The sequence below is a fragment of the Micromonospora sp. NPDC049044 genome, assembly GCF_040649215.1.
In the GTDB taxonomy this organism is placed as follows: Bacteria; Actinomycetota; Actinomycetes; order Mycobacteriales; family Micromonosporaceae; genus Micromonospora.
On the sequence record NZ_JBEZFA010000045.1, the window covers coordinates 1 to 56754 of the forward strand.

53 protein-coding genes (1 of these 53 only partly in view) are annotated in these 56754 nt (G+C 71.8%); 36 read left to right on the top strand and 17 right to left on the bottom strand.

The annotated features are described in order from the left end of the window. The first annotated feature begins 318 nt into the window (after positions 1-318). Positions 319-561 carry a hypothetical protein gene (locus AB0B85_RS28405; protein WP_357412030.1) on the top strand — a complete coding sequence of 81 codons (243 nt, stop codon included), beginning with the start codon at positions 319-321 and terminating at the stop codon, positions 559-561. 32 nt (positions 562-593) lie between these two features. On the opposite strand, the gene AB0B85_RS28410 is transcribed toward AB0B85_RS28405, so the two are convergent. Beyond that, the gene (locus tag AB0B85_RS28410; RefSeq protein WP_357412031.1) at positions 594-1280 is read right to left on the bottom strand and encodes a hypothetical protein; all 687 of its coding nucleotides are present in this window, start codon (positions 1278-1280) and stop codon (positions 594-596) included. A 69-nt stretch (positions 1281-1349) separates the two neighbouring features. Here AB0B85_RS28410 and AB0B85_RS28415 point away from each other — a divergent pair, with 69 nt between their 5' ends. Genes AB0B85_RS28415 through AB0B85_RS28425 form a run of 3 tightly spaced genes read left to right on the top strand, consistent with a single transcriptional unit; the run spans position 1350 to position 5718 of the window. After that, positions 1350-3968 (top strand): valine--tRNA ligase, encoded by a 2619-nt coding sequence (locus AB0B85_RS28415; protein WP_357412032.1) that lies wholly within the window; start codon positions 1350-1352, stop codon positions 3966-3968. Continuing rightward, complete coding sequence (locus AB0B85_RS28420; protein ID WP_357412033.1) at positions 3965-5299, top strand: folylpolyglutamate synthase/dihydrofolate synthase family protein; 1335 nt, start codon at positions 3965-3967, stop codon at positions 5297-5299. Before AB0B85_RS28415 ends, AB0B85_RS28420 begins: the two co-directional genes overlap by 4 nt. Then, positions 5296-5718 carry a DUF4233 domain-containing protein gene (locus AB0B85_RS28425; protein ID WP_357412034.1) on the top strand — a complete coding sequence of 141 codons (423 nt, stop codon included), beginning with the start codon at positions 5296-5298 and terminating at the stop codon, positions 5716-5718. The genes AB0B85_RS28420 and AB0B85_RS28425 overlap by 4 nt, the downstream gene beginning before the upstream one ends. A gap of 27 nt (positions 5719-5745) precedes the next feature. Here AB0B85_RS28425 and AB0B85_RS28430 read toward each other — a convergent pair whose 3' ends face one another. Then, the gene (locus AB0B85_RS28430; RefSeq protein ID WP_357412035.1) at positions 5746-7173 is read right to left on the bottom strand and encodes a VOC family protein; all 1428 of its coding nucleotides are present in this window, start codon (positions 7171-7173) and stop codon (positions 5746-5748) included. Positions 7174-7314: 141 nt separating this feature from the next. Between AB0B85_RS28430 and ndk the strand changes: the two genes are divergently transcribed. After that, positions 7315-7740, top strand: coding sequence for a nucleoside-diphosphate kinase (ndk, locus tag AB0B85_RS28435; protein ID WP_357412036.1), 426 nt, complete (start codon positions 7315-7317; stop codon positions 7738-7740). Positions 7741-7798: 58 nt separating this feature from the next. Here the strand turns inward: ndk and sigJ are convergent, their stop codons facing one another. Both sigJ and AB0B85_RS28445 read right to left on the bottom strand, forming a co-directional pair. Beyond that, positions 7799-8674, bottom strand: coding sequence for an RNA polymerase sigma factor SigJ (gene sigJ / locus AB0B85_RS28440; protein WP_357412037.1), 876 nt, complete (start codon positions 8672-8674; stop codon positions 7799-7801). Then, positions 8671-9111, bottom strand: a complete 441-nt coding sequence (locus AB0B85_RS28445) for a carboxymuconolactone decarboxylase family protein (protein WP_357412038.1) — start codon at positions 9109-9111, stop codon at positions 8671-8673. The genes sigJ and AB0B85_RS28445 overlap by 4 nt, the downstream gene beginning before the upstream one ends. Positions 9112-9298: 187 nt before the next feature. Between AB0B85_RS28445 and AB0B85_RS28450 the strand changes: the two genes are divergently transcribed. Then, entirely contained in the window at positions 9299-10849 is a 1551-nt protein-coding gene (locus tag AB0B85_RS28450) for an alkaline phosphatase D family protein (protein ID WP_357412039.1), read from the top strand. Positions 10850-11035: 186 nt separating this feature from the next. Here the strand turns inward: AB0B85_RS28450 and AB0B85_RS28455 are convergent, their stop codons facing one another. From AB0B85_RS28455 to AB0B85_RS28470, 4 genes are read right to left on the bottom strand one after another with little or no spacing between them, the layout of a single operon-like run. Beyond that, a complete protein-coding gene (locus AB0B85_RS28455) occupies positions 11036-11824 on the bottom strand; it encodes an ABC transporter permease (protein WP_357412040.1) in 789 nt (262 codons plus the stop codon). A gap of 10 nt (positions 11825-11834) precedes the next feature. Further along, positions 11835-12593 carry an ABC transporter permease gene (locus AB0B85_RS28460; protein WP_357412041.1) on the bottom strand — a complete coding sequence of 253 codons (759 nt, stop codon included), beginning with the start codon at positions 12591-12593 and terminating at the stop codon, positions 11835-11837. An 11-nt stretch (positions 12594-12604) separates the two neighbouring features. Then, on the bottom strand, positions 12605-13615 hold the full coding sequence (locus AB0B85_RS28465; protein WP_357412042.1) for an ABC transporter ATP-binding protein: 1011 nt from the start codon (positions 13613-13615) through the stop codon (positions 12605-12607). Between the two features lie 59 nt (positions 13616-13674). Next, positions 13675-14694, bottom strand: a complete 1020-nt coding sequence (locus AB0B85_RS28470; RefSeq protein WP_357412043.1) for an ArsR family transcriptional regulator — start codon at positions 14692-14694, stop codon at positions 13675-13677. A 311-nt stretch (positions 14695-15005) separates the two neighbouring features. On the opposite strand from AB0B85_RS28470, the gene ileS reads away from it, so the two are divergent. Then, positions 15006-18152, top strand: a complete 3147-nt coding sequence (gene ileS, locus AB0B85_RS28475; protein WP_357412044.1) for an isoleucine--tRNA ligase — start codon at positions 15006-15008, stop codon at positions 18150-18152. A gap of 104 nt (positions 18153-18256) precedes the next feature. Beyond that, positions 18257-18946: a lysophospholipid acyltransferase family protein gene (locus AB0B85_RS28480; RefSeq protein WP_357412045.1), complete on the top strand. Its 690-nt coding sequence runs from the start codon at positions 18257-18259 to the stop codon at positions 18944-18946. 78 nt (positions 18947-19024) lie between these two features. Here AB0B85_RS28480 and AB0B85_RS28485 read toward each other — a convergent pair whose 3' ends face one another. Then, entirely contained in the window at positions 19025-20023 is a 999-nt protein-coding gene (locus AB0B85_RS28485; protein ID WP_357412046.1) for a hypothetical protein, read from the bottom strand. 432 nt (positions 20024-20455) lie between these two features. On the opposite strand from AB0B85_RS28485, the gene AB0B85_RS28490 reads away from it, so the two are divergent. The 12 genes from AB0B85_RS28490 (at position 20456) to AB0B85_RS28545 (ending at position 34072) form a co-directional block, all read left to right on the top strand. After that, positions 20456-22501 (top strand): TIGR03960 family B12-binding radical SAM protein, encoded by a 2046-nt coding sequence (locus tag AB0B85_RS28490; protein ID WP_357412047.1) that lies wholly within the window; start codon positions 20456-20458, stop codon positions 22499-22501. Positions 22502-22663: 162 nt separating this feature from the next. Then, positions 22664-22858, top strand: coding sequence for a hypothetical protein (locus tag AB0B85_RS28495; protein ID WP_357412048.1), 195 nt, complete (start codon positions 22664-22666; stop codon positions 22856-22858). Between the two features lie 112 nt (positions 22859-22970). Then, positions 22971-23411 (top strand): hypothetical protein, encoded by a 441-nt coding sequence (locus tag AB0B85_RS28500; RefSeq protein WP_357412049.1) that lies wholly within the window; start codon positions 22971-22973, stop codon positions 23409-23411. Between the two features lie 10 nt (positions 23412-23421). Further along, positions 23422-24900, top strand: coding sequence for a hypothetical protein (locus AB0B85_RS28505; protein ID WP_357412050.1), 1479 nt, complete (start codon positions 23422-23424; stop codon positions 24898-24900). 10 nt (positions 24901-24910) lie between these two features. Continuing rightward, positions 24911-26530 (top strand): type VII secretion-associated serine protease mycosin, encoded by a 1620-nt coding sequence (mycP, locus tag AB0B85_RS28510; protein ID WP_357412051.1) that lies wholly within the window; start codon positions 24911-24913, stop codon positions 26528-26530. 160 nt (positions 26531-26690) lie between these two features. Then, complete coding sequence (locus AB0B85_RS28515; RefSeq protein WP_357412052.1) at positions 26691-27503, top strand: TIGR03936 family radical SAM-associated protein; 813 nt, start codon at positions 26691-26693, stop codon at positions 27501-27503. Positions 27504-27634: 131 nt separating this feature from the next. Then, positions 27635-30655: an Rne/Rng family ribonuclease gene (locus AB0B85_RS28520; protein WP_357412053.1), complete on the top strand. Its 3021-nt coding sequence runs from the start codon at positions 27635-27637 to the stop codon at positions 30653-30655. Between the two features lie 116 nt (positions 30656-30771). After that, positions 30772-31248, top strand: a complete 477-nt coding sequence (locus tag AB0B85_RS28525; protein WP_357412054.1) for a hypothetical protein — start codon at positions 30772-30774, stop codon at positions 31246-31248. A 166-nt stretch (positions 31249-31414) separates the two neighbouring features. Beyond that, positions 31415-31729 carry a 50S ribosomal protein L21 gene (gene rplU / locus AB0B85_RS28530; RefSeq protein WP_007464063.1) on the top strand — a complete coding sequence of 105 codons (315 nt, stop codon included), beginning with the start codon at positions 31415-31417 and terminating at the stop codon, positions 31727-31729. An 11-nt stretch (positions 31730-31740) separates the two neighbouring features. Continuing rightward, positions 31741-31995 carry a 50S ribosomal protein L27 gene (rpmA, locus tag AB0B85_RS28535; protein WP_007464062.1) on the top strand — a complete coding sequence of 85 codons (255 nt, stop codon included), beginning with the start codon at positions 31741-31743 and terminating at the stop codon, positions 31993-31995. A gap of 96 nt (positions 31996-32091) precedes the next feature. Beyond that, entirely contained in the window at positions 32092-33552 is a 1461-nt protein-coding gene (gene obgE / locus AB0B85_RS28540; RefSeq protein ID WP_357412055.1) for a GTPase ObgE, read from the top strand. Between the two features lie 70 nt (positions 33553-33622). Beyond that, entirely contained in the window at positions 33623-34072 is a 450-nt protein-coding gene (locus AB0B85_RS28545) for a GNAT family N-acetyltransferase (RefSeq protein ID WP_357412056.1), read from the top strand. 15 nt (positions 34073-34087) lie between these two features. On the opposite strand, the gene AB0B85_RS28550 is transcribed toward AB0B85_RS28545, so the two are convergent. Both AB0B85_RS28550 and AB0B85_RS28555 read right to left on the bottom strand, forming a co-directional pair. After that, entirely contained in the window at positions 34088-34747 is a 660-nt protein-coding gene (locus AB0B85_RS28550; protein ID WP_357412057.1) for a DUF6766 family protein, read from the bottom strand. A 63-nt stretch (positions 34748-34810) separates the two neighbouring features. Beyond that, a complete protein-coding gene (locus AB0B85_RS28555; protein WP_357412058.1) occupies positions 34811-35302 on the bottom strand; it encodes a DUF4383 domain-containing protein in 492 nt (163 codons plus the stop codon). A gap of 226 nt (positions 35303-35528) precedes the next feature. On the opposite strand from AB0B85_RS28555, the gene AB0B85_RS28560 reads away from it, so the two are divergent. From AB0B85_RS28560 to AB0B85_RS28570, 3 genes are read left to right on the top strand one after another with little or no spacing between them, the layout of a single operon-like run. Then, positions 35529-36350, top strand: coding sequence for a hypothetical protein (locus AB0B85_RS28560; RefSeq protein WP_357412059.1), 822 nt, complete (start codon positions 35529-35531; stop codon positions 36348-36350). Between the two features lie 31 nt (positions 36351-36381). After that, on the top strand, positions 36382-36849 hold the full coding sequence (locus AB0B85_RS28565; RefSeq protein WP_357412060.1) for a phage holin family protein: 468 nt from the start codon (positions 36382-36384) through the stop codon (positions 36847-36849). Beyond that, positions 36846-37496: a DUF3618 domain-containing protein gene (locus AB0B85_RS28570; RefSeq protein WP_357412061.1), complete on the top strand. Its 651-nt coding sequence runs from the start codon at positions 36846-36848 to the stop codon at positions 37494-37496. Before AB0B85_RS28565 ends, AB0B85_RS28570 begins: the two co-directional genes overlap by 4 nt. Positions 37497-37579: 83 nt before the next feature. On the opposite strand, the gene AB0B85_RS28575 is transcribed toward AB0B85_RS28570, so the two are convergent. Further along, positions 37580-38623: a glycosyltransferase gene (locus AB0B85_RS28575; RefSeq protein WP_357412062.1), complete on the bottom strand. Its 1044-nt coding sequence runs from the start codon at positions 38621-38623 to the stop codon at positions 37580-37582. Between the two features lie 157 nt (positions 38624-38780). Here AB0B85_RS28575 and AB0B85_RS28580 point away from each other — a divergent pair, with 157 nt between their 5' ends. Both AB0B85_RS28580 and AB0B85_RS28585 read left to right on the top strand, forming a co-directional pair. Then, positions 38781-39419 (top strand): cyclase, encoded by a 639-nt coding sequence (locus AB0B85_RS28580; RefSeq protein WP_357412063.1) that lies wholly within the window; start codon positions 38781-38783, stop codon positions 39417-39419. Then, positions 39416-40585, top strand: a complete 1170-nt coding sequence (locus tag AB0B85_RS28585; protein ID WP_357412064.1) for a zinc-dependent alcohol dehydrogenase — start codon at positions 39416-39418, stop codon at positions 40583-40585. The genes AB0B85_RS28580 and AB0B85_RS28585 overlap by 4 nt, the downstream gene beginning before the upstream one ends. A 53-nt stretch (positions 40586-40638) precedes the next feature. Here the strand turns inward: AB0B85_RS28585 and AB0B85_RS28590 are convergent, their stop codons facing one another. Next, on the bottom strand, positions 40639-41886 hold the full coding sequence (locus AB0B85_RS28590) for a cytochrome P450 (protein ID WP_357412065.1): 1248 nt from the start codon (positions 41884-41886) through the stop codon (positions 40639-40641). 162 nt (positions 41887-42048) lie between these two features. On the opposite strand from AB0B85_RS28590, the gene AB0B85_RS28595 reads away from it, so the two are divergent. Further along, a complete protein-coding gene (locus tag AB0B85_RS28595) occupies positions 42049-42450 on the top strand; it encodes a hypothetical protein (protein WP_357412066.1) in 402 nt (133 codons plus the stop codon). A gap of 57 nt (positions 42451-42507) precedes the next feature. On the opposite strand, the gene AB0B85_RS28600 is transcribed toward AB0B85_RS28595, so the two are convergent. Next, positions 42508-42726 carry a DUF397 domain-containing protein gene (locus AB0B85_RS28600; protein ID WP_030491749.1) on the bottom strand — a complete coding sequence of 73 codons (219 nt, stop codon included), beginning with the start codon at positions 42724-42726 and terminating at the stop codon, positions 42508-42510. A 68-nt stretch (positions 42727-42794) separates the two neighbouring features. Between AB0B85_RS28600 and pepN the strand changes: the two genes are divergently transcribed. Then, positions 42795-45311: an aminopeptidase N gene (pepN, locus tag AB0B85_RS28605; protein WP_357412067.1), complete on the top strand. Its 2517-nt coding sequence runs from the start codon at positions 42795-42797 to the stop codon at positions 45309-45311. A 69-nt stretch (positions 45312-45380) separates the two neighbouring features. On the opposite strand, the gene AB0B85_RS28610 is transcribed toward pepN, so the two are convergent. After that, positions 45381-46595 (bottom strand): FAD-dependent monooxygenase, encoded by a 1215-nt coding sequence (locus AB0B85_RS28610; RefSeq protein ID WP_357412068.1) that lies wholly within the window; start codon positions 46593-46595, stop codon positions 45381-45383. Between the two features lie 161 nt (positions 46596-46756). Then, positions 46757-47419 carry a PadR family transcriptional regulator gene (locus tag AB0B85_RS28615; RefSeq protein WP_357412069.1) on the bottom strand — a complete coding sequence of 221 codons (663 nt, stop codon included), beginning with the start codon at positions 47417-47419 and terminating at the stop codon, positions 46757-46759. A 186-nt stretch (positions 47420-47605) separates the two neighbouring features. Between AB0B85_RS28615 and nadD the strand changes: the two genes are divergently transcribed. From nadD to AB0B85_RS28645, 6 genes are all read left to right on the top strand, one after another. Next, on the top strand, positions 47606-48202 hold the full coding sequence (gene nadD, locus AB0B85_RS28620) for a nicotinate-nucleotide adenylyltransferase (protein ID WP_124817466.1): 597 nt from the start codon (positions 47606-47608) through the stop codon (positions 48200-48202). 110 nt (positions 48203-48312) lie between these two features. Then, positions 48313-48720, top strand: a complete 408-nt coding sequence (gene rsfS / locus AB0B85_RS28625; RefSeq protein WP_357412070.1) for a ribosome silencing factor — start codon at positions 48313-48315, stop codon at positions 48718-48720. Beyond that, positions 48717-49376 carry a histidine phosphatase family protein gene (locus tag AB0B85_RS28630; RefSeq protein WP_357412071.1) on the top strand — a complete coding sequence of 220 codons (660 nt, stop codon included), beginning with the start codon at positions 48717-48719 and terminating at the stop codon, positions 49374-49376. The genes rsfS and AB0B85_RS28630 overlap by 4 nt, the downstream gene beginning before the upstream one ends. Before the next feature lie 48 nt (positions 49377-49424). Then, positions 49425-50279 (top strand): DegV family protein, encoded by an 855-nt coding sequence (locus AB0B85_RS28635; RefSeq protein ID WP_357412072.1) that lies wholly within the window; start codon positions 49425-49427, stop codon positions 50277-50279. 3 nt (positions 50280-50282) lie between these two features. Further along, complete coding sequence (locus AB0B85_RS28640) at positions 50283-51056, top strand: SDR family oxidoreductase (RefSeq protein WP_357412073.1); 774 nt, start codon at positions 50283-50285, stop codon at positions 51054-51056. Between the two features lie 234 nt (positions 51057-51290). Beyond that, positions 51291-51665, top strand: coding sequence for a VOC family protein (locus AB0B85_RS28645; protein ID WP_357412074.1), 375 nt, complete (start codon positions 51291-51293; stop codon positions 51663-51665). A gap of 95 nt (positions 51666-51760) precedes the next feature. On the opposite strand, the gene AB0B85_RS28650 is transcribed toward AB0B85_RS28645, so the two are convergent. Further along, positions 51761-52084 carry a hypothetical protein gene (locus AB0B85_RS28650; protein WP_357412075.1) on the bottom strand — a complete coding sequence of 108 codons (324 nt, stop codon included), beginning with the start codon at positions 52082-52084 and terminating at the stop codon, positions 51761-51763. A gap of 406 nt (positions 52085-52490) precedes the next feature. On the opposite strand from AB0B85_RS28650, the gene AB0B85_RS28655 reads away from it, so the two are divergent. From AB0B85_RS28655 to holA, 3 genes are all read left to right on the top strand, one after another. Beyond that, on the top strand, positions 52491-53306 hold the full coding sequence (locus AB0B85_RS28655; RefSeq protein WP_357412076.1) for a ComEA family DNA-binding protein: 816 nt from the start codon (positions 52491-52493) through the stop codon (positions 53304-53306). Then, positions 53303-55711 (top strand): ComEC/Rec2 family competence protein, encoded by a 2409-nt coding sequence (locus AB0B85_RS28660; RefSeq protein WP_357412077.1) that lies wholly within the window; start codon positions 53303-53305, stop codon positions 55709-55711. The genes AB0B85_RS28655 and AB0B85_RS28660 overlap by 4 nt, the downstream gene beginning before the upstream one ends. Before the next feature lie 192 nt (positions 55712-55903). Next, a protein-coding gene (holA, locus tag AB0B85_RS28665) for a DNA polymerase III subunit delta (RefSeq protein ID WP_357412079.1) crosses the window boundary here: on the top strand, positions 55904-56754 show its 5' portion. 130 nt of this gene lie beyond the right edge of the window; the window shows 851 of its 981 coding nt (coding positions 1-851); its start codon is at positions 55904-55906; the stop codon falls past the right edge of the window.

The following is a 56754-nucleotide window of genomic DNA, read 5'->3' on the forward strand; positions in this document are numbered from 1 at the left end:
CTGCACTCGTGAGGGTGTGGGAGAGTAGGACGCCGCCGGACAATCTTCCAGATAGGGCCACCCCATGCGGGGTGGCCCTATCTGCATTCCCCCCCGGGGGCGGGGTTCCCGGCCGGGTCGGTCGACGCGTGTTACCTGATCGACTCGGGTTCCCGGATACCGCGGTATCCGCGGCCGGGTGACACCCCGGGTATCAGGAAACCGAGTCGATCAAACGCTGCGCGCCGACAAACGATGCCCCGCCACACACCGGGCAGGCACAGGCACGGCAGGCAGCCACAGACCCGCGCGGCAGGCGCCCGCGGCTACTCTCGAGGGGTGGCAGACGTCCTGATATTCCTGGTGTTCACAGGATGCGTCGCGGCCGTTCTCGGGATTCTCTGGTGGCTCGCCTCCCGGGTCCGCCGTCGCGGCATCGGTGGCGAGGTCATGGGCCCGTTCGAGGAGATATGGCATCCCGCCGCCCACCAGCTCCGAGCCGAGATCCGCGTGCAGGAATCCCGCACGGTGCCGATGCCGGCGCAGGGTGGCAAGAAGCGTCCCGAGTCAGGGCGGCCCTGACGGAAGGATCCCAGGGACACGGCGGGCGCGGGTCAGCCGCGGGTCTGCATCTCCTGGCGCAGGTTACGCATCAGCCCGCTGGCGTCGGCGACCGAACGGCCGGGGAACATCGCCATCACGACGCTGCCGTGGTCGGCCCAGCCACACACCGCGAAGTCGCCACCCTCGCCAGTGGTGCTGCCGCACTTCAGCACGCCGCCCAGGTCACCGGCGGGGGCCTCGCGCAGGTCGCGCACCGAGCCGGTGTCGTCCGACATCAGGCGGAAGAGGCTGTCCAGATCGCGCTCCGGCTGCCACAGCAGGGTGGTGCCGCCGAAGATGAGCACGGAGCGCTTCTCGTCGGCCGGGTCGCGGTAGACGGTGCCGAAGCTGCGGTCCAGTTCGATGTCGGCCGCGAGACCGCTGCGCAGGTAGTCGGCGGTGCTCTTCGCTCGTTCGCTGTCGTCCCGGGTCAGGCCGGCCACCCGATCGGGTGAGCTGAGTTCGGTGTCCTTCTGCTGCGCCACCCGCCACCCGGCGGCACCCAGCACACCGGCGCCCACCAGCCCGACCACAAGCGCGATCGTCCAGCCGATCTTGCGTCGCCGGGACCAGCCGGCGGACCGCTCGTCGGGGTCGCCCCCGGAGTCCCGGGTGCTCAGCTGGATCGGCTCTTCGGTCAGCTCGAGCGGCTCGCGACCACCGTCGAGCGACCGCTCGGTGAGATGTGCGTCGGACATAGCCGACACCGTACGCGAACGAGAGGTGGCGCACGTCAGGTCCGGAGAAGCCCTCCGTAGACTTGTCAGGTGACCGAGAGACTGGATGCCCACCGCCCCGCAGCCCCGACCCTTGCCGGCCAGTACCAGCCGGGCGAGGTAGAGCAGCGACGGTACGAGCAGTGGGTAGCCGCCGGGCACTTCCGGGCCTCGGCGGACAGCGACAAGCCCCCCTTCGCCATCGTCATCCCGCCGCCGAACGTCACCGGCTCCCTGCACATGGGCCACGCCCTGGACCACACCGTCCAGGACGCGCTGGTGCGGCGCAAGCGGATGCAGGGCTTCGAGGCGCTCTGGCTGCCCGGCATGGACCACGCGGGCATCGCCACCCAGAACGTCGTCGAGCGGCAACTCGCCGCCCAGGGGCTGTCCCGCCATGACCTGGGTCGGGAGAAGTTCATCGAGCGGGTCTGGCAGTGGAAGGCCGAGTCCGGTGGGGCCATCCTCGGCCAGATGCGCCGCCTCGGCGACTCTGTCGACTGGGACCGTGAGCGCTTCACCATGGACGAGGGCCTGTCCCGGGCCGTCCAGACGATCTTCAAGAAGTTGTACGACGACGGCCTGATCTACCGGGCCAACCGGATCATCAACTGGTGCCCTCGTTGTCTGACGGCGCTCTCCGACATCGAGGTCGAGCACAGCGACGACGACGGTGAGCTGATCTCGATCCGCTACAGCGACGAGGTCGTGGTGGCCACCACCCGGGCCGAGACGATGCTCGGCGACACCGCTGTCGCGGTGCACCCGGACGACGAGCGCTACAAGCACCTGATCGGCACCGAGGTCGAGCTGCCGCTCACCGGCCGCCGGATCCCGATCGTGGCCGACGCGCACGTCGACCCGTCTTTCGGCACCGGCATGGTCAAGGTGACGCCCGCCCACGACCCGAACGACTTCGAGATCGGCCAGCGCCACGACCTGCCCGCGCTGACCGTGATGGACGAGCGCGGTGTGATCACCGTGCCCGGTCCGTTCGAGGGGCTGGACCGGTTCGAGGCGCGGCCCGCGATCGTGGCCGCGCTGCGCGAGCAGGGCCTCATCGTGGCCGAGAAGCGGCCGTACGTGCACGCCGTGGGGCACTGCTCCCGCTGCAAGACGACTGTCGAGCCTCGGCTGTCGTTGCAATGGTTCGTCAACACCGGCCCGCTGGCCCAGGCCGCCGGCGACGCGGTGCGCGACGGTCGGGTCCGCATCGAGCCGGCCGAGCTGGCCAAGCGCTACTTCGCCTGGGTCGACAACATGCACGACTGGTGCATCTCCCGCCAGCTGTGGTGGGGGCACCGCATCCCGGTCTGGTACGGCCCGGACGGCGAGATCGTGTGCGTCGGCCCGGACGAGGAGCCGCCGACCGGCGAGGGCTGGCACCAGGACGAGGACGTCCTGGACACCTGGTTCTCCAGCGGCCTGTGGCCGTTCTCCACCCTCGGCTGGCCCGAGCAGACGCCGGAGCTGGCGAAGTTCTACCCGACAAGCGTGCTGGTCACCGGGTACGACATCCTGTTCTTCTGGGTCGCGCGGATGATGATGTTCGGCCTCTACGCGATGGACGGCCGTCCGCCGTTCGACGTGGTCGCCCTGCACGGCATGGTGCGCGACCAGTTCGGCAAGAAGATGTCGAAGTCGTTCGGCAACGTCGTCGACCCGCTGGACTGGATCGAGCGGTACGGCGCCGACGCCACCCGGTTCACGCTGGCCCGAGGTGGCAACCCGGGCCAGGACGTGCCGGTCAGCGAGGAGTGGTGCCAGGGCTCCCGTAACTTCTGCAACAAGCTCTGGAACGCCACCCGGTTCGCCCTGATGAACGGCGCGCACACCACTGGCGACCTGCCGCCGGTCGAGCAGCTCTCGACAGTCGACAGGTGGATCCTGTCCCGGCTGGCGCACGTCACCGCGGAGGTCGACGAGCAGTTCGAGGCGTACGAGTTCGCCAAGGTGTGTGATCTGCTCTACCACTTCGCCTGGGACGACGTCTGTGACTGGTACGTGGAGCTGAGCAAGCCGGTGCTTGCCGAGGGCGGCGAGCGGGCCGAGGTCAGCCGTCGGGTGCTCGGGCACGTGCTGGACCAGCTGTTGCGGCTGCTGCACCCGGTCATTCCGTTCGTCACCGAGGAGCTGTGGCTCGCGTTGACCGGCGGCGAGACGGTGCAGTACGCCGCCTGGCCGGTGGCTGACCGTACCCTCATCGACGACGCCGCCGAGGCCGAGCTGGCAGGCGTGCAGCGGGTGGTCACCGAGATCCGGCGGTTCCGCTCCGACCAGGGGCTGCGCCCGAACCAGCGGGTGGCCGCCCGGTTGGACGGACTTGCCGGGGCGGGCATCGACGCCCACGAGCCACTGATCCGCTCCCTGGTCCGGCTGGACCCGGCAGGTGACGATTTCCAGGCCAGCGCCACGCTGGCCATGCCCGGCGCGGTCGGTGTCGCGTTGGACACCCGGGGGTCGATCGACGTGGCCGCCGAGCGGGCCCGGTTGACGAAGGACCGTGCGGCAGCCGAGAAGGAGGTCGCGCAGGCCCGGGCGAAGCTCGACAACCCGGCCTTCATCGGCAAGGCCCCCGAGCCGGTGGTCGCGAAGATCCGCGACCGGCTCGCCATCGCCGAGGCCGACCTGGTCCGGATCGACGCTGCACTGGAGACACTTTCCTCGTGACCGACCGTACCGATTTCGCCGCCGTCGAGGCGGAGCTGAACGCCCGTGGCTTCACCCGCATGGTCTTCGAGCTCGACCGGATCGAGTCCCTGCTCGACCTGCTCGGCAGTCCGCAGCGGGCGTACCCGGCGATCCACCTGACCGGCACCAACGGCAAGACCTCCACCGCGCGGATGATCGACTCACTGTTGCGGGCGTTCGGGCTGCACACCGGCCGCTACACCAGCCCGCACCTGGAGACCGTCCGGGAGCGGATCAGCCTGGACGGGGAGCCGGTCAGCGAGGAGCGGTTCGCGGCGGTGTACCGGGAGATCAAGCCGTTGGCCGAGCTGGTCGACGCGCGGTCCGACGAGCCGCTGACGTACTTCGACATGACCACGGCGCTGGCGTTCGCCACCTTCGCCGACGCGCCTGTCGACATCGCCGTGGTCGAGGTCGGCCTCGGCGGCGCCGAGGACGCCACCAACGTGATCCAGGCCGGGGTCTGCGTGATCACCCCGATCGGGCTGGACCACACCGAGTGGTTGGGTGACACCCTCCAGGACATCGCGCTGGCCAAGGCCGGCATCATCCACCCGGGTGCCACGGTGATCTCGGCGGCGCAGGAGGAGGAGGCCGCTGGTCCCCTCCTCGAACGCTGCGCCGAGGTCGGGGCCACCATCGCCCGGGAGGGCGGCGAGTTCGGCGTGCTGGGTCGGGCGGTCGCGGTCGGCGGCCAGGTGCTCACCCTCCAGGGGCTGGGTGGCGTGTACGACGACGTCTTCATTCCGCTGCACGGTGCCCACCAGGCGCAGAACGCGGCAGTGGCGCTCGCCGCCGTGGAGGCGTTCCTGGGGGCGGGGGCTCGACGTCAACTGGACATCGAGGCGGTCCGGGAGGGCTTCGCCTCGACCAGCTCCCCGGGTCGGTTGGAGCGCGTCCGTAACGCCCCGACCGTCCTGCTGGACGGTGCGCACAACCCGCACGGGATGAAGGCCACAGTGACCGCGCTCCAGGAGGAGTTCGCGTTCAGCAAGCTGGTGGCCGTGATCGGCGTGCTGGCCGACAAGGACGCGGAGGCCATGCTGGAACTGCTGGAGCCGGTGGTCGACCACGTGGTGGTCACCCGTAACAGCTCGCCGCGGGCGATGCCGACCGAGGAACTCGCCATGCTGGCCGCCGAGATCTTCGGCGAGGAGCGGGTGGACTCGGCCGAGGAGATGCCCGACGCCATCGAGCTGGCGGTGGCGCTTGCCGAGGAGGACGTCCCCGGTGAGCTCAGTGGGGTCGGGGTGCTTGTCACCGGCTCGGTGGTGACGGTCGCCGACGCTCGTCGACTGCTGAAGCGATGACCGACCCACAGCGGGACCTGGGCGCCACCGGCGACCCGGCTGGCCAGCCCGGACCGGAGGAGCCCGTCGCCGGGCAGTCGCGCCGCTCCGGGTTGCGCAACCCGGAGCGGGCGGTCCGTGGACTCGGTGCCGGCACGCTCAGCCTGGAGGCGCTGGTGCTGCTGTTGGCCATCCAGCCGATCCGCGTGGTCGGCGGTGACCTCAGTGGTGCCGCCATCGGCGCGGTGGTGGCGCTGGCGGTGGCCGCCATCGTGGTCGCCGGCATGATGCGACGCCCCTGGGCCTGGCACGCCGGCACGGTGCTCCAGGGCCTGCTGATGCTGGGCGGCCTGCTGCACTGGTCGCTGCTGGCCCTGGGCATCATCTTCGCCCTGGTGTGGGCGTACGCGCTGCACGTCCGTCGGGTCATCCTCGGCTGACCGTGGGCCGGCCGGAGCCGGCTGGCCTCAGGCCTCGGCGCGTTCGCGCCACTGGGTGAGCGCGATGCCGTGGCCGTCCGGATCGCGGAACGCCGCCGCCCACACCTCCAACTTCGAGCCCCGGTTGACCACCCGCGGCGCGTACGTGAATCGGACGCCCGATCCGCGCAACCGCTCGTACGCCGCTTCGATGTCGTCGACCTCCAGGTTGACGTGCACCAGGCGGCGGCTGATGGGCGCGGCTCCGGTCACCTCACGCAGGACGAGCCGGGTCGTGCCGGAGGCGAGTACGGCGTTGCCGGCGCCCTGGTCGACCTCGGTGAAGCCGAGCATGTCGCGGTAGAAATCGAGCGACCGCGACAGGTCGGTCACCAGCAGGGTCAGACCCACCCCGCTGATCGGCGCTGTCCCGTCCCCGGCCAACCCGAAGATCGCCTCGTCCAGTTCCGCGTCGGTGACGGTCTCGCGGGCTGCCCCGACCGGGGAGGGATCGTCAAGCGGAAGATCGAGGGGGTCCAGCGGGTCGGTCGCGCCCGGACCGGACCGCTGCGCGGGTGCCGGGTCGACGAAGCGGTCGGCCGCTGGCACGTCGATGCGGTCGGCCCCCGGCGGGTCTGCCCGGTCGGCGGGCGGCGGGTCGGCCCGGTCGGCGGCGGGCTCGTCGAACTGCTCCTCGACAGGCGGACGCGGCGCGGGGGTGGCCCGCCGGGGCAGGCCGCCGCGGGCCTGCTGCTCCACGACGACGCCCTCCAACACCACAGGGCCACCCGGACTCTGGTGCATCACCACGGGCTCGCGCTCCTCGGACCTGCCGCCCGGGTCGTCCCGTACCGGATCGGGGCGGGACGGGTCGGGGTCGAGCGGACCCTGGAACCGGTCAGCGAGTGGGTCGCCGAAGTCGTCGCGGAAGTCGTCGTCCGAGGCGCGATCGGCCCAGGGCGGGGCATCCTGCTGGATCAGCACCTCGTCCACGGCGTCGGCGTCGGCGAACTCCGGCGGGAGGTCGGCCACGGCGGCTGCGGTCTCGGCGTGGGTCGGCACCTCGTCCCAGAGGACCTTCACGTGCCGCTGGTCGTCCAGCGCGACCCGGATCGGCAGGGTCTGGCCCAGCGACGGCCACTTCGAGACCGGCACCCTCGGCTCGATGATCTTCTTGGACCGGGGCGGCAGACCGGGTGCGTCGATCACCAGTTGCAGTTCGCAACGGCCGAACGCGTACTGGGTGGGTGGTTCGGAGGCGCTGTGCACGTGCCCGACACCGACCACCCAGGTGCGCCCGCCACCGCGAACGGTCGCCAGCGCGATCGCCAGCACCAGCAGGGCGACCCCGAGAGCCACGATGGCCCAACTGGGCATGCCCAGCCCGAAGAGGACAACGAAGCTGGCCATGGTGCCCAGCACCGCGCCGACCAGCTTGCGTACCGGCGCGATGGATTGGTTTCCGCCATTCGCCACAGTGGACCTCCCGGGGTCAGGGCCAGGCTAGGCCGGATCAGCCACCGGGCGAAAGACCGGCCGCCGCGCCGGCGCCGGGACCGGGTCGCTACGCTGACCGTACCGATCCCTAGCGTTCAGCGTGCACAGGAGGAACCCAGCGTGTCCAGCAACAGTCCGGATGAGCGCAGCCTCGTTCTGATCAAGCCCGACGCGGTCCGCCGTGGCCTGGTCGGCGAGCTCCTCTCCCGCTTCGAGCGCAAGGGGCTGCGGATCGACGCGATGGTGCACCGGACGATGGACGCCGCGCTCGCCGACGAGCACTACGCCGAGCACGTCGACAAGGCGTTCTACCCGCCGCTGAAGGACTTCATGACAAGCGGTCCGCTTGTCGCGCTGGTGCTCTCCGGAGACCAGGTCATCGACGTGGTCCGTGGGCTGGTCGGGGCCACCGACGGGCGTCGGGCCGCCGCCGGCACCATCCGGGGCGACCTGTCGCTGTCCAACCGGGAGAACCTGGTGCACGCGTCCGACTCGACGGACAGCGCCAAGCGCGAGATCGCGCTCTGGTTCCCCGAGCTGGCCTGAGCGTCATCCGAGCTGGCCTGAGCGTCAACCAGGCTGGGCTGGGCCGTACCGCCGACGCTCAACCGGTGGGCGGCAGTTTCTCCGGGTTGCCGACCACGTAGACACCGGTGATCTGGCCGTCGGCGGCGCTGACGGTCAGGGTGTACCGGTTGCCGTCGCCATTTGTCAGCAGGGCCGCCGGTTCCCCGTTCAGCTCCATGCGGCGCATCGTCCACTGGCGGTTCGGGCCGTAGATCCCGGCGTAGAACCGGGCGATCCGGTCCGCGCCGGTGACCGGGTTGCGGCCGGCCCGGACCCGGCCACCGCCGTCGTTCCAGGCCGTGGCGTCCGCCGCGACCAGGCCGGTGAGCGTCGCCAGGTCACCGTCGCGGGCGGCGGCGAGGAAGGCGTCGAGCAGGCGTTCCCGTTCGGTCCGGCTGGCGGTGAAGCGACGCTGCTCCTGGTGGACCCGAACGCTCGCCCGGTGGTGCAGCTGGCGGCAGTCCTCCGGGGTCCGGTCCAGGACCTCGGCGATCTCGGCGTACGGCATGTCGAAGGCGGTGTGCAGGACGTACACCGCCCGCTCCGGCGGGGTGAGCCGCTCCAGGACGTGCAGCAACGCTGTGGAGAGCGAGTCGCGCAGCTCCGCGCGGTCCAACGGTCCGAAGGGCGAGGGCACGGTGGGCACCGGCTCGGGCAGCCAGGTGCCGACGTACGTCTCGCGGGCCGCCTGCCGGGCCCGCAGTCGGTCCAGGGCGAGCCGGGTGACCACCCGGGACAGGTACCGGCGCGGTTCCTCCACCGCCGAGCGGTCCACGCCGAGCCAGCGCAGGTACGCCTCCTGGAGCACGTCCTCCGCGTCGTGCCGGCTGCCGAGCAGGCGGTACGCGAGCCCGAGCAGCATCGGCCGGTGCGCCTGGAGCGCACCGGCCGCGTCTGCTGCCGCAGTGGTCATGCGTGAGCCGGAGGCTCCAACCGCATGGTTACCCCGATCCGATTCCACACGTTGATTGTGGCAATCGCGAAGACGAGGTCGGCCAGTTCCTTCTCCGACCAGACCTTCGCGGCGGCGTCCCACACCTCGTCCGGCACGCCGTGCTCACCGAGCCGGGTGACCGCGTCGGTGAGATCCAGCGCGGCCCGCTCCCGTTCGTCGAAGAACGACGACTCCCGCCAGGCGGCCACCGCGAACAGCCGGCGGCTCGACTCCCCCTTGGTGAGCGCGTCCTGGCTGTGCATGTCGACGCAGAACGCGCACCCGTTGATCATTGACGCTCGTAGTTTCACCAGCTCAAGCACAGTCTGGTCGACGTTCGACTGGACGTACTTCTCCAGCCCCATGACCGCCTGGTACGCCTTCGGCGCCACCGCGCCGGGATTCATCCGTTGCATGACTACCTCCCCTTATCGGTTCGACACCGACACGACGGATCGGCCGGGGCGCACCGTGACAGCCGGGGCTGTGACTCCGGTCATGCCGACCGGACAACCCCTGTTCCGGCCCGCGTCACCCGGATCGTCGATCGTGGTCATCTCCGGCCGGTAGACCGACGGGGTCAACCGATGATCCGGAGGAAGAATGACCGAGCTTGATCGACGTACTCTGCTGCGGGCCGGCCTGGTGGTCGGTGCCGGAGTCGCCGGCGGCACCCTGCTGGGCGGCGCTGGCGCGAACGCCGCCCCGGCCTGGCGGCCGGCCGCGCGCCCGGTGCTCACCCACGGGGTGCAGAGCGGCGACGTGACCGCGGACTCCGCGCTGGTCTGGACCCGGGCCGACCGGCCGGGCCGGATGCTCGTCGAGGTGAGCCGCCGGCCGGACTTCCGGGGGGCGCGGCAGCTGCGCGGCCCGGTGCTCACCCCGACCGGCGACCTCACCGGCAAGGTCCGGCTGCGCGGGCTGCCGGACGCCGAGCGGCTGCACTACCGGGTCCGGGTGGAGAGCCTGGAGCGCCACGGTGTGGTCAGCGAGCCGTTGACCGGGACGTTCACCACCGCGCCGGGCCGGCACCGGCGCGGCGACATCACGTTCGTCTGGACCGGTGACATCGTCGGGCAGGGCTGGGGGATCGACCCGAACTTCGGCGGAATGTCGATCTTCCGGGCGATGCGGGAGACGCGGCCCGACTTCTACCTGTGCAGTGGCGACACGGTCTACGCCGACGGCCCGCTCGTCGAGTCGGTGGCCCTGCCCGACGGGCGGATCTGGCGCAACGTGGTGACGCCGGAGAAGAGCAAGGTCGCCGAGACGCTCACCGAGTACCGGGGGCAGTACGCGTACAACCTGATCGACGAGCATCTGCGGGCGTTCAACGCGGCGGTCCCGCAGATCAACCAGTGGGACGACCACGAGGTCCTCAACAACTGGTACCCGGGGGAGGTCCTGGACGACCCGCGGTACACCGAGCGGCGGGTGGACGTGCTCGCCGCTCGGGCCCGCCAGGCGTTCGGTGAGTGGCTGCCGGTGCCGGACAACGGTCCGCTGTACCGCCGGATCTCGTACGGGCCGCTGCTCGACGTGTTCGTGCTCGACATGCGGACCCACAAGGACCCGAACGACGGCAACACGTACGCCGACCCGAAGCGGGGTCTGCTCGGCCGCGAGCAGCGCGAGTGGCTGATCCGGGAGCTGAAGCGGTCCACGGCGACCTGGAAGGTGATCGCCAACGACCTGCCGATCGGGGTGGTGGTGCCGGACGGCCCGACCGCCCAGGAGGGCGTCGCCCAGGGCGACCCGGGCGCACCGGCCGGGCGGGAACTGGAGTTCGCCGAGGTGCTGCGGGCCACCCACCGGGCCGGAGTCACCGGCATGGTGTTCCTCACCGCCGACGTGCACTACTCGGCCGCGCACCACTACGACCCGTCCCGGGCGGCGGTCGGCGACTTCACCCCGTTCTGGGAGTTCGTCTCCGGCCCGGCGCACGCCGGCGCGTTCGGCCCGAACGCGCTGGACGGCACGTTCGGCCCGCAGGCGGCCTTCGTGCACGCCCCGCCGGTGGCGAACACGGGCCCGGCGGGGGGTTTCCAGCACTTCGGGGAGGTGTCGATCGACGGCGAGTCGGCGGCCCTGACGGTCCACCTGCGCGACCGCGACGGCGCCTCCCTCTGGACCACCACCCTCCCCGCCCCCTAACCCCCCACCCCGGCCCCCCACCCCGGCCCCGGCCCCGGCCCCGGCCGCGGCCGTCGGTTGATCATGAAGTTATTGTCGCGACACGCCGCTGCGGCGGGCAATAACTTCATGATCACCGGGGTGGGGGGCGGGCGGGCGGGCCGGCGGGCCGGGGCGGGTGGGCGGGGTGGGGGTGGGGGGTGGGGGTTAGAGGGTTTCTAGGGAGGCTCGGCGGCGGGATTCGGCTTCGAAGATCTTGAGTAGGACGGCGGCCAGGATCGCGTACGCGACGGCGATGGCCAGTTCGGCGGCGAGCTGGGGTGCGGCGGCCCGGAAACCCTGGCCGGCGACCAGCCGGCGGGCCGCCTCGGCCGCGTGGGTGATCGGCAGCAGTTCGCCGGTGAGCCGCATCCAGGTCGGTAACCCGGCGGCGGGCACGTTCACCCCGGTGAGCAGGAGCAGCAGGGCCACCGACACGTTCGAGACCAGCCAGACGTCGCGGAACCGCAGCCCGATCGCACCCAGCGTCAGGCCGAAGAACCCGCACGCCAACGCCGCCACCGCCAGGGTGAGCAGCAACCCCGGCAGCGCGTCGACCGGCACCCGCAGGCCCAGCAGCAGCGAGGCCGCGGTCAGCGTGGTCACCGCGATCAGCAGCCCGTTCCCGGCGTACGGCAGGACCCGGCCGAGGAACACCGCGGTGCGGCTGCGAGGGGAGAGCAGCACGTGCCCGAGGGTCCCGAAGCGCCGCTCGTTGGAGACCGCCATGGTGCCGCCGAACACGCAGGCGAGCGAGGCCGCCAGCACGGCGTTGCCGGTGATGTAGAAGCCGTCGTCGGCGACGCCGAGCTGCCGGCCCAGGTAGGCGAAGAACAGCAGTTGGAACAGCGGACCGACGAGCAGCGTGCCGACGAACATCGCCGGGGTGGTCCAGTTGAACAGGGCCCGGTAGGCGATCACGCCACCGGTGCCGATCAGGCGCAGCAGTGCGGTCATCGTCGCCTCCTCAGGCCAGGGCGAGGGTGGCCGCCGCGCGGGCCCGCCGCTCGACGTGGGTCATCATGAGCGCACCGAGAGCCAGGCAGGCCAGGCTGATCGCGAGGCAGATGCCGAGCGAGGGCCAGACCGGCCCGCTGCCGGTGGCCGCCTCACGGACCGCCCGCGCCCCCCACGTGGTGGGCAGCACGGCACCGATCGGGCCGGTCCAGCCGGGCAGCGCGGTGATCGGGATGAGCATCCCGGAGACCAGCCAGATCGGGTACTCCAGCGTGTTGGTGAGCGCGTTGGCGTTGCGCAGCAGCACGAACGTCGAGGCGAGCAGCAGACCGAACATGCCGAGGCCGATGATGCAGCCGGGCACCGCGACCGCGAACGCCAGCGGGTCGGCGAAGGTGAGCGGGATGCCGTACAGCAGGCGACCCCAGGCGAGGGTGGCGAGCATGGCGTACGTGCCGGTGAGCGCTGTCGCGAGGGTGATCGGCAGCACCACCAGGGCGGGCGGCCGGGGCGCCAGCATGATCATTTCCAGGGTGCCCTGCCACCGCTGGTTCTGGATGGCGCCACCCGAGCCGAACAACACCGACGACCAGATGCCCATCAGCCCCGCCCCGACCGCGGCCTCCAGCAGCCGACCGGGCTCACCGCCGGCCCGGAAGAGGTAGACGGCCAGGGTCGCCTGCACCACCGGCACGATAAGCGCGGTGGCGATCTCGAACGGCGAGCGGCTGAGCTGCTTGGCGTGCAGCAACGCACCGACGGCGATCATGCGCAGCGTCCTCACACCCCCACCGCCTCGGCGGGTCGGGCCTGCGCGTCGACGCGGTTCACGATCGCCACGTACGCGTCCTCAAGTGTGGGCCGCCGGGCCGTGACACGACCCAGCCGCACCCCGTCCAGTGCCCGCAGCACGTCCGCCTGCACGTCCACCCCCGCGTCGGACTGCACGGTCAGCACCTGCGCCGCGCCCGTGACGACAACGCTCGCCTCGCGCACCCCGGGCAGGGTGTGGATGAGCGCGAGCTGCGCGTCGCTCACCCCGTACGCCTCGACCTCCAGCACCTGCCGGCCGTCGGCGTGGTGCCGCAGTTCCGCAGGGGTGCCGAGGGCCTGGAGCGCCCCGTTCGCGATCACGGCGATGCGGCCGCACAGCTCGTCGGCCTCGGCCATGTAGTGGGTGGTGAGCAGCACTGTGGTGCCGGTGGCGGCGAGGTCGGCAACTGTCTGCCGCAGTTCCCGGGCGGCGACCGGGTCCACCCCGATCGACGGCTCGTCGAGGAAGAGCACACGTGGCCGGTGCAGCAGGCCCCGGGCGATGTGCAGCCGCTGCCGCATGCCCCGCGAGTAGCCCTCCACCCTGTCGTTCTCCCGGCCGGTCAGGCGGACCAGCTCGAACAGCTCGGCGATCCGCCGCTTCTGCTCGCGCCCCGGCACGCCGTACAGCTCGGCGAAGTAGCGCAGGTTGTCCCGCGCGGAGAGCCTGTCGTACAGGCCGCGGTCGCCGCCGAAGACGTACCCGATCCGTCGGCGTACCTCCCGGGTCTGCCGGACCACGTCGAACCCGCAGATCCGGGCCTCACCGGCGGTCGGGATGAGCAGTGTGTTCAGCAGCTTGATGGTCGTGGTCTTGCCAGCGCCGTTCGGCCCGAGCAGGCCGAACAGCTCCCCGTTGCCGACCGTCAGGTCGACGCCGCGGACCGCCTGGACCTCCCGGCGCTGGGGTCGTAACCACCCGGTGCGGCTGCGGTACGTGCGGCGCAACCCGACCGCCTCGATCGCGTGTTCGCTCATGCCGGGAGGTTAGGAGTGGCCGGGGCGGGTGGGAAACGAATTCGGACCGGCCCGAATCCTCAGGCCGACGCGGTCGTCGGCTCGTCACCGACGAGCTGCACCAGAGCCACGCCGGCCGGCTCCAGGCCGTACAGCACCCGACGGCCGACCCGGCGGCGGTGCACCACCCCGGCGGCGAGCAGCGCCGAGAGCTGCTCCGAGACGGTGCTCGGGGCCAGCCCCAGGGTCGCGGCGAGACCGGCTGTGGTCGCCGGTCGGGTCAACGCCCGCAGCACCTGTGCCCGACCCCTACCGACAAGCACCGCCAACCGGTCGGTGGTCGGTGCGGCACCCGGCGCCGGTACCGGCCCGCCCTCGGCGAGCAGCACCGCCCCGCGCGCCTGGTAGGAGACGGCCACGATCTCCGGATGATCGGTGGAGCAGGTGAGCGCACCCCGCGAAAAGATCAACGGAACCAGCAGCAGTCGCTGGTTCACGGCCTCGAAGTGCTGCTCCAACGGCTTCACGAGGGTCAGCACCGGCTTGTCCCAGCGCACCCGTTCGTGCAGGTCGGCAAGCAGCGCGTCCGGGCCGTCGGCGGCGAGTGCCCGGGCCCGGTGCAGCACCTCCTCGTCAAGCGCCGCCCGCATCGCCGGCCACCAGGGCGCGATCGCGGCGTCCCAGTACGCCTCGATGCCGTCGGCGAGCCGGTCCACTGCGGCCTGCCGGTCCGTCACGAACGGGCTCAGCCACCCGGGCAGGTCGTCGAGGCGGTGGTAGCGGGGGATCTGCTCGGCGATCACCTCCGCGGGTGTCGCGCGCAGCTCGGCGAGCTGCTCGGCCAGCGTCGGCGCGGCGGACGTGGGGACCGGGCTGAGGAAGTCCGGCGCCCGTGAACCGATGGTCAGCACCCGTACCGGCGCGGTCGCCGGCACCTCGGCGAGCACCCGCCGCGCGTGCCGCGCCCAACCCGTGTACGGCCAGGGCGCCTCGCCCGGATTCCGGTGCAGCACGTACAGGCTGGTCAGCACCTCCCACAGCGGGCTGGTGGCGATCCGGGTGCGGGACAGTGTCGGCTCGTCCAACTCGATCCGGATCACCCGGCCAGCCTAGGGTGCCGGCGTGCGCGTTCACTCGGCGGCGGGGCGGGGGGCCTGTCGAGTATCGTTGTGCACCGTAAGGCGATGACCCGGCGATCACCGGTGAGCCTCCGGAAGAACAGCCGGGCAACCGGCCCAGTAGAACCGGACGGGTGCGGCCCGTCACAGCCGGCAAATGAGCGGGCGGTCGATCCTGACCGCCAAGCGGGGTGGTACCGCGGATCACCCCGGGAGCGTCGTCGAGGCGTACCCCGGGAAGGTTCGTCCTCGCAGACCACGTTGAGTGAGCTGCACGAGGAGAGCGACCCCCGATGGCCTATCCGTTGCACGACCCGACCGCTGCCGGAGTCCCGGCGAGCCCGGACCTGCCCGCGGTCGAGCGCCGGGTGCTGGAGCACTGGACGGCCGACAAGACCTTCGAGGCGTCCGTTGAGGCCCGTCCGGCCGGCGACGACGGCAAGAACGAGTACGTCTTCTACGACGGCCCGCCGTTCGCCAACGGCCTGCCGCACTACGGCCACCTGTTCACCGGGTACGTCAAGGACGTGGTGCCGCGCTACCAGACCATGCGCGGGCGGCACGTCGAGCGGCGCTTCGGCTGGGACTGCCACGGCCTGCCCGCCGAGGTGGTGGCCGAGAAGCAGCTCGGCATCACCAGCAAGGCGGAGATCATCGACCTGGGCGTGGCCCGGTTCAACGAGGCCTGCCGCACGTCGGTGCTGGAGTTCACCCAGGACTGGGAGCGGTACATCAACCGGCAGGCCCGCTGGGTCGACTTCGACAACGACTACAAGACCCTCGACCTGGACTACATGGAAAGCGTCATGTGGGCCTTCAGGACCCTGCACGACAAGGGTCTGATCTACGAGGGTTTCCGGGTGCTGGCGTACTGCTGGCGCTGCGAGACGCCGCTGTCGAACACCGAGACCCGGATGGACGACGTCTACCGGGACCGGCACGACCCGACGCTGTCGGTGTGGTTCGGGCTGACCGCCGACGAGTCCGCCCCGGAACTGCTGCGCGGGCCGGTCAAGCTGGGTGTCTGGACCACCACGCCGTGGACCCTGCCGTCGAATCTGGCGCTGGCCGTCGGCCCGGACATCGAGTACGCGGTGCTGGAGCGCGACGGGGAGCGGTTCGTGGTCGGGGCGGCACGGCTGGCCGCGTACGCCAAGGAGCTGGACGGCTTCGAGCAGGTCGGCACGGTGTACGGCCGCGACCTGGTCGGACGCCGCTACACGCCGCTGTACGACTTCCTCGTCGAGCAGGCCGGCGACAACGCGTACCAGGTGCTCGGCGCGGAGTTCGTCACCACCGAGGACGGCACCGGGATCGTGCACCTCGCCCCGGCGTTCGGCGAGGACGACCAGAACGTCTGCAACGCCGCGGGCATCCCGACGATCGTCACAGTCGACGACCACACGCGCTTCACCGCGCTGGTCCCGCCGTACCAGGGCGAGCAGGTCTTCGACGTCAACAAGCCGGTGATCCGGGAGCTGAAGGACCGGGGGGTGGTGCTCAAGCAGGACACCTACACCCACTCGTACCCGCACTGCTGGCGCTGCGACACCCCGCTCGTCTACAAGGCGGTGTCGTCGTGGTTCGTGGCCGTCACGAAGTTCCGGGACCGGATGGTCGAGCTGAACCAGGAGATCAACTGGACGCCCGGGCACATCAAGGACGGCTCGTTCGGCAAGTGGCTGGCCAACGCCCGGGACTGGTCGATCAGCCGGAACCGGTTCTGGGGCTCGCCGATCCCGGTGTGGAAGTCCGACGACCCGAACTACCCGCGCCTGGACGTCTACGGCTCGCTCGCCGACATCGAGCGGGACTTCGGCGTACGCCTGACCGACCTGCACCGGCCGGCGGTGGACGACCTGGTGCGCCCCAACCCGGACGACCCGACCGGTCAGTCGATGATGCGCCGGGTGCCGGAGGTGCTGGACTGCTGGTTCGAGTCCGGGTCGATGCCGTTCGCGCAGGTGCACTACCCGTTCGAGAACGCGGACTGGTTCGAGCACCACTACCCGGGTGACTTCATCGTCGAGTACATCGGGCAGACCCGCGGCTGGTTCTACACGATGCACGTGTTGGCCACCGCGCTGTTCGACAGGCCGGCGTTCCGCAACTGCCTGAGCCACGGCATCCTGCTCGGCTCGGACGGGCGCAAGATGTCCAAGAGCCTGCGCAACTACCCGGACGTCTACCACGTGTTCGACGCGTACGGCTCGGACGCGATGCGCTGGATGCTGATGTCCTCGCCGGTGCTGCGCGGCGGTGACCTGGCGGTGACCGAGACGCTCATCCGCGACGCGGTCCGGCAGGTGCTGCTGCCGCTGTGGAACGTGTGGTACTTCTTCACCCTCTACGCCAACGCCGACGGGCACCAGGCGCGTCGGCGTACCGACTCGACGCACCTGCTCGACAGGTACATCCTGGCGAAGACGAACGAGCTGGTGACCACTGTCGGCGCGCAGATGGACGCGTACGACATCTCCGGTGCGTGCGCGACCGTCCGGTCCTACCTGGACGCGCTCACCAACTGGTACGTGCGCCGCTCGCGGGACCGGTTCTGGTCCGGTGACGTCAACGCGTTCGACACGCTCTGGACGGTGCTGGAGACGCTCTGCCGGGTGGTGGCGCCGCTCGCGCCGTTGACAGCGGAGGAGATCTGGCGCGGGCTGACCGGGGAACGTTCGGTGCACCTGACCGACTGGCCGGAGGCGACCGAGTTCCCGGCCGACCACGACCTGGTCGCCGCGATGGACGCCACCCGGGCGGTCGCCTCGGCGGCGCTGTCGCTGCGCAAGGCCAAGGGTCTGCGGGTGCGGCTGCCGCTGTCCAAGCTGACAGTGGCCGCACCGGCGGCGGAGCAGTTGCGCCCGTTCGCCGACCTGGTCACCGACGAGGTCAACGTGAAGGCCGTCGAGTTCAGCGCGGAGCTGTCCGCGTACTGCGAGCAGGTGTTGACTGTGGTGCCCCGGGCGCTCGGCCCGCGGGTCGGCAAGCAGGTGCAGCAGGTGATCAAGGCGGTCAAGGCGGGCGACTGGGAGCTTGTCGACGGCGCCCCGGTGGCGGCCGGCGTCACCCTCGCCGAGGGCGAGTACGAGCTGCGTCTGGTCGCCGCCGACGCCGAGAACTCCGCGCCGCTGCCCGGCGGTGAGGGTGTGGTGGTGCTGGACACCGCTGTCACCCCGGAGTTGGCCGCCGAGGGGCTGGCCCGCGACGTGGTGCGGGTGGTGCAGCAGGCCCGCCGGGACGCCGACCTGGACGTGTCGGACCGGATCGTGGTGTCGGTGTCGGCCTCCGACGAGGTGCGCGCGGCGGTGGCCGGGTACCTCGACTTCGTGTCCGGGGAGGTGCTTGCCGACTCGGTGGACTTCGCCGAGGGCGTCGACGGCTTCGCCGGTGAGGTCGGCGAGGGCGACCGGGTGACGGTCTCCGTCCGCCGGGTCTAGGGACCATCGTCAGGTAGCGGGCGTCGCGCCACCTCCGTCCGAGGGGTGTGCGGGCGTCCGCTACCGTGACACCGCCTGTTCGCACCTCACCTGCCGGAGGACCAGTGCCCCTGCTCTACACCATCGGCAAGCTCGCCGTGGGGCCCACGCTGCGGTTGGCGTTCCGCCCGACCGTCGAAGGGCTGGAAAACATCCCGAAGAGCGGCGGGGCGATCTTCGCCGGTAATCATCTGTCGGTGGCCGACGAACTGTTCCTCGGCACGGTAGTGCCCCGACACCTGGCGTTCTGGGCGAAATCGGAGTATTTCAAGGGTAGCGGTGTGAAGGGTGCGCTCTCCAAGTTCGTGCTCACCGGCCTGGGCGCCATCCCGGTGGAGCGCGGTGGCGGTCGGGCCGCGCTGTCCGCGTTCGACGCGGCGATCCCGGTGCTGAAGAACGGTGACCTGGTGGTGGTCTACCCGGAGGGCACCCGCTCGCCGGACGGTCGGCTCTACCGCGGGCGGACCGGCACGGTGCGCCTGGCGACCTCGACCGGCGTCCCGGTCATCCCGGTCGGCATGATCGGCACGGACAAGGCGCAGCCGATCGGCGCCCGGTTTCCCCGGCCCGGCGCTGCCGACATCACCATTCGGTTCGGCAAGCCGATGGACCTGTCCGGCCGGCCGACCGACCGCACCTCGTTGCGACAGATGACCGACGAGATGATGAGCGAGATCCAGAAGCTCACCGGCCAGGAGTACGTCCCCCGCTACGCCCCGCCGCGCGCCCACCCGGACCCGATCCGCGAGGCCTGAGCCCCACCCGGTTGGTCGAGAGATCCACCGCCCAGGTGGGGCGGAAGATCTCTCGACCAACGGTGGCGGGGTGGGGGTTCAGGACTTGGGTCGGATGATCTGGGCCCGCAGGGTGTTCAACAGGGTGGCGCTGTCCGCGACGGACAGCCGGGTGAACACCCCGGTGGCGATGCTGCCGTAGTCGACAGAGGTGCAGACCACCACGTCGCCGCCATCGGACCGGCCGACCGCGCATCGCTCGTGCCGGCCCCGCACCCCGGTGTCCACGTTCTCGGCGGCGTCCAGCCCGTACCGCTCGGTGAGTCGGGTGATCTCGGCCTCGGCGTCCGACTCCGGGCTCAACCGAAAACCCGTGCCGCCGAAGACCGTCACCTGCTTGCCGCCCGAGGTGGAGTAGACACCGGCGAAGGTGCCCTCGGCCAGCCAGTGCTCGGTGCGTACCTCGTTCTCCAACTGCCGGGCGGTCTCCGTGCTGCGGCTGTCCTGACGCAGCTTCAGATCGTCCACCTGGGCGGGGAGCGCGGCCTGCACCGGGTACTGGGTGGAGATCGGGAAGCCGTAGTAGGCGGGGCAGCCGCAGCAGCAGGCCAGGGTGAGCAGCAGCAGCCAGGGCCAGCGGCGACGACGGCGGACCGGCACCGGCACGTACCCCTTGGGGGCCTGCCAGCCCGGTGGTGCCGCGGGTGGCGGGGCGGATCGCCGGCCCCGGCGCTGCTTCGGCACCGTGGGCGGCGGCAGCGGCGGCGCGGGCGGCGACGTCGGCCGGGCCGGCATCCTGGGCCCGGTGGCCTGCGGTGGTCTCGGCGCAGCCGCTGGAGACACCGGGTGCGACCCGACCGGGGGCGCGGGCGGGCCGGACCACTGGCGGGTCGCCGGCGGCGTCGGGTGCGGCAGCGTCGGGGGCATCGGGGGCAGCGGCGGAAGCTCGGCGGAGGGCAGGTCCCAGCCGCCGGTGTCCACGCCGGCCCACGGGTCTACCGGCGTCTGATGCTCCGGTGGCCCCACGGGCAGGGGTGGCGGTGGTGTCGGCTCGGCCGACTCACCCCAGACCTGTCGGCGCGGCAGCGGGGGTGGCACCGGCGCGGAGCCGCTCCACCTGGGCGCGGGCGCCTCCGCGGTGGTGGCCGGACCGGGCCGATCCGCGGGTGCCGACCGATCCGGAGTCTCGGGCCGCGTCGGCGGTTCCTGTCGATCCGCGGGCGCGGGCTGGTCCGCCCGTTCCGGCTGGTCCGCAGGTGCGGGCTGGTCGGCCGGTGCGGGCTGGTCTGACGGTTCCGGCTGGTCCGACGGTGCGGGCTGGTCTGACGGTTCCGGCTGGTCCGACGGTACGGGTGGGGAGGCCGGCTGATCGGCGGTCGCCGGATCCCGGTCCGGCTCCGCGCCCGGGGTGCTCCCGTCGGCCGGCCGTGCTCCCGGCTGGGGCTCGGGCATCGCGGCAATCTCCTCTCGCGCCGGTCCGAGGTTAGTACCGCGTCGCCACCGCCGGGCGGGCGCGTACCCTTGGGCGTCATGAGTGCCCCGTCCACGACGCCGCGTGCCGCGACCAACTCTCGCGACGACTCCGGCTCGGCGCCGCTGACGCCGAGCCGTGACCTGGACCCGTCCGTCTGGTCCCAGCTCGAGCCGCTGCTGCCCCAGGTGTCCAAGCCCATCCAGTACGTCGGGGGCGAGCTGGGTGCGGTGTCCAAGGACTGGGCTGCCGCGACAGTGCGTTGGGCGCTGATGTACCCCGACGCGTACGAGGTGGGCCTGCCCAACCAGGGCGTGCAGATCCTCTACGAGGTGCTCAACGAGCTGCCCGACACCCTCGCCGAGCGGACGTACGCGGTCTGGCCCGACCTGGAGAACCTGATGCGCACGCACGGCGTGCCGCAGTTCACCGTCGACGCGCACCGGTCGGTACGCGAGTTCGACGTGTTCGGCCTCTCCTTCTCCACCGAGCTGGGCTACACGAACATGCTCACCGCTATCGACCTGGCCGGCATTCCGATGCTGGCCGTCGACCGCACCGACGCCGACCCGGTGATCGTGGCCGGCGGGCACGCCGCGTTCAACCCGGAGCCGATCGCCGACTTCATCGACGCCGCGGTGCTCGGCGACGGCGAGGAAGCGGTCCTGGAGATCACCGCGATCGTCCGGGAGTGGAAGGCCGAGGGCTCCCCGGGGGGCCGCGACGAGCTGCTGCTGCGGCTGGCGCGCACCGAGAGCGTCTACGTGCCGCGCTTCTACGACGTCGACTACCTCCCGGACGGGCGGATCCAGCGGGTCGTGCCGAACCGGGCGGACGTGCCGTTCCGGGTGCACAAGCGCACGACGATGGACCTGGACGCCTGGCCGTACCCGAAGAAGCCCCTCGTCCCGCTGGCCGAGACGGTGCACGAGCGGTACGCGGTGGAGATCTTCCGGGGCTGCACCCGGGGCTGCCGGTTCTGCCAGGCAGGCATGATCACCCGTCCGGTCCGGGAGCGGTCGATCACCACTGTCGGGCAGATGGTCCGCGACGGGTTGGAGTTCTCCGGCTTCAACGAGGTGGGCCTGCTGTCGCTCTCCTCGGCCGACCACTCCGAGATCGGCGACATGTGCTCGGGCCTCGCCCAGCAGTACGAGGGCACGAACGTCTCGCTGTCGCTGCCGTCGACCCGGGTGGACGCCTTCAACATCGACCTCGCGCAGGAGCTGTCCCGCAACGGGCGGCGCACCGGCCTGACCTTCGCCCCGGAGGGCGGGTCGGAGCGGATCCGCAAGGTCATCAACAAGATGGTGACGAAGGAAGACCTGATCCGCACCGTCGTCACCGCGTACACCAACGGCTGGCGGCAGGTGAAGCTCTACTTCATGTGCGGCCTGCCCACCGAGACCGACGAGGACGTCCTCGAGATCGCCGAGATGGCGCACGAGGTGATCCGGGCCGGTCGGGCCGCCACCGGCTCCAAGGACATCCGCTGCACGGTCTCCATCGGCGGGTTCGTGCCGAAGCCGCACACCCCGTTCCAGTGGGCCTCGATGGAGCGTCCGGAGGTCATCGACCACCGCCTCAAGATCCTCAAGCAGGCCATCAACTCCGACCGCTCCCTGGGTCGGGCCATCGGCTACCGCTACCACGACGGGGAGCCGTCGCTGATCGAGGGCCTGCTCTCCCGGGGTGACCGCCGGGTCGGCTCGGTGATCCGCAAGGTCTGGGAGAACGGCGGCCGGTTCGACGGGTGGAGCGAGCACTTCTCCTACCAGCGCTGGGTGGACGCGGCGGCCGAGACGCTGCCCGCGTTCGGGGTGGACCTCGACTGGTACACCACCCGGCAGCGCGAGGAGCTTGAGGTCCTGCCCTGGGACCACCTCGACTCCGGCCTGGACAAGGACTGGCTCTGGCAGGACTGGCAGGACTCGGTGAGCGAGTTCGAGCAGGACGACTGCCGGTGGACGCCCTGCTTCGACTGCGGCGTGTGCCCATCGATGGACACCGAGATCCAGATCGGCCCGACCGGCAAGAAGTTGCTGCCACTCACCCCGCTGGGCGGCAACGGGATGAAACTCCCGACGGCCGGCAACCCCGCCTGACCGCTGCCGCCGGGCAGCGCCGACGGTGCCGCACCGCTAGCGTCCATAATCGACACGTCACCCGTCGGGCTCACGCCCGGCGGGTGACCGGCGTCGGTGGGGAGGCGCGACGGTGACACCTCCCGCACCGATCCCGATCTCGGATCGAGGAGAGGACGGACGATGAGCCCGGACAAGGCCCGTGTGCTGGTGGCGATGCTCTCGGTGGTCGCCCTGCTCCTGGTGGGGCTTGTGGTGCTGATGGCCGTCCAGGCGGCGCAGGACGAGGCGGCCTGGAGTGGCGTGGCCGTCCTGCTCGCACCCCTGGCCCTGGTGGGGCTCGGCATCGGCCTGCTGGTGCCGCAACTGCGTCGTTGACACCGATATCGGTGCCGACAGCGCCGACTGGGGCTGCCTCGACGTGGCCGCAGTCGATACGCTGCGTCTGACATGGACCGACCCGGCGGGTCGGCAACGGGGGAGGAAGCGCATGGGGACCATTCCGCCGCCGAACACCGGCGATCTACACGTCAGCGTCGAGGACCTGGACGCCGCGGCGGCGTACGTCGATCGACTGAAGCAGTACGTCGACGACACCATCAGCTATGAGATGGAACGCATCAAGGAGCGGATGAAGGGCGACAGCAACAACGCCCAGACCGTCCCGAACGGCACTCCCTTCGGCGCCTACGAGGACGCCCGCATGCAGTGGCGGGCCCTGGAGACCTCCACGGCGAACATGGAAGCGCACCTCACGTCGCTCTCGCAGAAACTCGCCGCGCTGAAGCAGGGCACCGAGGAGATCGCCAAGGCGTTCCGGGACACCGAGGCACGCAACGCCGCCAACGGCAAGGAGATCGAGCGGCTGCTCGAATCGGCGGCTCCGCCGCCCACTGCCGGCGGCGCGCCCACCTACCCGTACACGGCCTGAGGGGGACGGCATGGCTGGAGGAACCTGGGAGCGGTGCGTCCGCGAGGTGACGCTCTCCGCGGACCCGGAGACTGTCGGATCGGTCGGGCAGGGGTGGGGAAACCTCTCCTCCGGCCTGACGCAGCTGCGCGACGCGCTCGTCGGCAGGTCGTTCGTCGGCCCGATCGCCACGGGTCAGGAGCGCCCCCACGTCGGTGGCCTGCCCGGCCTGCTCGCCGGTTGGAAGGGCAGCGGCGGTGACGCGTACCGCGAGCATCTGGGTGAGATCGGTAAGCAGATCGAGGATCTGGTCACCGATGCGACAAACGTCAGCGGCGCGTTGGGGCGGATCGAGACGGACATCCGCAGGGCGGTCGCCTCGATCCCGGTCCCACTCGGGGACGACTTCGGCATCAACGAGTGGAGCCTGCCCAACGGCACCGAGCTCGACGACGCCCGCGACGGCGAGAGCGCGTCGGGTTTCCTCGCCGCGCTGCGCAAGGACTACCAGAGCAACCCCGGGTCGTACGCCGACGGCGCGTTCCGCGACAAGGCCGACGACCTGGAGGCGACCATGAAGGTCGACGGCCAGGCGGGTGACCAGAAGCGGGGCGGGTGGTGGGACACCAAGTCCCATCTCGACAACTGGTACCGGGACAACCAGCAGGTGGCGAACACGGCGATGTCCCCGCTGCCCCAGGCGGTCTACACCGAGCGTCCCAAGCTCACCGTCGCCGGGCCGGATCCGCGGGAGGGTCGGGACGACGTTCGTCGCGACACCCGGGTGCCGCCGACCGGGCGGCCCGACATCGGGGGTGGCGAGTTCGGCGGGGGCTCCGGCACTGGTGGTGGCGGCCCCTCGATCGGCAGCAGGCCACCAGGTATCGGCGGCGGAGGCGGCCCCACGTCCACTATCGACCCGTTCTCCCCGACCGGTTCCGGCGGGATCGGCGGTGGCCCGTCCTCCGGCAGCACCGGCGGGTTCACGCCACCACCAACCGGGTCCGGTTATCCGGGCTACCCGGAGGGCGACGACAGCTACAGCAGTGGTCTGGCCGGTGCCAGCCCGAGCACCGTCAGCGGCCTCGGCGGTGGCGGAGTCGGCAGCGCCGGTCTCGGCGGTGCCGGCGGTGGTTTCGGGGGTGGGCCGGGCGTCGGCTCGGCCGGCGGGATCGGCTCCGGCGGTGGCCTGGGGGCGGGCGGCGGCATCGGCGTGGGCGGACTCCCCGGCATGGTGGGCGGCGGCAACGGCAAGGTGCCGCCGATGACGAGCGCGGCCAACGCGCTGCGGACCGCCGCGGGTGCTGGCGCGGGCGGCGCGGGGATGCCGGGTGGCGCGCGTGGTGGCGCGGGTATGGGCGGCGCCGGGATGGCGGGCGGCATGATGGGCGGTGCGGGCGGCGCCGGGCACGGTGCCGGCGGCACCGGCTCCGAGCATTCGTCGTGGTTGACTGAGGATGACGATCCGTGGGGCCCTGGTGACGGAGCGATGCCGGGCGTCCTGCGGTGAGGATGGACAAATGAACGTGAATGTCGGGGGTCTCCGGTCGGTGATCGCCTGTCTGCTGACGGGGCTGCTGGTGGTGGGGGCCGCCCAGCCGGCGGCCGCCGCGCCTCGGCGGGCCGAGCAGTGGTATCTGGACGAACTCCGGATCGACCAGGTGCACAAGATCTCGACTGGCCGGGGCGTGGTGGTGGCCGTGCTCGACAGCGGTGTCGAGGCCAGCCACCCGGACCTGCGCGGTCAGGTGCTGCCCGGTGGTCGCAGCTACGGAGCCTCCGGAGACGGTCGGGCCGACGAGAACGGCCACGGCACGCACATGGCCGGCATCATCGCGGCCAAGAGCGGTGGTCGCGACGGGGTCGACGGCATCGCCCCCGGCGCGAAGATCCTGCCGATCAAAATGCGCAAGGGCAGCGGGACCTACGACGATGGGGCGATCGCCCTCGGCATCCGGATGGCCGTCGACGGTGGTGCCAAGGTGATCAACTTGTCCGTCGGTGGGATGGGCGCCGCCAGCTCGGAGGAGCAGAGCGCGATCACGTACGCGTTGGGCCACGGCGTCGTCGTGGTTGCCGCCGCCGGCAACACCGCCAAGGGTGATGTTGGCGTCGTGAACCCGGCCAACACCCCTGGGGTGATCGCGGTGACCGGGACGACAAAGGGTGGCTCGTTCTGGTCCGGCTCGGTCCAGGGGCCGGAGGCGGTGGTCGCCGCCCCCGGCGACGGCATCTACAACGTCGCCAACGAGGGGGGCTACGGCTGGGGCGACGGGACCTCCGACTCCACTGCGATCGTCTCCGCGCTGGCCGCGTTGATCTTGGAGAAATACCCGAATCTCAATGGTCCGAACGTGATCAACCGGATCATCCGGACCGCACGGGATGCCGGCCCGTCCGGCCGCGATCCGCAGTACGGCTTCGGAGTGATCGACCCGATGAGGGCACTGACCGCGGACGTCCCACCGGTCAACGCCAACCCCCTGCTCGACCCGGCGACGGCAACCGACCCCGCCCCGGTCCGCACCGAGGCCGCGGAGGAGGAGTTCGACGTCACCCAGCACGGCGATCGCGGTGGCCCCACCGACCAGCAGGTCATGGTCGTGGTCATCGGTATCGCCGTGGTGCTGGCGCTGCTGCTGGCGCTTGTGGCGTTCCTCATCTGGAACCGTCGGCGGTACCGGCGGGAGGCGGCGCGGGCGGCCGACATCCCGGACGAGGCGCTGGATCAGGTGATGTCCAGCGCCTACCCGGCACCGGGCGCGGGTTACGGCCCGCCTCCTGGGTATGCCCCGGCTCCCGGTCAGGCTCCGCCTCCTGGGTACGGCCCGCCTCCCGGGTACGCGCCGGCTCCCGGTCAGGCTCCGCCTCCTGGGTACGGCCCGCCTCCCGGGTACGCGCCGGCTCCCGGTCAGGCTCCGCCGTCCGGTTACGCCCCGCCTCCTGGGTATGCCCCGGCTCCTGGTCAGGCTCCGCCTCCTGGGTACGGCCCGCCTCCCGGGTATGCCCCGGCTCCCGGTCAGGCTCCGCCGTCCGGGTACGGCCCGCCTCCCGGGTACGCCCCGGCTCCCGGTCAGGCTCCGCCTCCTGGTTACGGCCAGCCGGGCGGGGCGCCGCCCGTCCCGCCGCAGGAGCGGTAGCCGGTCCTGATCGTGGTGGCCGGCTGGTGACCTTCCCGGGTCACCAGCCGGCCAGCGCGCTTGCGCGGGCGGGTGGTCACGACCCACCCGGTGGGTTCGCACCCGTCTGTCCGGGCGATCGGCCGCCCCGGCTGCGTACCGTCGTGGGCGCTGAGCCAGGATGGTCGGACACGCAGGTACACCCGAGGAGCCCACGATCGCCAAGAAGCCTCAACCCGAGGGCGGCCAGGCACCGGTCGTCCAGCGCGTCCGCATCAGGTACGCCAAGCGCGGACCGCTGCGGTTCACCTCGCACCGGGACTTCGCCCGGGCGTTCGAGCGCGCGCTGCGCCGGGCCGCCGTGCCGGTCGCCTTTTCCCAGGGTTTCCACCCGCACCCGAAGATCTCCTACGCCAGCGCCGCGCCCACCGGGGTGGCGAGCGAGGCCGAGTACCTGGAGATCGCTCTCCAGGCGGCGGTCGATCCGGAGCAGTTGCGGGCCGCGTTGGACGCCGCGCTCTCGCCGGGGTTGGACGTCCTGGATGCCGTCGTCGCCGAGGGCGGCAACCTCCCGGACCGGATCGAGGCGTCGCACTGGCACATCGAGTTGCCCGAGGTCGAGACCGAGGTGCTCCGCGCCGCGGTGGACGCCTTCCTCGCCGCGGACGAGGTGCTCGTGGAGCGGATGACCAAGCAGGGTCGACGCACCTTCGACGCCCGCGCGGCGGTGATATCGATCGATGTCCTCGGGTCAACGCCGACGCCTTCCGGGGCGCCGGCCGTACCGTGTGCGATACTCGAACTGGTCGTGCGGCAGGTCACTCCGTCCGTACGGCCCGATGACGTCCTTTCCGGCCTCCGCGTGGTGGCCGACCTGGAGCCGCCGGTTTCGCCGAGGGTGACCCGGCTGGCTCAGGGCACGTTGACCGCGCAGGGTGCGATCGTGGATCCGTTGGATGCGGACCGCGACGGGGCAACCATCGTTGAGCACTGACCGACGGTCCGTGCTCTGGCAGGCAGACTTCGGCGGTCACGCACCACGCGTGCCCGGCGGAAACACTTTTGCGGCGACCCTGCGTGGCAGCGCTCACCCGCGCCCGGGGTAGCCAGAACTGGAGAACGTCCATGCTCGAGAACGAGCCCGAGGGCGGCGAACGGACCGGTTCACAGCCGGCCGGGGAGACCGCCGACCAGAGCACCACGGCCGACGGCGCCACTGTCGCCGGTTCGGCTTCACTGGAGCCGGACGGTGCGCAGAGCGCCGAGCCCACCGCGCCGGTGCGGCGTGCCCGGGCGACCCGGCGGCGCGCTGCCCCGCTCAGCCAGCCGGAGCAGACCGACGCGCCGGCCGAGGCGTCCACCAGCGAGACCGCCAGTGCCGAGTCGCCGCAGGCGGAGGTGTTCGCGCCGATCTCCGGTGACCAGGACGTCGCGCCCAAGACCCCCCGGCGCCGTCGCAAGGCCGCCCCCGTCGAGACGACCGCCGAGGAGCCGCTCGTCGCGTCCGCCGCGGAGGTGGCCCCGGCCGACGTGGTTCCGCCGGTCAAGGTGACCCGGACCCGGCGCAAGAAGGCCACCCCGGCGGCGGTCGAGGAGCCGGTCGCCGAGGAGCCACCCGCTGAGCAGCCGGTCGTCGCCGAGGAACCGGCGGCCTCCGACCTGCGCGAGGCCGAGGCCGAGCTGAACGACGCGTCGAGCGCGACAGCCGCCGAATCGCCCTGGGCCAGCGCCGGCGAGGTGTCACCAGGTGCCGCCGTTGCCGGTGTGACAGCTGAGCCGATCGAGCCGGCCGAGGTCGAGCCGGAGCAGCCGCGCACCCGTCGTCGGCGGGCTGCCCTCTCCGCGCCCACTGTGCTGTTCATGGCTCCCCAGCCGGACGCCGTGCCGGTGACCCGGCCGGTCGAGCCCGCTCCCGTCGCCGAGGAGCCAGCGGTGGAGGAGGCCGCGGAGCCGTCCCGCCGCCGTCGGCGTGGTCGCCGCGAGGTCGAGCCGGTGGAGCCGATCGAGGCGATCGAGGCCGAGGAGGAGCCGACCGAGGAGGCCGACGAGGTCACCGAGGCGGATGAGGACGACGAGGACAGCGCTGCCGCGCGCCGCCGCCGCCGGCGTGGTCGCCGAGGCCGGGGCCGGGGTAAGGGTGGGGCCGACGACGCCGAGGACGAGGAGTCCGAGGAGACGGCGCAGGCCGACGAGGAAGAGACCGCCGAGGCCGAGGCCGAGGGGGACGAGGACGAGGAGACCGAGGGCGGGGACGGCTTGACCCGTCGCCGCCGGCGTCGTCGTCGTCGGGGCGCGGGCGACACGGAGGGTGCCGCCGACGACGGTGTACCGACCGTGGTCAAGATCCGTGAGCCGCGTCGGACCGTCGACGAGGTGCAGGGTGTGTCCGGTTCCACCCGGCTGGAGGCCAAGCGCCAGCGCCGCCGGGACGGCCGGGAGCAGCGGCGGACGCGACCGCCGATCCTCAGCGAGTCGGAGTTCCTGGCCCGCCGGGAGGCGGTCGACCGGGTGATGGCGGTCCGCCAGCGCGGTGACCGTACCCAGATCGCCGTGCTGGAGGACGGGGTGCTCGTCGAGCACTACGTCACCCGCAACTCCTCCGGCACCATGGCCGGCAACGTGTACCTGGGCAAGGTGCAGAACGTGCTGCCCAGCATGGAGGCGGCGTTCGTCGACGTCGGGCGGGGCCGCAACGCGGTGCTGTACGCCGGCGAGGTCAACTGGGACAACTCCGGGTTGGAGGGGCGGGCCCGCTCGATCGAGCAGGCGCTGCGCTCCGGCGACTCGGTGCTCGTCCAGGTCACCAAGGACCCGATCGGGCACAAGGGCGCCCGGTTGACGAGCCACATCGCGCTCTCCGGCCGGCACCTGGTCTACGTGCCGAACGGCAACGCCTCCGGGATCAGCCGGAAGCTGCCGGACAACGAGCGCAAGCGGTTGCGGGACGTGCTCAAGAAGCTCGTCCCGGACGGCGCGGGCGTGATCGTCCGGACTGCCGCCGAGGGCGCCAGTGAGGACGAGCTGGCCCGCGACGTCAAGCGGCTGCAGGCGCAGTGGGAGGACATCCAGGCCAAGGCCGCCGAGGGTGGTGCCCCGGTGCTGCTCTACGGGGAGCCCGACCTGGTCATCCGGGTGGTCCGGGACCTGTTCAACGAGGACTTCCGCGAGCTGGTGATCGAGGGCGAGCAGTCGTACGAGATGGTCGAGTCGTACCTGTCGCACGTCTCCCCGGACCTGGTGGACCGGGTGCGTCGGCACGTCGGCACGAGCGACGTCTTCGCCGAGTACCGGATCGACGAGCAGATCATCAAGGGCCTGGACCGCAAGGTCTTCCTGCCCTCCGGTGGCTCGCTGGTGATCGACCGCACCGAGGCGATGACTGTGGTGGACGTCAACACCGGCAAGTACACCGGCTCCGGGGGCAACCTGGAGGAGACCGTCACCCGTAACAACCTGGAGGCGGCGGAGGAGATCGTCCGCCAGCTCCGGCTGCGCGACATCGGTGGCATCGTGGTGATCGACTTCATCGACATGGTGCTGGAGTCGAACCGGGAGCTGGTGCTGCGCCGCCTCACCGAGTGCCTGGGCCGGGACCGCACCAAGCACCAGGTCACCGAGATCACCTCGCTCGGCCTGGTGCAGATGACCAGGAAGCGGATCGGCGCGGGCCTGCTTGAGGCGTTCAGCGAGACCTGCGAGTGCTGCAAGGGTCGGGGCGTCATCATGCACACCGAGCCGGTGCCGGAGAAGCCGCGTGCTGCGGGCGCCGGGGAGAAGGTCAAGGCGGTCGCCTCGTCGGTGGCTGCCGCTCCGGCCGCCGAGCAGGGCACCGCGTCGTCCCGTCGCCGGGCGCGCAAGAACGCCCCGGCCGAACGGGCAGTGGTGGAGGTCGTCGACACCGACACCAGCGCCGAACCGGACGCCGACTACCAGGACACCATGGGCTACGACCTGTCCCGCTACGAGTCGGACACCGCCGCCGCGCCGGCGATCTCCGACAGTCAGCGGGGGGAGTCGGCCCGGTTGGCCGCGGCGGACGACCCGGACGCGCTCGCCGACGGTGAGGGCGACGAGGAGGGCGCCGAGGGTGGCTCCGGCCGCCGCCGGTCACGCCGGGGCGGCGCCCGCCGGCGGACGCGCCCCTGACCGCCTGACCGGCCACGTGTTTGGCGAGGTCCCTTCCCCGGCAAAGTGACGGGGGAGGGACCTCGTCGTTGTGGCCACTCCGGCCCGGACCGGCCGTCCCTGGTCAGGAGAAGAAGATGCGTCGTCTGCTCGCCGCCACCGCGCTTGTCACAGTGCTCCTCGACGTGGCTGGTTGCTCCGCCGACCGGCCCGGCGGCGGGTCCGGCCCGGTCGACGTGACCACCGGTGCCACGGCCGGGGTGCCGGCAGGTGGTGCCGCCGCGGGCGGCGTCACCCCGGTCTGCGTCGCCGCCCAGCAGGCCAGCACCACAGCCGTCCGGACGTACGTGGCGGAGCTGGGCCGGCTCGTCGCGGCGGTGGGGGCCGGGGACAGCAGCACCGCCGTGGCGGCGCGGGTGCGGGCCGAGGCGGCGTTGGCCGGCTGGCGGAGCGAGCTGCGGAAGCAGTCGGAGCAGACCACCGATCCGCAGCTCAAGACACTGCTCACCGACCTCGGCACCGAGGTTGCCGCGCTCGGCGCTGACGTCGAGTCCATCGACGAGACCGAACTCGACAGGCTCCAGCAGCGCCTCGATCAGCTCTGCGCGCGCTGACCAGGGCGGGCCGGTTTGGGGTCCGGGCCGGCGATGGCGTACTCTTGCCTGCGGCCCACCTTTGGTGTGCCGAGTTCCCGTGTGCCCGCGCCGCCGTGCACTGCTACCCGGCGAGCCGCTGCGGGGACGACCGCCAGCAGCCTCAACGACAGGGAGTCCGCCTCCGATGTACGCGATCGTCAAGACCGGCGGCAAGCAGTACAAGGTCGCCGAAGGCGACGTGATCGAGGTCGAGAAGCTCACCGGTGCTCCCGGTGACGCGGTGAAGCTCACCGCGGTGCTCCTCGTCGACGGTGACGACCTGGTGACCGACGCGGCGAAGCTTGCCGAGGTCGCGGTGTCCGGCGAAATCGCCGCGCACACCAAGGGCCCGAAGATCCGGATCCACAAGTTCAAGAACAAGACCGGCTACCACAAGCGCCAGGGTCACCGCCAGCCGTTGACCCAGGTCAAGGTGACCGGCATCTCCAGCGGGAAGTAGGTCGTCCTCCAATGGCTCACAAAAAGGGTGCGTCCAGCTCGCGTAACGGTCGTGACTCCGCGGCCCAGCGACTTGGCGTGAAGCGCTTCGGTGGTCAGGTCGTCAGCGCCGGTGAGATCATCATCCGGCAGCGTGGCACCAAGTTCCACCCCGGTGACCTGGTCGGCCGTGGTGGCGACGACACGCTGTTCGCGCTGTCCGCCGGTGCGGTCCTGTTCGGCACCAAGCGCGGTCGCAAGACCGTCAGCATCGTTCCGCAGCAGTAGTTCTCTTCGCTCAAGCGGGCCGCGGACCTCCGGGTCCCGGCCCGCTTAGCCTTTTTCGCGCAGTGCGAGGTCGACCTCGCTGGAAGGATTGACGCCGTGGCGACGTTCGTTGACCGGGTCGTTCTGCATCTGCAGGCCGGCGATGGCGGGCACGGCTGTGTCTCGATCCACCGCGAGAAGTTCAAGCCCTTCGGTGGGCCGGACGGCGGTAACGGCGGGCACGGCGGCAGCGTGTCCCTGGTCGTCGACCCGCAGGTCACCACCCTGCTCGACTTCCACTTCCACCCGCACGTCAAGGCCGACAACGGCAAGGGCGGCGCCGGGTCGAACCGGGACGGGGCCAACGGCCGCACCCTGATGCTGAAGGTGCCCAACGGCACAGTGGTGCAGACCACCGACGGCACGGTGCTTGCCGACATGGTCGGCGCGGGCACCACCTTCGAGGTGGCTCGGGGTGGCCGCGGCGGGCGGGGCAACGCGTCGCTCGCCAACGCCAAGCGCAAGGCGCCGGGCTTCGCCGAGTTGGGCGAGCCCGGTGACCAGCTGGACATCGTGCTGGAGCTGAAGAGTGTCGCCGACGTCGGCCTGGTGGGCTTCCCGTCGGCCGGCAAGTCGTCGCTGATCTCGGTGATCTCCGCCGCGAAGCCGAAGATCGCCGACTACCCGTTCACCACCCTCGTGCCCAACCTCGGCGTGGTCCGGCTGGACAACCACACCTTCACCGTCGCCGACGTGCCGGGCCTGATCCCCGGCGCGGCCAACGGCAAGGGGCTGGGTCTGGAGTTCCTGCGGCACATCGAGCGCTGCGCGGTGCTTGTGCACGTCATCGACTCGGCGACCCTGGAGCCCGGCCGTGACCCGGTCGCCGACATCGACGCCATCGAGGCCGAGCTGAGCCAGTACGGCGGGCTGACCGACCGCCCCCGGCTGGTCGCCGTGAACAAGGTCGACGTGCCGGACGGCCGGGACCTCGCCGAGATCGTCCGCCCCGACCTGGAGGAGCGCGGCTACCGGGTGTTCGAGGTCTCCGCGGCCACCCGGGAGGGGCTCAAGGAGCTCACCTACGCGATGGCCGAGCTGGTCGAGGCGGAGCGCAAGGCCGCCCCGCCCGCCGAGCCGACCCGGATCGTGATCCGTCCGATCGCTGTGGACGACGACGGCTTCACCATCACCGCCGAGGTGGACGGCTCGTTCACCGTTCGCGGTGTCCGACCGGAGCGCTGGGTCAAGCAGACGAACTTCGACAACGACGAGGCGGTCGGCTACCTCGCTGACCGGCTGGCCCGACTCGGGGTGGAGGACAAGCTGGCCAAGGCCGGGGCGGAGCCCGGTGACCTGGTCCGGATCGGCGAGCGTGAGTTCGACTGGCGACCGACGCTCTACGCCGGCGTGGACTTCGTACCCGGCAACCGGGGCACCGACGTGCGCCTGGAGGAGAAGTCGAACCGGCTCTCCGCGGCGGACCGGCTCGCGGCCCGCAAGGCCCGCCGGGTGCGGTCGGGCGACGAGGTGGGCGCGGACGCGTCCGACGACATCGACGAGGACGACGCCGAGTAGCCCGTTGCGCTCTGTGATCGGGTTGATTTCCGGAAACCTTCGCGAAATCCACCAGTTCTAGCGTGGGGTGATGCTGATCGAGTCTCGGCCTGTCATCGATCCAGAGATCGCCGCCCTGGTCATCGCGCAGCAGCGTGAGCTGCGTGCGGCTGACGGCGGGCTGGATGGGCAGGTCTTCGTCCCACACGACGACGTCCGTTACCTGGCGGCGGTGGTGCAGGGTCGGGCGGTGGCCTGCGGCGGGCTCCAGTCGCTCGACGCCGAGACCGGCGAGATCAAGCGGATGTACGTCCGGCCCGCCTACCGGGGGCGGGGCATCGCCCGGCAACTGCTGGCCGCCCTCGAGGAGTGTGCGTTCCGGCAGGGGCAGTCGGTGGTCTGCCTGGAGACCGGCACCTACCTGCCGGCCGCGATCGCGCTGTACACCTCGTCCGGCTACGACCAGATTCCGGTCTACGGCGAGTACGTGGGCAACCCGTACAGCGTCTGTTTCGCCAAGCGACTGCCGGTCGCGGCCTGACGGCCGTGCCCCCGCTCAGGCGCCGGTGCTGGCGTGCGCGACGGTCACCGGCTTCGACTCGGGTGAGGCGTGCTGGCGCAGGACGATGCTCAGCAGGATCAGCGCCCCGACGGCGAGGAATTCGCTCTGCCAGTTCTGCATGGACTGGAACCAGAAGTCGCTGGTGCCGAGGAACTCCCACACGCCGATCGGTGGTGCGCCGCTCTGTAGCGCCTGTTCCTGGTTGTATGCGGCGGTGCCACCCAACAGATGGCCGACGAACGAACCGGCGAAGATCAGCAGCAGGGCGAGGGAGAGGCTGTTGCGGTAGACCACCAGGGGCAGGCCGCCGACGCGCACCGGCCAGGGTGACTGCGGGGTCGCCCGACGCTCGTCGTCCTCCGGTCGGTCGGTCTGGTCCACCGGCTTCGACTCGGCCGAGCCCCGCTGCACCAGGTACGCGGTGAGCAGCACGTACCCGCCCATCTGGAGGAACTCCGACTCCCAGTTCTCGAAGACGGCTTCGGCGAAGTGACCACTGGTCAGGTAGGCCGGCCAACTCAGCGGTGCGGCCCCGAACTGGGTCAGCTCCTCGTTGTGGGTCTGCCAGCCGAAAACGCTCTGCAGCACCAGGAAGACCAGAAAGGCACCGAGCATGGCGACGGCCAGGGCGTTGTCGCGGAGCCAACGAGGCATGTCGACCTCCTTCGCCGATCGGTTACCCCGGCCGGCCCTGCCGGAAAACCCCGAATTTCCAGCTCAACGCCGTTCGGCCGGATTGTCCAGCCGCCCGCCGGTGCCGGCCTGGTTCGACAGCAGCAGCCCGAGGGCGAGCATCCCGAAGCCGAGCGCGAGGTGCAGCCAGTTGTCGGCGTCGTTCACCGGCAGGATGTTCGCCCCGCTCTCGGGGTCGACGGACTCGATGACCAGCCCGTACAGCCAGAGCGCGAGATAGGTCGCCCCGCCGACGGCCAGGAACACGCGCGCGCCGGCGACGCTGCGGGCCAGCACCAGACCCACCAGCCCGAAGAGCAGGTGCAGGGCGTTGTGCAGGATCGACACCTGGAACAGGCCGAGCAGTTTCGCGTCCGAGTGGTGTCCGCCGAATCTCAGGTCGCCGTAGTCGCTGGTGACGCCGGGCACGAAGCCGAGAACGCCGATCAGTAGGAAGACCCCGGCCACGACCAGCGCGGCCACCTGGACGCGGCGGCGAGGGCCCGCCCGTCGGCCACCTCGTACGTCCCGTGCCATCGCTGCCCCCTCCGTGGCTCTGCCAGCCCCTCGCGAACCTCACTGTCCGCAGCGGCGTCGTGACGCAGCCCGACGATCCTCCATTTTGAAGTCGATCGGGCCGGCCGCGCAGAGAAATGCACGAAGAGGTATGGAAGCCAAAACCGAGGGTAGGTGAATGGTCAGCGGCTGCGGCAACGCATCCCCCAAGCACAACCGCGACGACTTTCTGAGCGGAAGGGAAATCATGTCTTACGATCTTTCATCTACGTCTTCCACGTACGGGCAGGAGTCGACGAACGGTGGCGGTGTCCGCGACCAGGCGCGTCAGGTCGGCTCCGAGGCCGCGCAGGCTGGCGGTGCGGTCGCCCAGACGGCCAAGGAGCAGGGCACCGAGGTCGGCCGCGAGGCGGCCCGGCAGGCCCGCAACCTGTACGGCGAGGCCCGCACCCAGCTCGCCAGCCAGACCGGTGAGCAGCAGCGCAAGGCCGCCGGTGGATTGCGTTCGCTTGCCGACGAGATGCGTTCGATGGCCGAGCAGGGTGGCCAGGCCGGCCCGGTGACCGAGTTGGCCCGGCAGGCCGCCGACCGGGTGCACGGGGTGGCCGGCTGGCTGGAGCAGCGCGAGCCCGGCGACCTGATCACCGAGGTCCGTGACTACGCCCGACGCAACCCGGGCACCTTCCTGGTCGGCGCGGCGGTTCTCGGTGTGCTGGCCGGCCGGCTGACCCGTGGCATCTCCGCCGCCGGTGACGACTCCGGCAACGGATCCGCGGCCTACCGGGGCGCCGGGGCGTACGACCCGGAGCGGACCGCCGTCATCCCGACGCCGGCACCGGCACCCCGCGCGGTGCCGGACGGCGTCCCGTCGGGCGGCTACCTCGACCCGACCCCCGGCACGTACACCGAGCCGACCCCAGGTGGCTACACCGACCCGACCCCGGGCGGTTACACCGACCCGACCCCGGGTGGATACCGCGAGCCGACCGGTACCGGGCAGCCGCTGCCGCCGGTACAGCAGACCGACCCGCTGCCGGGCGTTCCGTCCAGCGGCACCCCCCGCCCGTGAGCCGTCGAGTCATCCGAAGGGAGGCGACGGCATGACCATGCCGACGCAGGGGCCCGGCCTGGGCTCCGGCTACTACCCCGACGCGGGTGCCCCGCACTCCGCCGACGAGGTGAAGAGCAGTTCGTTGGGTGACCTGATGCGTCAGGTCACCACCGACCTGTCGACGCTGATGCGTCAGGAGGTCGAGCTGGCCAAGGCGGAGATTCGCCAGGAGGGCAAGAAGGCCGGCAAGGCCGCGGGGCTCTTCGGCGGGGCCGGCTTCGGCGGCTACATGGTGGCGCTCTTCGTGTCCATCGCCATCTGGCAGTTCCTGGACAACGTCATGGACTCCGGGCTGGCCGCACTGATCGTGGCCGTCATCTGGGCCGCGGTCGCCGCCGTCCTCTACTCCAAGGCCAAGAAGAACGCCCAGCACGTACGTGGGCTCAAGCAGACGAACGACAGCGTGCAGCGGATCCCCGACGCGCTCAAGCCGCACCCGGAGGGAGTCACCCGATGAGCACCGATCCCGATCAGATCCGCCGGGAGATCGAAGCCACCCGTAACAGCCTCAGCTCCGATGTGGACGCGCTGGCGTACAAGGTAAGCCCCAGCCGCATCGTCGACGACCGCAAGCAGCGGGCCCGCTCCGCTCTGCAGAATGTGAGGGACAAGGTCATGGGAACCGCGTCTGACCTCGGCCACGGCACCGGCCAGGCGGCCCACTCGGTGGGTGACCGCGCCTCGTCGGCGGCCTCAAGTGTCAGCGACGCCGCGCACTCGGCGGCGACCAGCGTCAGCGACGCCGCGCACAGCGCGCCGCGGGTGATCCGGCAGAAGTCCCAGGGCAACCCGCTCGCCGCCGGTCTGATCGCGTTCGGGGTCGGCTGGCTGGCCTCGTCGCTGATCCCGGCCTCCCACCGCGAGCAGCAGGCCGCGGCCCAGCTCAAGGAGCGGGTCGGCGAGCACAGCGGTGCGGTGAAGGAGAAGCTGGGGGAGGTGGCCAGCGAGCTCAAGGAAGAGCTGCGCGAGCCCGCCCAGCAGGCCGCCGAGTCGGTGCGGTCCACCGCCCAGGACGCCGTGCACGCGGTCAAGGAGGACGGCAGGTCGGCCGCGCACGACGTCAAGGGTCAGGCCCAGCAGGCCCGGCACCAGGTCAGCCCCTGAACCACCCCGATCCCGACAGCTCGCGGCCATTTCGGTGACCGCGAGCTGTCGCGTTCTCCGCCCTGCCGCGGCTCGGGACGCGGTCAGTGGCGGCGGCGCAGGGCCCGGGTCGGGTGGGCCGCCCTGCGGATCCGGGTGTCGCCGTAGCGAACACCGCCGAGCAGGAACCGCTCGGCGACCGCGATCCAGCCACACACACCGCGCTCCACCAGCCAGAACGGAGCCGCCAGCGCCGTCGCGGCCGGAAAGACCGCGGTGCCGCCGGCGCGCCGGCGACCCATCTCGGCGAGGGCCACGACGCCTGTCGTCGCGGCGAGCACCAGGGCGGGCCGCCGAGCCGCGACCGCCGCCGCCACTGCCGGCAGGACCGCGAGCGCGGTCAGCAGGCGGGCCGGCTGGGCCAGATCGTCGTACGCCTGCCGGACCCGTTGGCCACGGAAGTGCGCGGCGTCGGGAGGCAGCCGGCGTACGAAGAGCCAGGCCGGAGCCGCCTCGGTGCCGTCGTTGGCGCGCAGGGTGCGGATCAGCTCCAGGTTCTCGAAGAGTACGTCCGGGTCGTACCCGCCCATGGCGAGGAAGGTGCTCCGACGCACCGCGAGGGTGCCCGGGTAGTCCGCGCCGAGCGCCCGGTTGAGCAGCGTCCGCCCGGTGTCCCACCAGGCGTGCCAGGGCAGCGGGTCGAAGTAGTTCTGCGGTCGCACCAGATCGACCCGGTCCAGTAACCGGTGTACGGCGGTCAGCCCGGCCTCGTCGTACCGGACGTCGTCGTCGGCGATCACCACGTGCTCGTGCCCTGCCGCGCGCACACCTGTGTGTACGCCGATCACCTTGCCGTTGAGCCCGCGCGTGGTGGCGTCGGGCGGGAGGTGCCGGACCAGCCCCCGCCAGGCGTCGGCGTGCCGCGCGAACACCGCCGGTGCCGAACCGTCGACCACGATCACGTCGACCCGCTCGGCCAGCCACCGCAGGTACGCGGTCAGCTCGGCCAGGCCGCCGTCGGCGTGCCAGCGCAGCGGCAGCACGTACGTCATCGGCAGTCGGACCGGCGGCGGGCTGGCGCGGCCGGGGTCGACGACCTCCCGGCGTGCCGCGCGCCGGGCGTCACCGGGTGGGCTGCACAGGGACATCGGCGTTCCTCCTCGGCCGGGCCACGTGCGCCGTGGCTGAGCAGCACGTGCCCGCATTCCCGCTGATCAAACGGAGGTGTTGTTTCGACCGCCCGACGCCGGGTAGCGCTGCCGGAAAGAGCTGTCCGTGCCCGGGCGTCCGGGTGGAGGAGACGAGATGACGAACAACGGAACGAGATGGGCAGTGCTCGGCGTCACCGCCGTCACGGCGGTCGGTGTGGGGCGGGCGGTGGCCCGCCGTCGGCACCGGCATCAGCCGGATCGGCAGGACGGCTGGTACGTGGTCCGCCGCGGGGTGACTGTGGATCGGTCCCGGGACGGGGTGATCGACTTCTGGACCGACCGGGAACGGTTGGACCGCGCGCTGGCCGGGTGGGCCACCCTGGAGCAGCTCGACGACCGGCGCTGGCGGTGCGTGGCGCGCGACCGGGCCGGTGGCGCCACCGAGTGGCGGGCCGAGATCACCGTCGACGGGCCCGGCACGCTGCGGTGGCGGGTCGAGGACGGGTCGGCGCCGCAGGAGGGGCGGATCGAGCTGGCCGACGCCCCCCAGGGCCGGGGCACCGAGATCCGGGCCGAGCTGCGGTACCGCTCGGGCCCGGTGCGCCGGGTGCTCGGCCTGGTCGGTGGGGACGACCCCGATCTGGCGCTGCGCGACACCCTGCGGCGGGTGAAGTCGCTCATCGAGTGTGGCCAGGTGCTGGACACCCGCGACGACCCGTCCGGCCGCAGCCCGAGGCAGGAGAAGGCGACCGACAAGGTCCGGGAGAAGCTGATGACGGGAGGCCGGGCGTGAGGGCACTGTGTTGGGAAGGCGTCGGCAAGCTGGCGGTGCGGGACGTGCCGGAGCCCCGGATCCGCGCCGAGGGGGACATCATCGTCCGGGTCCGGGCCAGCAGTGTCTGTGGCTCGGACCTGCACCTGATCAACGGGTACCTGCCGGCGATGCGGGAGGGTGACATCCTCGGCCACGAGTTCATGGGCGAGGTGGTGGAGACCGGGCCCGGCGTACGACAGCACAAGGTCGGTGACCGCGTGGTGGTCGGGTCGGTGGTCGCCTGCGGTGGCTGCTGGTACTGCCGCACCGAGCAGTACTCGCTCTGCGACAACTCCAACCCCCAGCCGGTGTTCACCGAGAAGCTGTGGGGGCACTCACCGGCCGGCATCCTGGGCTACTCGCACGCCGCCGGCGGCTACTCCGGGTCGCACGCCGAGTACATCCGGGTACCGTTCGGTGACGTGGGAGCGTTCGGGGTGCCCGACGGGGTGCCCGACGACTCGGTGGTGTTCGCCTCCGACGCGATGCCCACCGGGTGGATGGCGGCGGACTTCTGCGGGCTCACCGGTGGCGAGGTGGTCGCCGTCTGGGGTGCCGGCGGTGTCGGTCAGATGGCGGCCCGGTCGGCGCAACTCCTCGGCGCCGAGCGGGTCATCATGATCGACCGGTTCCCGGACCGGCTCGCCACCGCGACCGAGCGGATCGGCGTCGAGACGATCAACTACGCCGAGACGGACGTGTTGGAGGCGCTGCGGGAGCTGACCGCCGGCCGCGGGCCGGACGCCTGCATCGAGGCCGTCGGCATGGAGTCGCACGACGTCGGCCCGACCTACGCGTACGACCGGGCGAAGCAGGCGGCGCGGTTGCAGACCGACCGGCCGACCTCCGTACGCCAGGCGATCATGGCCTGCCGCAAGGGTGGCACGGTGAGCATCGTCGGCGTGTACGCCGGTCTGGTCGACAAGTTTCCGCTCGGCGCGGCAATGAACAAGGCACTGGTGTTGCGGATGGGGCAGATGCACGCGCAGCGCTACATCCCGATGCTGCTCGACCGGCTCGCCGCCGGCGAGATCGACCCCGGCTATCTGGCCACCCACCCGATCTCCCTGGACGAGGGGGCACACGGCTACGAGTTGTTCGAGAAGAAGCAGGACGGCTGCCTCCGCAGCGTGCTGCACCCCTGATCCGCTGAGCGCGCCGCCTCGCCGGTCGTCCCGAACGGCCGGCGAGGCGGCGGTCAGCCGGTACGGCGGATGTTGCTGAGGGTCAGACCGAGGGGCGGCAGCGCCGGCATCCGGTGCAGGTCCAGGGCCAGATCCTGGACGGGCACGTCGTAGCGCATGCTGCTGGTCAGGTTGCCGACCGCCCGTTTCATCAGGTCGATGGTGAGCCACTCGCCCGCGCACCGGTGCCCGGCCCAGTGGTCACCGCCGCCCTGCGGGATCAGCTCGAACGGGTCCACCCGCCGTCCGGCGAACCGTTCGGGGCGGAACAGCTCCGGTTCCGGCCAGAGAGCCGGGTGGTGGTTGGTGCCGTACAGGTCGAGCAGCACCCGTCGGCCCCGGGGAAAGTGGTGGCCCTGCCAGTCGAAGGAGTGCCGGACCCGGGCCGCGGCGATCGGGAAGAACGGGTAGTAGCGGCGTACCTCCTGGACGAAGTTCTCGGTGGCCTCGTCGTCGTCGCGGACCCGTTCCCGCCAGCCCGGATGGTCGTGCAGGGCGAGTGCGGCGAACGCGATGTACTGGTCCACGGCGACCACCGGCCGCAGCACGTTGAGTAGCTCCACCGCCGCGACCCGCCGGGGGAGGAGTCGGCCCCGCCGGTCCCGGTGCTCGGCGATCACGGCCAGGGCGCTCCCGGACGGCGCCGGGACGCGACCGATCCGGGTCCGTTCGATCAGGTCGCCGAGCCAGCGTTCGGCGCGGTGCCGGGCCAGCCGTCCCCGCCAGTGCCGGGGCCCGACCACCGCCGGCCCCTCGATCATCGCGTGCAGTTCGACGGCGCGTCGCTCGACCTGCGACGTGGGCAGCGGCACCCCGGCCCAGGCGCAGACCACAGTGGTCAGCAGGCGGCCCAGTTCGTCGTAGAGCGACAACGGCCCGCCGGCCGCCCAGGCGGGGATCCGGGCCCGCCACTCGTCGTCGAAGAGTTGGCCGAGGTGCCGGATCGCGGTCGGTGTCATGATCGACATGAACATGGCCTTGCGGTCGGCGTGCTCCGGCCCGTCCAGCCCCTGTACGCCCCGTCGACCGGTGAGGGTCCGCTGCACCCGCAGTGGCATGGCCGTCGCGCGTTGGAAGCGTTCGTTGTCGTAGAACACCATCGCCGCCGGCCGCCCGCGCAGGCAGATGGTCGGGGCGAGCAGGATCCGGGTCTGGAAGACGTCGCTGCCGTACCGCTCGCAGCGTTCGCCGATGAACCGGTAGCCGGCGCGGAGCAGGGCGAGGGTGCTGTCCGGACTGCTGTCGACCGGCATGGTCGTCATCAGATCTCCTCACGCGCGGGTGCGGCCGGTCACCGCCGGGGCCGGTAGCGGTTACCCCCGTCGCCGTCGCTGAATCCCCCGCGCCGACGGCACGCCGGCTGGCCCCTCCCAGGAGCGGCGGAACCTGGTTTGCTGCTGGTGGGGCAACCACGGGGAGGGCGGATGCGCGACAACACATCGCCGCACTGGCGGCAGCGGCGGACGGGCGGGGCGCTGGGCGCGGACCGCGCCGGTCGATCACTGATCGGGCCGCCGGGACGGCCCGTCCGGCCGCACCGGTTCTTCACAGTGCACCTGGGCTTCACCGCGCCCACCGTGGTCGAGGCCCGCGAGTTGGCAGTGGCGTACGCGGAGGCGTTGAGCCTGCTCCGCCCGGAGGTGGCGCTCGGCGCGGCGGCGTTGTCGCCGGCCGACGCCTGGCAGCGGGCCGAGCGGCTGTTCTGCGGTGCGCTCGGCCCGGACGGCGAACGCTGCGTCGACGTGGCCGATCATCCGGGCTTCCACCATGCCCCGGGGCCCGGTGGTCTCGGTTGGGGCGACGGCGACGGCCCCGCCGGTGGCTGACCCCCAACCCGGGTCGCTGGTCCCGGGTTGGCGGCCACCGCACCCCGGTCGGCGCGATCAGTCCAGGTCGAACTCACCGTCCTGTGCGCCAGCCACGAACGCGTCCCACTCGGCCTGCGTGAAGACCAGCACCGGCCCCTCGGGCTCGGCCGAGTTGCGCATCCCGATCAGGTCGTCGACGAAGGCGACCTCGACGGCGCTGTCGGAGGTGTCCCCTTCGGCCCGCTGCCAGACCGCCCGAGAGAGGTCGAAGTCGCCCTTGGGGTGCTGCGCCATTGTTCTTTCCTCCAGTGCCGAGGTCGTGTGGTGACCGCGTGTCGATCCCCATCGGGCAGGATAAGCGGATGCCGAGCCTGACCCGTGTAGAGGCGACCGCGCGTGGCGCGGCGATTACTGTCGAGTCCTATCAGGTGGACCTCGACCTGACCGGCGGTGCGGAGCTGTTCCGCTCCCGCGTCGCGATCCGGTTCCGGGCGACCCCCGGTGCCGCGACCTTCGCCGAGGTCAAGCCTGCCAAACTGCTGGCGGTACGCCTCAACGACCGCGACCTCGACACCGACGTGCTGGCCGACAACCGGCTGCCGTTGAGCGACCTGGCCGAGGAGAACACGCTCGTCGTCGAGGCCGAGATGGCGTACTCCAACGCGGGGGAGGGGATGCACCGTTTCGTCGATCCGGCCGACGGCGAGACGTACCTCTACGCGGTGAGCTTCCTCGACAACGTGCAACGCATCTTCGCCGCGTTCGACCAGCCGGACCTCAAGGCTCCGTTCATCCTCTCGGTGACCGCCCCGCCGGAGTGGACCGTAGCCGGCAACGCCGAGGTGGCCGCCACGCCGGCCCCGGGTCGCTGGGAGTTCGCCCCCAGCGCGCCGCTCGCCACGTACTTCTTCTCGCTGATCGCCGGTCCGTACCACGTGCGGCGGGCCGAGCACGACGGCGTGCCGCTGGGCATCTACTGCCGCAGGTCGCTGGCCGGGCACCTCGACGCCGACGCCGAGGAGATCTTCACCGTCACCCGGCAGTGCCTGGACCGGTTCCATCAGCTCTTCACCGAGCGCTACCCGTTCGGCAAGTACGACCAGGCGTTCGTGCCGGAGTTCAACGCCGGTGCCATGGAAAACCCGGGGATCGTCACCTTCCGGGACGACTACGTGTTCCGCTCGGCGGTCACCGACACGCAGCGTGAGCAGCGGGCCACCACCATCGCGCACGAGATGGCCCACATGTGGTTCGGTGACCTGGTCACCATGCGCTGGTGGGACGACCTGTGGTTGAACGAGTCCTTCGCGGAATACCTGGGCACCCGGGTCACCGCCGAGGCGACCCGTTTCGACAAGGCGTGGACGACGTTCGCCATGCGTCGTAAGGCCTGGGGGTACGCGGCCGACCAACGGCCCTCGACCCACCCGGTCGCCCCGCAGGAGGTGGCCGACGCCGACGAGGGCCTGCTCAACTTCGACGGCATCTCGTACGCCAAGGGCGCCAGCGTGCTGCGGCAGCTGGTCGCGTGGCTCGGCGACGAGGTGTTCCTCGCCGGTCTGAACGCGCACTTCGCCGCGCACCGGTTCGGTAACGCGACGCTGGCCGACCTGCTGGTCAGCCTCTCCACGGCCAGCGGCCGGGACCTGTCCGGTTGGGCCGAGGTGTGGCTGCGCCGGCCGCAGGTGAACACCCTGCGCGCCGAGGTCACCGTCGACGCCGACGGCCGCTACAGCGAGGTGTCGGTGGTACAGACCGCGCCGGCGTCCCACCCGGTGCTGCGCCCGCACCGGATCGACGTGGGCCACTACGCCCCGGACGGCACCGTGCGGCGCGACGACCTCTACCTCGATCCCGCTGTCGACGGCGGCCGGACCGTGCTGGGGGCGTTGGCCGGCACGCCGGCGGCCGGGCTGCTGCTGCTCAACGACGGTGACCTGACCTTCGCCAAGGTGCGCCTCGACCCGGCGTCGGCCGAGGCGGTTGCGCTGATGCTGCCCCGCCTGACCGACCCGCTCACCCGGGCGATCCTCTGGGGCGAGGCGCTGGACGCGGCGACCGACGGGGAGCGGCCGGTCACCGGGCTGGTCGACCTGATGGCCGCCGCGCTGCCCACCGAGACCGAAGTGATCATCGCGGAGGACGTGCTCACGCTCAGCCGGTCGTTGGTGGACCGCTACCTCGACCCGCTGTCTCGGTCCGCGGCGCTGGCCCGGGTCGCCGGGGCATGCCAGCGGCTGCTCGACGGCGCCCCAGCGGGGGAGTCGTTGCAGTTGGCCGGCGCGCGGGGGTGGATCGCCGCGACCACCGACGCGGACCTGCTCGTCGGCTGGCTCGCCGGCCGGGACGTGCCGGCCGGTCTGCGGGTCGACGCGGAGCTGCGCTGGGCCGTGTTGCACCGGTTGGTGGTGCTGGGCGCCGCCGGCGAGGCGGAGATCGCCCTCGAGTTGGCCGCCGACAACAGCTCCACGGGCGCGGAACGGGCCGCCCGGTGCCGGGCCGCCCAACCCGACCCGGCCGCGAAGAAGGCGGCCTGGGACATCATCGTTCGCGACACCGAGTTGTCCAACCGACTGCTCGAGGCGACCGCCGAGGGGTTCTGGCAACCCGAGCAGGCCGAGCTGACCGCCGGTTATGTCGAGCGGTACTTCGCCGACATGCCGTCGGCGGCGCGTCGGCGTACCCCGTGGACGGCCGACCGGGTGGCGAAGCTGGCGTTTCCCCGCTACGCCGTGGCGCAGCCGACCCGGGAGGCGGCCGCGGCGCTGCTGGCCGGCGACGACCTGACCCCCGGCCTGCGCCGGGTGATCGTCGACGCCGACGACGACCTGCGCCGCGCGCTCGTGGCCCGCACGGCGGTGGCCGCCGCGGCGGCGTGAGGGCGGCGCGGCTGAGCTGTGGCCGGGCGCGGGGTGGTGGGTGGGCCACCCCGCGCCCGGCCCGCCCGCTCAACGCAGCGCGAGCTCCGTCGTGACCGGGGCGTCCCAGTCGATGACGTAGCGCTGCTCGTGGGCGATGGTCTTCTCCGGGTCCAGCACCGTTCGCACCATCAGCGGCAGCAACAGCGGCATCAGCGTCCGGGCGACAGGTCCGGGTGCCTTGGCCTGGTTGATCCGGGCCGCGCGGGCGGCGACCTTCTCCACCCTGGCCCGGCGCAGCCGCACGTACGCGGCGAACGCCGCAGCCACGTCCGGCAGGTCACGAAGGCAGCGGGCGAGCTGCACCGCACTTTCGATGGCCAGCGACGCACCCTGCCCGGAGCTGTTCGACGGCGCGTGCACCGCGTCGCCGACGAGCACCATCCGGCCCCGGTGCCAGTGCGGCACGGGCGGCATGATCTGCAACGAGCCGGCCACCTGGAGTGCGTCGGCGTCGCTTGTCGCCATCAGCTCCCGGCCCGGGTCGTCGTCGCCGTAGCTGGCACGTAGCGTCTCCATCCACTGCCGCGCCGGCACCGCACGGGCCTCGACGAGGCTCATCGGCCGCTGCTGCGGCAGGTTGGCGCCCCACCGGGTGCCGCCGCCGGGCTCCGGCCAGTACAGGTAGTAGCCCCGTTGCCCGAACGCGAACGTCATGGTGCCCGGCTCGACGCCCACCTCGTGCCGGGCGACCGCCTCGAAGCTGAGCAGGCCGGTGAACCGGGGGCCGGGCGCGGCCGGGTCGATGAGCCGACGAACTGTGGACCGGATGCCGTCCGCGCCGACGAGGATGTCGGCGGTGGCGCTGCTGCCGTCCTCGAACCGGGCTGTCACGCCGCTGTCGGTCTGCTCGGCGTCGACAAGCCGTTTGCCGTAGACGAACGGGACGCCCTCGGCGACCGCCCGGTCGTGCAGCACCCGGTGCAGTTCGGCCCGGTGCACCACCCGCAGCGGCGGCACCCCGGCCAGCGTGGGCAGGTCGAGGCGGCGACGGCCCACGGCCATCGCGCTGCGCTCGATCGGGGTGGCGACCGCCGTCACCGCCTCGTCCGCGCCGACCATGCGGAGCGCCGCCACACCGTTGGGCGCGAGGGCGAGGGTGCCGCCGATGCCACCGACCCCGCCGGCGGTGGCGGGGTACGCCTCGTAGACGGTGGCGGTGATGCCGGCTCGGTGCAGCGCGAGCGCCGTCACCGGTCCGGCGATGCCGCCGCCGATGACGATCGCGGTTCGTTCCGTGGTCATGGTCTCTCCCTGGTTGTGGTCGGTTCGTGGGCGTACGAACCGACCTGGGAGGGCGCCCCGGCTATCCTCTGGTTGCCGCTTCGGGCCGGGTGCCTGCCCAGGTATCGGTTCGAGGTAGAGGCTCCGGCGGGGTGTTGGCGCACCCCGCCGGAGCCGTTCGGTCAGTCGGTGGTCTCCGTGGTCGGGGTGCTGGTCCGCTCCGCCAGCTCGGTCAGCTCGGCCGGCATCTCGCCGGTCTCGTGGAAGGCCCGCCAGCTGTCCAGCCCCGGATAGCTGCCGGAGGTCAGCTCGGCGAGCAGGCCACGCAGCCAGGTCGCCTCGGCGGCCCGCAGGGCCAGGTCGTACTCCGACTCGACCAGGAACAGTCGCGGGATCTCCCGCAGGTGGGCGTCGAGCGTCTCGCGGTCCCGCCGGAGGGCGTCGTCGAGCAGGTCGAGTCGTTGACGGAGCAGGCCGGTGGCCTCGTCGGGATGCAGGGCGGCGAGGACTGACAACCCGGCCCGGAAGCGGGGATGCTCCGGCATCGGGGTGGCGACCAGCTCGCGGGCCCAGTCGACAAGCTCGGCCCGGCCCGCTTCGGTGATCCGGTAGATGGTGCGTTCCGGGCGTCGACCCTCCCGAAGGCTCTCCACCGCCTCGATCAGGTGGTGTTTGTCCAGGTTGCGGATCACCGTGTAGAAGGAGCCCCACTTGAACTCCATGTCCTGGTCCTTGCCCCAGGTGCGCAACGCGGTGGCGATCTCGTACGGGTGCATCGGCCGCGGGACCAGAGCGGACAGCACGGCCAGCGCGAGCAGGTTGCTGACCTTACGCCGCTTCGGCACGACACCCTCCGCTGTCACTCGCAGACAATTACTTGTCCACGAGTATATGTCCACGAGTAGCGCTGCCGCGACCCCTCCACCACCCGAACCCGGGCCCGCTGGTCGACGCGGTGTCCCAGCGGGTCGTGGCGGAGCTCGCACCCAGGCCGGGGTGGCCTGCCCCGACGCTCGGCCTACGATCATCGGGTGGAGGAAGATATCCGGCGGATCGGCATCATGGGTGGCACCTTCGACCCGATCCACCACGGCCACCTCGTCGCGGCCAGTGAGGTGGCTGACCGGTTCGGCCTGGACGAGGTGGTCTTCGTCCCGACCGGGCAGCCGTGGCAGAAGGCCGACGAACCGGTCAGCCCGGCCGAGGACCGGTACCTGATGACCGTCATCGCCACCGCCTCCAACCCGCGCTTCCAGGTCAGCCGGGTCGACATCGACCGCAGTGGGCCGACCTACACCGTCGACACGCTGCGCGACCTCCAGGCCGAGTACGGCCCCAAGGTGCAGCTGTTCTTCATCACCGGTGCGGACGCCCTGCAACGGATCCTGTCCTGGAAGGATCTGGACGAGATCTTCGAGCTGGCCCACTTCGTCGGGGTGACCCGGCCCGGCTTTCCGTTGACCGACAAGCACCTTCCGGCGGACACCGTCAGCCTGATCCAGGTGCCCGCGATGTCCATCTCGTCGACCGACTGCCGCGCCCGGGTGGCCCGAGGTGAGCCGGTCTGGTATCTCGTGCCCGACGGTGTGGTGCAGTACATCGCCAAGCGAAGCCTCTATCAGCGCTGACCGCGCCGGGTTCCGGGTGGTTTGTGTATGTAACCGACCAGAACTGCCCGGTCGGGGCGACGCCAGGTGTGAGACGCTTGGAGGATCGCACGCTTGATCGAAGGAGAACGGTGACAGTTTCCGAACGCGCTCACGAGCTGGCAATGGCGGCTGCCCAGGCTGCCGCCGACAAGAAGGCGCAGGACATCACGATCATCGACGTCGGCGACCAGCTCGCCATCACCGACGCGTTCGTGCTCGCCGCCGCCCCCAACGAGCGTCAGGTGCTGGCCATCGTGGACGCCATCGAGGAAAGCCTCCTGGAGTTGCCGGACAAGGCCAAGCCGGTGCGGCGCGAGGGCGAGCGTGGTGGCCGTTGGGTGCTGCTCGACTACGTCGACATCGTGGTGCACGTCCAGCACACCGAGGAGCGCGAGTTCTACGGGCTCGACCGCCTCTGGAAGGACTGCCCCACCATCCCGTTCGTCGATCGCGACCTGGTCGAGGCCGACGCCAGCGGGTCCGCCGCCGCCGAATGACCCGGCTGATCGTCTGGCGGCACGGCAACACCGACTGGAACGCCGCCAACCGCGTCCAGGGGCAGACCGACGTACCCCTCAACGATCTTGGTCGCGACCAGGCCCGCGCCGCCGCGCCGCTGCTCGCGGCGCTGCGGCCCGACGCCATCGTGGCGAGCGACCTGAGCCGCGCCGTGGAGACCGCCGCCGCGCTCGCCGCGTTGACGGGTCTGCCGGTCCGCACCGACGCCCGGCTACGCGAGCGGCACTTCGGGCAGTGGCAGGGCCTGCACCTCACCGAGGTCGCCGAGCGTTTCCCCGAGGAGTACGCCCGCTGGCGGGCCGGCGACCCCGCTCCGGGCGCCGATCTGGAGCCCCTGCACGACCTCGGCGAGCGGGTCGGCACCGCGTTGCGCGAAGCAGCCGAGGCGGCACCCGGCGGCACTGTGGTGATCGCCACCCACGGTGGCGGATCCCGGCAGGGCATCGGCCACCTGCTCGGCTGGGACACCGGCCTGCTGCGCACCATCGGTTCCCTGGCCAACTGCCACTGGAGCGAGCTGCGGCACGACGACCGCGCGCCGACGATCGGGCGTCCGCAGGACGCCAGTGGCTGGCAGTTGCGGGCACACAACGTCGGCTTGATCACCGCTCCGGTCGCCGTCGACGCGGTCTGAGCGCTCGCGCTTCGGCGTTGGGGGCCTCGATCGGCTAGCGTGCCGGGCATGCCCGTCGCGGTCGTCATCGACTCCACCGCCTACCTTCCACCCGAGCTGTCGCACGCACACCGGCTGACCGTGGTCCCGTTGACAGTCGTGCTCAACGGCGCGGAGGGGCTGGAGGGGGTGGAAACCCAACCGGCCGATGCCACAGTCGCGCTCAGTGCCCGGCGGGTCACTGCCACCACCTCCCGCCCGGCGCCCGACCAGTTCGCCCGCACGTACCGGCAGCTGCTCGACGGCGGCGCGGACGGGATCGTCTCCGTGCACCTGTCCGCCGCGCTGTCCGGCACGGTTGAGGCCGCCCGACTGGCCGCTGCCGAACTGGGCGGCCGGGTCGAGGTCGTGGACAGCCGGTCCGCCGGCATGGGGCTGGGCTTTCCGGCCATCGCCGCCGCCACCGCCGCCGAGAGCGGCGTCAACCTCGCCGGGGTACGCGACGCGGCGCTCGCCGCAGTCGCCCGCACCACAGTCTTCTTCTACGTCGACACGCTCGAGTTCCTCCGCCGGGGCGGCCGGATCAACGCGGCCGAGGCGCTGCTGGGCACCGCCCTGTCCGTCAAGCCGATCATGCACATGCCGGACGGGGCGATAGTGCTGCGCGAGAAGGTCCGCACCGCCAGCCGGGGAGTCACCCGGCTGGTGGACCTGGCCGTCGAGGCGGCCGGGGACGACGACGTGGATCTCGGGGTGCATCACCTGGCCGCGCCGCAACGGGCCGAGGCGCTGCGTACCGCGCTCACCGAACGGCTCGGTGCACGGCTGCACGACACGTACCTCTCCGAGGCCGGCGCGGTCGTCGGCGCGCACGCCGGCCCGGGGCTGGCCTGTGTGGTCGTCCACCGCCGACCGGAGCACTGAGCGGTGGCCACGTCGTGTGTGGTGACCGGCGGCGGTCGCGGTGTCGGCCGCGCCGTTGTCGAACGCCTGGTGGCGACCGGTGCCAATGTCGTCGTGTTGGAGCGCGACGCCGACGCTGTCGACTGGTTGGCCGGGCACCCGGCCGCCGACCGACTCGTCGCGGTGCTCGGGGACGCCGGTGACGAGCAGGTGGCCGAACACGCAGCCGAGCTGGCCGAACGCGCGGCGCCCCTGACCGGCTGGGTCAACAACGCGGCGGTGTTCCGCGACGCCGCGCTGCACTCCGCGTCGGCCGACACGGTCCTGGACCTGATCGGGCTGAACCTGCGCCCGGCCGTGGTGGGCGCTGCGGTCGCCGTCCGCCGGTTCCTGGCCCGCGCCGCCGGCGGCGCGATCGTCAACGTCTCGTCGCACCAGGCCCGCCGGCCGGTGTCGGGTGCCCTGCCGTACGCGACGGCGAAGGCCGCAGTGGAGGGGCTGACCCGGGCGCTTGCCGTCGAGTACGGCAAGCACGGCATCCGCGCGAACGCGGTAGCGCTCGGCTCGATCGCCACCGAGCGGCACACCGAATTCCTTGCCGCACAGGAACCCGCCCAGGCCCGGTGGATCGACGACGAGCTGAATCGGTTGCACCCGGTGGGCCGGATCGGGCGGGTCGACGAGGTGGCCGAGGCAGTCGCGTACCTGCTGTCACCGGCGGCGAGCTTCGTCAACGGGGTGACCCTGCCGGTGGACGGGGGACGAGCCGTGCTCGGCCTCGACCCGGAGGCCCGCTGACCGTTTTGTCGCGCCGCTGCTCCGCGTCGCTGTGTTAGCCTCCGTGCACGCCCCAGATGGGCCTACCCCCCGGAGGTTCTGGCTACTTCAGCCACCACGCCGAGATCGACGCGATGTCCGCGTCTCTCGTGCGGGATCCGGGGCGTCGGCGCCCTCGGGGCTTTGTCCTAGCTGTGGCTGCGGGGGGCTCTGGGCCTCCGGTCGGGTCCTCGGATCGACCGGAAGACGGTACACATGACAGTCACGTTCAACCACACCATCATCGCCACCAAGGACCGGAACGCCTCCGCCGCGTTCTATCGGGAGCTGTTCGAGTTGCCCGAGGCGCCCTCGTGGGGGCCGTTCGTCAACGTCATGTTGGACGAGGGTGTGTTGCTCCAGTTCGCCGAGCCGCCGGTGGACATCCAGATGCAGCACTACGCGTTCCTGGTCGACGACGAGTTGTTCGTGCGGTGCCTGGCGTTTGTCGAGGAGCGCGGCATCACCTACTGGGCCGACCCGCAGCTCAAGCGGGCGGGGGAGACCAACACCGAGCACGGTGGGCGGGGCTTCTACTTCTTCGACCCGGCCGGCCACGCCATCGAGATCATCACCCGGCCGTACCTGTAGTGGCCGAGATCGGCGCTAGCTGACCGCTCGTCGAGCAGGGGTGCCGGCTCCGGTGGCAGTTCACCGGGCCGGCACCACCCGCCCGACGGGCGCACCTAGAACGCTTCGCCGGCCACGCCGCTGTAGCCGCGTAGCCCGTGCTGTCGAGCCAGCTCGTAGATGCCGTCGAGGTGGCCGAGCATCCCGACCGGAAGGGTGAGCAGCACATACTTCGCCGCATCGTCGGGCGCGTCGACAAGGTCGTGTTCGCTCGGTTCGAGGACGTCCACCAGATCGGGCCAGCGCGACAGCAGCTCGCCCCGGAAGCCTGTGACGTCGGGGTGCGCTTCGAGGACGTCGGTCTCGCCGTCGGCCAAGCCGTCGTAGATCTCGCCCGGGTCACCCACGCCGACCTTCCAGAACGCGAAATCACTGCTCACGATGATGCTCCCGGGCTACTCGGACGGTGACCGGTCACTCCGGCCGCCTGCGATCATGGCGCGGTGAGTCGACACCTTCAGGCCGGCGGACTCGGCTCCGCCTAGCAGCCCGCCGGCCGTCGGTTTCGCTGCTGAGCCTCGTAGGCGCGGGTCACCTGCGCCGTGCCGGCGCCCCAGGCGCGAACGCGGATGCCGCGGTGGCAGTCTCCGCTGCCCGGCAGGCAGTGAATCACCGCGCGCCGCACAAAGGTGCACCCGCCGATCCGGGCTGTCACCCATGCCCGGATGCCGCTGAGACGGATAGCAGATGTGTGCATGATCAGGGCGTTGTCCACAGTGGCGTCGGTTGTCCACAGGACGCCGCCGCCACCCCCAACCACCTTCGCCGTCGCCATAACGTCGCCCCGTGTCACACGACGAGGAGATTGAGGTACGCCAGCGCCTGCGCCGGCTGACGGACGCGCCGCTGGACGTGTTGTCACCCCCGGCAGGGGCACCGCTCGTGGGCGTACCCCTGGCCGGGGTGCTGCCACCCCGGGCCGGGGCGCCGGTGGCGGAGCCGGACATGGGCGTACCCCTTGCCGTGGACGGCTCGGTGGCCCCGCGGTTGTCCGGGCCTGGCGCGTTCGACCCGGGGCGACGTGGGGTGCGGGCGCTGGCTGTCGTGGCGGCGGTGGTGGTTCTGGCCGCCGGCGGATGGGCCTGGCGGTCCCGGCCGCACGCCGAGCCGGTCGCACCAGCGGGCAGTGAGGCCGCAGCGGCCAGTCCGGCGGGCGACCTCAGCGCGTCCGGCTCGGGCGAGCTGGTGGTGGCGGTCGCGGGCAAGGTCCGCAAACCCGGTTTGGTACGCCTGCCGGCCGGATCCCGGCTCGCCGACGCGGTGCAGGCGGCCGGCGGTCCGCTCCCCGGGGTCGACGTGGCGCTGCTCAACCCCGCCCGCAAGGTCACCGACGGCGAGCTGATAGTGGTCGGGGTGACGCCGCCGCCGGTGCCGGGCGGACCGGCGGCGGGCGGGGCGGCACCGGCCGCCGGTCCACTGAACCTCAACACCGCCACACTGGCGCAGCTCGACGCGCTGCCCGGGGTCGGTCCGGTGCTCGCCCAGCGCATCCTCGACCACCGCGACCGGCACGGCGGGTTCAAGGCCGTCGGCGACCTGCGTCAGGTCGACGGGATCGGGGACGCACGGTACGAGCAGCTCAAGGACCTGGTGACTGTGTGAACCGCAACCCTGCCACCGGCGACCCGTCGCCCCCCGGTGCCGAGCACCAGACGTCGCCGCCGGATCTGCGGCTCGCCGGGCTGGCTGTGGCCGCCTGGCTCACCGCGCTCGCCGGCCTGCATCTCGGCACCCGCGCGCTGCTGCTGGTGGCCACAGTGGCGACCATCCTGACCACGTTCGGCGCCCTGCACCTGCTCGGTCGCCTCGGCCGTCCGTGGGCCGCCGCACGCCGTTACGGCTGGATCGCCGTCGCTGTCGGCCTCGGTGTGGTCTGCGCGGGGGCGGCCACCGCAGCCCAGCTCGCCATCCGGGACACACCGCCGATCCGTGCCCTGGCCGAGCAGCGTGCTCTGATCACCGCCGAGGTGGTGGTCCGGGACGATCCGCGCCCGATCCGCTCCGCCGGGCGACCCGGGATGCTGCTGGTGCCGAGCGAACTGGTCCAGCTCACCGGCCCCGACGGCCGCCGAATTCACGCGTCGGTGCGGCTGCTCGTCCTGGCCACCGACCCGGCCTGGCATGGGCTGCTACCCGGGCAGCGCCTCACCGCCGACGGTCGGCTCGGTCTTCCGCGCGGTGGCGACCTCACCGCGGCCGTGCTCAGCACCAACGGCCCGCCGCAGCGGCACGGCGAGTCGTCCTGGGCGCAGCGAGCCGCCGGCACCCTGCGTGCCGGCCTGCAACGGGCCTGCGCGCCGCTGCCCGACGACCCGGGCGGGCTGCTGCCAGGGTTGATCGTGGGCGACACCAGCCGACTGCCACCCGCCGTCGAGGAAGAATTCCGGGCCACTGGCATGACACATCTCAATGCCGTGTCGGGGAGCAACGTGGCGATTGTGGTTGGCGCGGTGTTGCTGCTGGCCCGTTGGGCACGAGCCGGTCCGTGGCTCGCCGTCGGGCTCTGCGCGGTGGCGCTTGTGGGTTTCGTCATTCTGGTCCGCCCGTCGCCGAGCGTCGTACGAGCCGCGACGATGGGGGCGATCGGGCTCGCCGCGCTCGCCGCCGGTCGGCCCCGTGCCGCGCTACCCGCGTTGGCCGCCGCCGTCACCGTGCTGGTCCTTGTCGATCCCGAGCTGGCCGGGGATCCCGGGTTCGCGCTCTCCGTACTGGCCACCGGTGGTCTGCTGCTGCTCGCCGGACCCTGGCGGGACGGGCTGCGGCGGCGCGGCGTGCCGGCTGGCCTCGCGGAGGCGCTGACCGTGCCGGCGGCCGCGCAGCTGGCCTGCGGGCCGGTCGTCGCCGGCATCTCCGGCACGGTCAGCCTCGTGGCGGTGCCCGCCAACCTGCTGGCCGTGCCGGCCATCGCGCCAGCGACAGTGCTGGGCGTGCTGGCGGCCCTGGTGTCGCCGGTCTGGCCGGCCGGGGCCGAGTTCCTCGCGTGGCTGGCGAGCTGGCCGGCCTGGTGGCTCGTGCTCATCGCCCGCCAGGGCACCCGACTGCCGGGCGGCACCCTGCCCTGGCCCGGCGGGTTGCCGGGGGCACTGCTGCTGACCGCGGTGACCCTCGCCCTGCTGGTCGCGGTCCGTCGGCCCGTCGTGCGTCGACTGGTGGCGGTGGTCGGCGTCGCCGCAGTCATCGGCGTTCTCGCGGTGCGGTTCGTGGCTGCCGGCTGGCCGCCGACGGGTTGGGTGGTGGTGGCCTGCGCGGTGGGTCAGGGCGATGCCCTGGTGCTGCCGGTCGGCTCCGGGCGGGCGGTGGTGGTGGACGCCGGGCCTGAACCAGGTGCGGTGGACGACTGCCTGCGTCGGCTCGGCGTACGGGAGGTGCCGTTGCTTGTGGTCAGCCACTTTCACGCCGACCACGTGGGTGGTGTGGCAGGCGTGTTCCGGGGGCGACGGGTGGACGCCGTACTGGTGCCGGCCTCGACGGATCCGGAAAGTGGCCGGGACCTGGTCCGGGCGGCGGCGACCGCCGGGCGGGCCGCGCTGCTCACCACCTCGGCCGGCGCGCGCCACCCGATCGGGGGCGTCGACCTGCTGGTGCTCGGTCCGCCGTACCCGTTGGCCGGGACCAGATCCGACCCGAACAACAACTCGCTGGTGCTGCGTGCCACGGTGGGCGGAGTGCGGATCCTGCTGCCGGGCGACGCCGAGACCGAGGAGCAGCACGCGTTGCTGACGCGGGCAACGCCCAGCCAGTTACGGGCGGACGTGTTGAAGGTCGCGCATCACGGGTCGGCGTACCAGGACCCGAGCTTCCTCGACGCGGTGCGGCCGGCGGTGGCGCTCGTGCCGGTGGGCAGCGGCAACACCTACGGCCACCCGAACCCGGGGATACTCGCCCGGCTGAGCGGGGGTGGCACCCGGGTGCTGCGCACCGACACCGACGGCGACGTGGCGGCGATCCGGAACGATGGTGGCCTGGCCGTGGTCCGACGCGGAATCCCACCGGGCCGACGATCCTGAGCCGCAGGCGGCACGGTGCGGCCGATCCGCGGCGCCCCGGGTGGTGCACCGCAGCGCCTGGTGGACCCGACCCGTGATGACAATTGCGTATTAGGTGGCAATTGAGATAGATGTCTGGATTTGCGCTGAGTGCGGGCTGCGCCGACCAAGCAGCGAATGAGCAGGCGAGATCCCGACCTGGGCCGTGCGAATATGGGCGGCGTGACCGCCGCCAACCTCGCCCCCATTCTGCTCGTCCTCGGTGACGAGGAGTTGCTCGCCACGCGCGCGGTCACCGAAGCTGTCGCGAAGGTTCGCAGTGTCGACGCCGAGGTGGATGTCCGTGAATACCAGGCTGGTGCGCTCACCGTCGGCGAGATCGCCGAGATGCTCAGCCCCTCGCTGTTCGGCGGGCGGCGGCTGCTGATCCTGCGCTCGGGCCAGGACGCCCGCAAGGACCTGGTCGCCGCGCTGCTGGCGTACGCGAAGAACCCCGACCCCGACGTCCAGCTACTGGTGCTGCACCTGGGTGCCGCCAAGGGCAAGGCGTTCGCCGACGGGCTACGGGCGGCCGGCGCGACTGTCGTTCCGGCGGCCAAGCTCAAGGGGCATCGCGACCGGGTGGCCTTTGTCCGTGACGAGATCCGCCGAGCTGGCGGAAAGTGCACCGACGACGCCGCCGAGGCGCTCATCGCGGCGGTCGGCAACGACCTGCGTGAGTTGGCGGCCGCCTGTTCCCAACTGATCGCCGACACCGACGGGCGGATCAGCGCCGACACGGTCAGCCGCTACTACCGGGGTCGGGTCGAGGTGACCGGCTTCACGGTGGCGGACGCCACCATGGTCGGTGACGTACCGGCGGCGCTGGAGGCGCTGCGCTGGGCCCTGCACGTCGGCGTCGACCCGGTGCCCATCGCCGATGCCCTGGCCGACGGGGTGCGCACGGTGGCCCGGGTGGCGTCGGCCGGGCGGGGAAGCCCGTACCAGCTCGCCAGCAGCCTCGGCATGCCTGCCTGGAAGATCGAGCGGGCGCAGCGGCAGGGACGCGGCTGGACGCCAGAGGG

Coding starts and splice junctions, on each gene's coding strand:
- AB0B85_RS28545 (WP_357412056.1), top strand. CDS start 33,623: ATGCTGATCGAGTCTCGGCCTGTCATCGATCCAGAGATCGCCGCCCTG.
- pepN (WP_357412067.1), top strand. CDS start 42,795: ATGCCGAGCCTGACCCGTGTAGAGGCGACCGCGCGTGGCGCGGCGATT.
- AB0B85_RS28565 (WP_357412060.1), top strand. CDS start 36,382: ATGACCATGCCGACGCAGGGGCCCGGCCTGGGCTCCGGCTACTACCCC.
- AB0B85_RS28520 (WP_357412053.1), top strand. CDS start 27,635: ATGCTCGAGAACGAGCCCGAGGGCGGCGAACGGACCGGTTCACAGCCG.
- AB0B85_RS28490 (WP_357412047.1), top strand. CDS start 20,456: ATGAGTGCCCCGTCCACGACGCCGCGTGCCGCGACCAACTCTCGCGAC.
- AB0B85_RS28555 (WP_357412058.1), bottom strand. CDS start 35,302: ATGGCACGGGACGTACGAGGTGGCCGACGGGCGGGCCCTCGCCGCCGC.
- rpmA (WP_007464062.1), top strand. CDS start 31,741: ATGGCTCACAAAAAGGGTGCGTCCAGCTCGCGTAACGGTCGTGACTCC.
- AB0B85_RS28635 (WP_357412072.1), top strand. CDS start 49,425: ATGCCCGTCGCGGTCGTCATCGACTCCACCGCCTACCTTCCACCCGAG.
- AB0B85_RS28600 (WP_030491749.1), bottom strand. CDS start 42,726: ATGGCGCAGCACCCCAAGGGCGACTTCGACCTCTCTCGGGCGGTCTGG.
- AB0B85_RS28425 (WP_357412034.1), top strand. CDS start 5,296: ATGACCGACCCACAGCGGGACCTGGGCGCCACCGGCGACCCGGCTGGC.
- AB0B85_RS28575 (WP_357412062.1), bottom strand. CDS start 38,623: ATGTCCCTGTGCAGCCCACCCGGTGACGCCCGGCGCGCGGCACGCCGG.
- AB0B85_RS28445 (WP_357412038.1), bottom strand. CDS start 9,111: ATGCAACGGATGAATCCCGGCGCGGTGGCGCCGAAGGCGTACCAGGCG.
- AB0B85_RS28550 (WP_357412057.1), bottom strand. CDS start 34,747: ATGCCTCGTTGGCTCCGCGACAACGCCCTGGCCGTCGCCATGCTCGGT.
- AB0B85_RS28570 (WP_357412061.1), top strand. CDS start 36,846: ATGAGCACCGATCCCGATCAGATCCGCCGGGAGATCGAAGCCACCCGT.
- AB0B85_RS28610 (WP_357412068.1), bottom strand. CDS start 46,595: ATGACCACGGAACGAACCGCGATCGTCATCGGCGGCGGCATCGCCGGA.
- AB0B85_RS28410 (WP_357412031.1), bottom strand. CDS start 1,280: ATGTCCGACGCACATCTCACCGAGCGGTCGCTCGACGGTGGTCGCGAG.
- rplU (WP_007464063.1), top strand. CDS start 31,415: ATGTACGCGATCGTCAAGACCGGCGGCAAGCAGTACAAGGTCGCCGAA.
- AB0B85_RS28595 (WP_357412066.1), top strand. CDS start 42,049: ATGCGCGACAACACATCGCCGCACTGGCGGCAGCGGCGGACGGGCGGG.
- AB0B85_RS28450 (WP_357412039.1), top strand. CDS start 9,299: ATGACCGAGCTTGATCGACGTACTCTGCTGCGGGCCGGCCTGGTGGTC.
- AB0B85_RS28460 (WP_357412041.1), bottom strand. CDS start 12,593: ATGATCGCCGTCGGTGCGTTGCTGCACGCCAAGCAGCTCAGCCGCTCG.
- AB0B85_RS28465 (WP_357412042.1), bottom strand. CDS start 13,615: ATGAGCGAACACGCGATCGAGGCGGTCGGGTTGCGCCGCACGTACCGC.
- AB0B85_RS28515 (WP_357412052.1), top strand. CDS start 26,691: ATGGTCGGACACGCAGGTACACCCGAGGAGCCCACGATCGCCAAGAAG.
- AB0B85_RS28645 (WP_357412074.1), top strand. CDS start 51,291: ATGACAGTCACGTTCAACCACACCATCATCGCCACCAAGGACCGGAAC.
- AB0B85_RS28505 (WP_357412050.1), top strand. CDS start 23,422: ATGGCTGGAGGAACCTGGGAGCGGTGCGTCCGCGAGGTGACGCTCTCC.
- AB0B85_RS28590 (WP_357412065.1), bottom strand. CDS start 41,886: ATGACGACCATGCCGGTCGACAGCAGTCCGGACAGCACCCTCGCCCTG.
- mycP (WP_357412051.1), top strand. CDS start 24,911: ATGAACGTGAATGTCGGGGGTCTCCGGTCGGTGATCGCCTGTCTGCTG.
- AB0B85_RS28525 (WP_357412054.1), top strand. CDS start 30,772: ATGCGTCGTCTGCTCGCCGCCACCGCGCTTGTCACAGTGCTCCTCGAC.
- AB0B85_RS28630 (WP_357412071.1), top strand. CDS start 48,717: ATGACCCGGCTGATCGTCTGGCGGCACGGCAACACCGACTGGAACGCC.
- AB0B85_RS28560 (WP_357412059.1), top strand. CDS start 35,529: ATGTCTTACGATCTTTCATCTACGTCTTCCACGTACGGGCAGGAGTCG.
- sigJ (WP_357412037.1), bottom strand. CDS start 8,674: ATGACCACTGCGGCAGCAGACGCGGCCGGTGCGCTCCAGGCGCACCGG.
- ileS (WP_357412044.1), top strand. CDS start 15,006: ATGGCCTATCCGTTGCACGACCCGACCGCTGCCGGAGTCCCGGCGAGC.
- AB0B85_RS28500 (WP_357412049.1), top strand. CDS start 22,971: ATGGGGACCATTCCGCCGCCGAACACCGGCGATCTACACGTCAGCGTC.
- AB0B85_RS28455 (WP_357412040.1), bottom strand. CDS start 11,824: ATGACCGCACTGCTGCGCCTGATCGGCACCGGTGGCGTGATCGCCTAC.
- AB0B85_RS28495 (WP_357412048.1), top strand. CDS start 22,664: ATGAGCCCGGACAAGGCCCGTGTGCTGGTGGCGATGCTCTCGGTGGTC.
- AB0B85_RS28580 (WP_357412063.1), top strand. CDS start 38,781: ATGACGAACAACGGAACGAGATGGGCAGTGCTCGGCGTCACCGCCGTC.